Genomic DNA, 56253 nt, shown 5'->3' on the forward strand with positions numbered 1-56253 from the left:
CCGAGGGTTCTGGCAGTGCCCATGCCCTCACCGTCGGCCTGCCGCCCGTCTCCTCTCCCCTTGGACCGAGCTGTGTCACGACAGGAGCGCTATGGATGGCGAGGCTAAAGGGACGCCGATGTGGTGAGCGAGCGCGGTGATCGGATCGATTCCGCCGCATGGCGGGGTGGGACGATCATCGGCTGAAATCGTGTGTTGTTGGCTGTTGTCGCAGCTCGTTTATGCCAGAATCAATCGCAAACAGCACGATGGGCGGAGTTGACATGCAGCACCAGGATCTATTGGGAAATCTCAACGTACGGCAACGAGTGGAAGTCGACGAGACGCTTGAGCTGCTGGACACCGAACTGTTCGAGTTTCTCGCCTCCGAGAGCGAACGGCTGTATCGCGAGGCCACCGCGCAGAGTGTGGCATCGTCGATCGTCTCGAGCGACGCGTTCGATTCGCCTTACGTCATCGAGCATTTGATGCGGCACTTGGAGTCGCGTCCGCATCCGGGGACCTTGGCTCTGCTGCGTACCTTGGCCGCCGAGGACCACGCCGGAATCAAGACGGAGGCCGCCCGCAGCGCCGAACGTATGGCCGAGCAGGACGTCTCGGCTCCCTCGTGGGTGGACACGGTGTCGCAGCACGTGGAGCACGTGGCGACCTATCGCGGTGTCAGCTCCGCCGACGCCGACGAGGAGTGGATACTGTCGGTGTTTCGCCACGGCGACAACCTGGAGGCGTTCCTCTTGGAGATCGATCGCCTCAACTGCGGTGAGATCGCCGAGGTCGTGCCGTTCAGCGGTGACCGAGCCGAGGAAATGCGGCGGACCTTCCTGACCGGTGATTTTCTCGAGAACAACCCGCCGTTGGACGTTACCGAGATCGACCGCGACGACGCGGCGTTCTACCTCAGTTCGGCTCTGGACACCATGGCGGCGCACTCCGAAGAGGGAGCGTTCGCCGACCCCGGCTCGGAGGACGCGGAGCTGGAGCTGCACGAGTTGATTTCCCTCATCGGTCTTCTCACCAACCGTCTCGTCAAGACCCGCATGTTGACCATCGTCGAATCGCATGGCGCGCACGTGGACCAACCACCGGAGTTCGGTGGAGCACCGCGTCCGTTGCACACCCCCAACTACGGCGACATCACCTTGGAGGACGAGAGCCTCCTGGAAAAGATCTTCCAGGTCAACGTGGAACTGGCGGGAACGAAACCGCCGGTGTGGCGGCGTCTCCAGGTACGCGGGGACACGACCTTGGCCGAGCTGCATCGTCTCCTCTTGGCGGCTTTCGACTGGAGCGGCGAGCGTAAACACGTCTTCCACTCCATCAGCGGGGAGTTCTGCGATCCTCGCTACCGTTTGGAGTTCGCCCGCGACGAGAACGCCGTGACGGTGGCGAACCTGGTGAATCAGACCGGCGACGACTTCACCTACGTCTACGACTTCGCCGACGACTGGGAACACCACATTCGTGTGGAGAAGGTGCACAAGCCCTCCGGCGACGTCGAGTACCCGTGTTGTTCCGACGGGCACGGAATGAGCCCGCTGGAAGGGTCGGGCGGTGTTCATACCTGGAGAGACGTGGTATCAGCGTGGAAACACCCGAAGTCACCGGACAACGCCGAGATCGTCGCTCGGCTCCGCGAGGCGCTGGGGGACGAACGAGCCGATGACTTCGACCCGGCGGAGTTTTCCCTTGAGGAGGTCAATGACCGCATTCGCTCTCAATTCGATTGACGCGGCACCGTCACGTCGAGCGGTCTTAGCCCTTTTCGATCGGCGGCGGGTAGGGGGTCTCGATCATTTCCATGTTGAACCGGGCCAGGTCTTCGGCCTCGTCCTGCCTGCCTTCATTGATGAGGTCGAGGACTTTTCCGAGGCTGATGTGCAGCGTCTCCAGCCGTTCGGTCTCATTGTCCAATTGATGTCCGGCCAGCCCCGTCGCCCGTTCGATCGTCCGCTGGAGCTGCTCCATGCTGGCCATCTGATAGGTCTCGCTGGTATTGACCTTCTCTTTCAGCTTGTCGTAATCCCGTCCGATGTCGCGCAGACGCACCATTTGATCACTGATCATATCGCGCACTCGGACGACTTCCCTCACAGTCAGCCGTTTACTCATATACGTATCTTACTTTCCTACCGCCACTTGACAACTCCCGTACGTCATCGGGTTCGTTCCGGGTTCACCTCACCGTCATCGCGCAACTCGCGCTTGGACACCTATTCCGGTTACACTGGTCGAGTGCCTGATAACAGAACCGTCGTCGTAGCAGCCGCCATTGTCGACCGCGGCCGGGTCTTGGCGGCCCAACGCAGTGAACCTCCGGCCCTCCGTGGAGGCTGGGAATTTCCCGGAGGAAAGGTCGAAGTGGGCGAGACCGAACTCGACGCCCTGGTGCGCGAATGCGAGGAAGAACTGGGTGTCGGCGTCGTCGTCGGCGACCGGATCGGCCCCGATCTCCTCTCCGACGACGGACGATTCACCGTGCGTGTCTTCGAATGCACCCTGCACGACGGCGACAAGCCCACCCCCTTGGAACATCTGCAGTTGCGCTGGCTCGACGCCGATTCGGTCGACGACGTCGACTGGCTTCCCGCCAACGCGCAGGCGGTCAAACTGCTTCCCGACGTGCTGAAGCACCACGCCGTCGCCCCAACACATCCAGGGGCGTAATCACAGTCAACACGCTCGCCGTCCCCGCTTTATCGACCCGACGGCCGTGAGACGATGGTCGCGTGGCTTTTAAGAAACGTCTCCCGCGCCAGAGTTCACGACAGACCCAGGCCGAGAACCTCGACCCCATCGAGATGGAGGAGTTCGAGGAAATCCTCGAAGGCTTGAACACCGAGTTCTTCGACGCCGTCGCCGACGAGCCCTCTCCCCTCCTCGCCGAATCCCTCCTGTTGACCGAGATGATGCCGGTGGAGAACCTGGACGTCGTTCGGAACGAGTCGGTCGCGCAACGTCTGGTCGGCCACCTTGAAAACCACGGGCACGCCGCTTCACTGTTGGCGTTGCTGATCCTCGAACAGTCCGAGAACCGCAACCTGCGCTACGCGGCCAAAAAAGCCGTCAAGAACCTCCGTAAAAGCGGCGTCGAGTACCCCGCATGGGGCACAGAGCTCACCCAGAAAATCGAGCCGGTGCAGACCATCTACGCCCACACCGACGACTCCGGGTTGACCTGGCTTTTCACTATCTTTCAACGCGGCAAGGTACGTCACGGTTTCTTCCTCGCACTCGATGAGGACTTCTGCGGTGAAATCCTCGACATCGTCCCGATCGAAAACGACAACGTCGACGAAGTCGCCGAACAAATGCGAGCGGGGACCTTCCTGGAAGGCGAGGAGATTCCCGTGTCGGTTGAAGACCTGACACGCGGACGCGCCGGTTTCTACCTCACCAGCGCGGTGGAGACCAGCATGGAACACCGTCAAGTCGAACTCGACGTTCCATACAACTCGGTCGAGGAGGAAGTGCAGGCGACCGTCCAGTCGAGCTTCATCGGGATGCTGGCCTACCGCCTCTCCCAGGTGGAACTCCTGTCAATGGAAGCAGGCCACGGAAACCACGTTCTCACCGAACGTCCCCCGGAATGCCCGTTCTACGAGGGGTAACGGCAGGACCTTCCACGGGGGGTTGTGACAGGGGTTTAGGACTCCACGTCCCAGCGATCACCCAGCGCGGCTTCGGCCTGCACGTGGGCATTGGCACACAGATCGAAAACCAGCGTGCCGGCGAACTGGATGCCTTCACCGTCCTCGGCGGCGATCCGCTCTTCCAACGTTCGGACGGCCAAATGCGCCGTCGAGTACGTCGCCATCAAGCTGTCATTGAGTCGACGCAGTTCAAGCGCACCTTGCTGCGTCGACGCCCAACCCTTCGGGCGATTCAAATGCGGGAAACGAGCGAACACGGCGTCGGCGTTCTCGTCTCGGGCGGACGCATCATTCGCGATGCGATGGGCGAATTCCAGATGCGATTCGATTTTCTGCCGATATTTGGCCGCCCACGCCGAATTGAACTGCAATTTGGTTTTCGGAGACGGTTCGCCACGGTCATCGGTTTCCTCGGACTTCAAACGCAACGCCGATTCGGCATGACGCACTTTCTTGATTCCATTGGCAACGATGACGGTCGCATAATCGACTTCACCGGCATCCATCACCAAAGCGGCGCGTTCGAAACAACTCGACAGATCATTGAGACATTGAATGAGGTTCTGTACCTGGGCCTCCACCTCGAACGAGGCATTCCGGACGCTCTTCAACTTGTGGTCGAAATTCCAGAACAATTCCGGCGCGAGCTCCTGCAACGACCGCAAATCCGTCGCCTTCCGATCCGCCTGGTCACGAACCATGGAAAGACTTTTCTCAGCGGAAATACGGTACCGCGTGTATTCGAGTTTGAGCTGCTGCAAACGCTCAAACGTCAACATTTCACGCGGGCGACGCTCATTCCCATCACCCATTCAAGTACAACCTCACCACACGATCGACCACAAGTACACAGGTATTCAATTCTCTGGTGACATTCTCAAGGGCCTCAAGGAACATCAAACCGCACGACACCATCGTATGGCATCGCCAAGTCACCGTGACACGCTGCCTACCGCGTTAACCAGCATCGACATCCAAAGCGACACACGGTTGTTTCTCAATGATCAATATCCCAACGGTCATCGAGCGCCGCCTCGGCTCGACGGTTGGCGAAAGTACACATGTCGGGAATCATTACGGCCGTCACAAACGCCTTCTTGCGGTCACCCTCGTCCAAATGCCGTTCCACGGCGTCGAGGGCCGTCAGCGCGGTGTCGTAAATGTCGACCAAGACGCGATTGCGACGCTCCAACTCCATCAAACGCTGCGGGAACCTCTCGTTCCAATCCTCCGGGAGCTTGGCGTCGGTCCAGTTCGCCGGGTGCGCCTGAGCGCAGCGCTCGCGGTATTCGGCGTCATAGACGAGGCGTGTGGCGTCGTTGCGGCGACGCGTCGCCAGTTTGCGCCAACGGTTGACCCAGTCGCGGTCGAACTTCTCCTCGGCTCGCTTCGAGACCTCGAAACCCTCTTGCGGCGGCTTACGTGGGGAATGGATCTGACTGTCGTCTTTGCGGACCTGCCCCATCCGGCGAGCGACGACCCGCGTGGCCAGCTCGACATCGCCGCCGTTGAACTGCTTTTCGGCGAAGTCGAAGCCGTCGAACAGGCGAGAGATGGTGAAACGGAACCGGGTTCGACGCATCCGGACCTTATGGGCGTCGTCCTCGGCTCTTGTCACCACGAATTGGTTGTAGTGGAACAGTTCGGGAGCCATTTGGTACATCTGCTTGATGTCCTTCGCTCGCCGCCGAAGACGCTGTTCCATCAATTCCAGGCGACTTTCCATCGCATTGCGATAGCGCGTGTAGTGATGGCGAAGTTGCCGCAAGCGTTCCAAGGTCAGCAAGTCACCCGCCGACCGCTCCTCACCGTCGTGCATAGAAAACAACCTAACCGCGTCTGTTGTTTGGATTCGTCGCTGTCATCTCACACCGCCCGTGGGCGATAGGTCGCATCTGAAGAAGTATCGAATCGTTGAATTCTAGCGCATGCCAACGAAAGAACGCGAGCCACCAACACCTTACAATACGTGAAGGAAAACCCAACCGGCAGTTCGGAAAGCATCACCGCAGGAAGTGCCCGGTAATGCCGGACTCGAGAGATTGACGGGTTTCTGACACAAGGCAATACACAGGACCACCTGCGCCACAGACTGTAGCGTCACCGACCAATACCGTTAGCGACTGTAACGTATATTGACAGCGACGAGGCAATAACTCAATCCCCCAGGGCCGCAGGCGACACGTCCGATAGGCCGCAGCGAAGGCTCATAGAGGCATGACCGACACCGGCTCAGACCACGAACGCAAATCGAAGCGATCCCCAGCAAGAAGGACAACCCCATGCAGCAGACACAGCAAGACGTGGACGTAGGAATATCGAAATCGTTGTGGAGTCAGATCCAGCGGTTCGTCGTGGGACTGATGGCGAGCGCGCTCGCTGTCATCACGACCATCACCTTCTCCCCCGCTACCGCGATGGCCGAAAACCACGAACTGGCCAATCAATGGATACTCGACCAGATCAACGCCGAACAGGCCTGGGAGCATTCCAAAGGTGAAGGTATCACCGTCGCGGTTCTAGACTCCGGGATAATGCCGCACCCGTACTTTGACGACAAGGACATTCGCGATGGAAAAGACCTTTTTACCGACGAAGAACAGGCGTCCAACGCAGCTGCATTTCACGGAACTCAAGTAGCCACTGCCGCGCTTCACGTTGCACCAGAGATTACTGTGCTTCCTGTAGCCGTTCACAGCGAGAGTGATATAGGCCCAAATTTCGGTGCTTGGCCACTAGTAGCCGAGGGCATTCGGTGGGCAGTAGACGAAGGCGCCGATATTATCAATTTCTCTTTTGGTATTCCGGGTCAGAACGGTAAAAACGAGGATCTGATGCGGAAGGCTCTGCAATATGCAATGGATAATAACGTAATTGTGGTAGGAGGATCAGGAAATGATCCTGATGGGCCCGTACTTTTCCCCGCCGCGTATGAAGGAGTCGTAACTGTAACAGGTTCGAACCCTAACAACGAACTATGGGTATCTGCAAGCACAGGCCCAGAGACAACGGTCGCTGCTCCAGCAGACGAACAACGCTGCCCCGTAGGGCAGCATGTTGATTCTGGTGTAGAAGGCGAAAGCGAAGACGACTGGTACAACGAGGGCAACGTAGCAGAGGATAAGTGGGAAGACTGTCGAGGGACCTCACTAGCCAGCCCTGCAGTTGCAGGCGCTCTTGCACTGATATTGGCGTCAAATTCCGATGTCGACGCCAATAACGCAATCAACCGTCTCATACACACTTCAAGCAACGGCTACAACGGACACGACAACGAACTCGGCTACGGAATCATCGACGCCAATGACGCCATCGAGGCCGATAACCTCGACACCGTCGACCAAAACCCACTCGGCTACCCCCTCGGCGGTCCCGGAACGAGTTATAGCTCTGACGACGAAAGCGACACCAATACGGGAGACGGCGGCGCGTCAGATAACTCCGCCGATGAAAATGCATCTAACAATGAAGAATCCAATACCCTAGCATTCCTCCTCATAGCCGCCGCAAGCCTCATCCTCATCGCCGCGAGCATCACCTGGCTAATGCTCCGCAACCGAGCGGAACGAAGCTAAACATAATTCGATAGGGAGTGAACCGCCCTGACGCATGTATCTAACTATCACTTCCTGGAAATAGCCTTCACTGCTAGGAGGGCACCTAATTCATGGCTACACGAGGTGCACTTGCGTATGCGCGAATCCGGTATGTTAGAAGCAGCCGATTCGATAGCCAAGTGACAACAGCGATACGACCGAATCGCGGAAAACGAAGGACAAATCCCATGCACTCACGCCACGACACACACGACGTAAAACCGGGTTCACTAAGACGCTGGATCAAACAGTTCGCAACTGGGATCGCCGCCAGTGCACTTAGCATAACCACCAGCCTCGCGCTTTCCCCCAGCACCGTATACGCAGACGACTACGAACAAGCCAACCAGTGGATTCTTGATCAGATTAACGCCGAAGAGGCTTGGGAAAAATCCAAGGGCGAAGACATTACCATCGCGATCCTAGATTCAGGGATCATGGAACACCCATACTTTGACGACAAAGACGTAAAAGATGGTGAAGACTTTCTCACAGATAGTGGCAGTGCTTATAGCCCCGCGAGCAGCCATGGTACCCAAGTATCGGCCGCAGCACTCAATGTCGCACCTGAGGCAACAATTCTACCCGTTGTAGTTCACAGCGAAGGTGACACTGGGTTGAACGTCGGAAACTGGCGCGCTGTAGCAGAGGGAATTCGGTGGGCAGTCGACCAGGGTGCCGATATACTGAATTTCTCTTTCTTCATTTCAAGCGCAAGCGACGATGAAGAAGAACTTGTTAGAGATGCGTTGCAGTACGCAATGAACAATGATGTCGCCGTAGTCGCAGGTGCTGGAAACGACCCAGAAAACCAAGTTTACCTTCCAGCCGCATTCGAAGGTGTCATCACAGTTAGTGGATCGAACTCTGAAAACACGCTCTGGGAGTCGTCCACAACGGGGCCAGAGGTCACAGTTGCAGCTCCTGGAGATGAACAGCGTTGCCCGATTGGGCACGCTGATGCTGAAAGTGATAGCGACTGGTATAACGAAGGAAACGAACCCGAAGACGAATGGGAAAGCTGTCGAGGTACTTCCCTCGCAAGCCCCGCAGCAGCAGGATCACTTGCACTTATCATGGGCTCTGATTCCGAAATAGATGCTAATAACGCAATCAACCGTCTCATCCATACGGCCAGTAATGGCATAGACGGGCACGATAACGAACTCGGGTACGGAATCATCGACGCCAACGCCGCCATCAACGCCAACAACCTAAACACCGTCGACCAGAACCCACTCGGCGAACCCGGAGCAAGCAATAATTCAGACGATGACAGCGACACCGCTCCTGGAGACGAAAGTGTAACTGACGAGCCCGCAATCGACAACGCATCTGACAGCGAAGATTCCAATACCCTCGCCATACTCCTCATAGCGGCTGCAAGCCTCATAGTGATCGCCGCAATCATCACCTGGCTGATACTCCGCAACAGAGCAAAACCAAAACAAATGTAATTTCAGGAATCCCTTGCGGACGTAGCTCACTCAATAACATGGTGTCTACTGGGGCATTGCAATCGAGACAATTCCCAATAGACACCATGTTCTCTTTTAGACCCAGCGGAACTGTATACAGAGTCTATGGGTTGAGCTGTTAATCATCTAGTTCTTCGTCATCTCTTTTATCAACCCACTGGAAATCATCCTCAACCAGCCACGTCTCACGACCAGCTTCTTCGTCTCCTGCAAGTGCTTGGGCATTACGAGCACCTCCGCCCGCGCCGCCGCCTCCACGCATGTTGGAACCTTGACCAGCAGGCCCCCCTGCACGCATTCCTTGCCCAGGCCCGCCTGGACGCATATTTCCTTGACCTGCACCAGCTCGGGAGTTCTGCATTCCAGCACCACCGGCACGGCCACCGCCGCCGGATCCTCCTCCAGCACGGCCTCCGCCACCGCCGGAGCCGCCACCTCCAGCCATCGGGCCACCCCCAGGGCCACCGCTACCAGGAGTAATCGTGGAACTGCCTCCACCGGGTCCTGGTGTACCCATTCCAGGACCAGTACTAGGAGGCGCACCAGCTAGACCACCGTCATGGTCGTAATCGCCCTCACCTGAAGCCCCAGAAAGGGAGGAGTTAGTTGCATCCCATCCAGCAAATTCATCGTCATTGCTCGGTGGCGAATCATACGTGGTTCCACCATAGTCACCACCGGTGGAGCCACCGCCTCCGCCGCTACCGCCACTACGTGGTGGTGTCTCCTTAAAAGTAGGTTCTTCCCTACCATTCCTAAATGAATTTGGGGACTCTGAATAAGAGTCTGAGCCTGGAATCTCTGGGTTTGTGGGTGGCTTACCTTCAGTAATTTCTGATGCTAGACGAGCATACTGATCCCCCAGGTTCGAAACAACTGTCGCCAGTTGTTCTTTCCTGTCCTCTTTATAATTCTCGTATTCGGCTTGAATCTCCGGCTCTAGCTCTTGAGCACGTTGAAGTTTATCAGGATCTAGCCCTCCATTGGGATCTTGCCAAAGGCCCTTTTCTCGAAGATATTCCTCCTTATACTCTTCAAGCGTAAGGTTATAGCTCGGGCTAAGGTTAAACTCGCCGTATTTACCTTCGATATCCGAATCTTCAAGCGCCTCATCCAAGACATCCGCAATTGCCTCTACATCGCTTGCAACTTTGCGCTCAAGCTCTTCCTCTTGTTTCGCACAATGCTCTAGCAAAACCCGCATCTGTTCCTTGAACGAGTCTGCCGCCTCTCCCTTCCAAATGCCCATGAGCTCTTCCATCTGAGAGTCAAATTCGTCTTTGGACATCCCTATACCACTAGCCAGGCGCGTATAGAGGGAACTTGCACTTCGTACGTGATCCGATTTTCCTCTGTTCAACGTATCCCAGAGATCTTCATGAGTCTTCTGTTTGTAATGCGCGAGTCCATAACCTTGCACATCTCCACTAGACGCCATAGGTATCGCAGTCACCTTTCGTTTCTCAAAGTTACCGGGGGAGAATCTGCTTAGTCGCCGCTATTTAGGGTCATCACCAGTGCGCCATGATGTATCACGTGCTGCTTCCCTGAAGTCAGTATCAGCTTCAGCCGCAATTTGCTGAATCCTCCAGTCGTTGGCATCCTCAGTTTCGCGATATCGATCTTTAATATCTTTAACTGCTTGCAATGCGATATCGTAGGCATGTTTAATTCGCATAGCTTGGTCGCCCCAAGCCATATACATGTCTTCGTAGTAGACCTTCTTTAGGTTCTCAGCATCGTCAAAGTCGCCTACTGGGATGTCATCACCTTGACCGTCCTGGAACGAGCCAGGCCCTAGGACATCTCGACCTCCATACATGTCAGGTCTAAAAACTGAGATCTCGCCAGTACCGTAACGGTCGATCTCTGCTTTTAGGTCCTCTGAAACCTTCTCAGTCTTCTTTTCGAATTCTTCTGCAGTCTCTTCGTCAAACTGAACTTCATCAGAGTTGCCGTTGCCGTCGCTGTTGTTGGCTCCGTCGTCTGGTGTCGTCATGCTCTCTACCTCTAGGTGTTTTTGGTTGTCTGGTCCTACCTATGACACAGTTCGTATTGGGGATAGGTTTCAGTTAGGGCACGCTGGGCACAGCCAACGGGATTTTGTTGGCTCCCATCCATAGGATACCCAATGTGCACCACAGCGGGTATCCCGTAGTTGTGCCAACTTGACCTGAAACCTAGCGGATTGCTTCCGCCTCACGTTACTCAATATACCGTGCCCCTGAAAGCCGCTGCCACCACCGTAAACTTGTACGCAGACACTCCCGCGTCCTTCCGACGGCCATGCTTCAGGGAACGAGCGATTCATCATCGGCGTGAGCAGTGCATCAAACCACACTGTGCGCTGGGGTTTCATGATCCCTTGCGGCCGTTGATAAATGGTCAAGCAGAGTGCGTATCTCTAATAAGCTTTGCCTGACCGGCATAACGACGTTAAGATCTTGCATTACGTATTGAGAAATGCATCTCATTGGGCGATAACATCATCGGATGTTTTGGTGAACATTCGGTATATCAAAGAGTCAAATTCCCGACTATAAGAACCGCAAATCCCGGCGTGTTGCTTGTTGACTTTCAGTGATGCCTGAGTGACACTGTCGATTGCTGGGCGATCCCGATGTTCGTCCGGGACTTCAATTGGGCATCCAGTTCAGTTGCAGTAGTGGCTCGCCAGCCATAGCGATCAAACAATGTTCTGGCGAGCCACCCCAACAAAAACAACACCTCGAAAGGAGTGCTTTGTGTTTTCTCATCTTAGTAGATCGCGCTGCTTAATTCCAGCATCCATCACCACCAGCCGCGTCACGGCTGCGCTTACCTAACGCGCCTGGTCACTCCATCTCCTTGAACCACCGAACCACCATCTTCCATACCCCCTGTCCACAAACAGGGAGAACGGAGCATGAATCATGCCCACAGTGCTGAAATCGCTCACTTTCAATGGCCATAGCGTTGACATCATCCGCAAGTCCGGACACGACACCCTCTGGGTAGAGATCAATGGCCGCACCGCCGCCGCGATCCACTGCAGCGCCGCTTCGATTCAACCCATGCCGGGCTGGACGATCCCGACCGGCATGGACAGCTGGATTCTCGGCCATGCCCTCGGAGTACACGACCGTATCGACAGTCCCGGCCGCGACCACTCCACCGACGTCGCGACGGACCAGAACACGATGGGGCGGTAGGACAACATGATCGATCAATACGTTGAAATCATAGTTCTCGCCAACATCGTTACAGTACTTTTTCTGTTCCTTCGCCTTACCTACTTGGAGGCCGCACCAGATAGCGCAGCCGAAAACTCGCCTCACCACAGCGAAAGCCGTGAGAAAACGCGCCGTCATCGTCGCACTTCAAAGCGCCGCGCACAGAACGCCGTGGGCACAGAGGACGATTCGTCCACGAAGATTCCGGCATTCCTCGAAGACGTCATCGTTCTTCCGAACAAGCATCGCCGGAACAATGGCCAATCGCTTGGCCGTGGCTGGGAAAGGATCGCACCACAACAACGCACGCTCTATCATCCGCGCCGGACGTGTTGGGCGGGGCAACAACCTGCGACGGGACCGGTGATAGCGCGCGTCGGTTTCCTCGCCCGAACGATCGAACTACGCCAGACCACGATCAAGTCCGCCCAAATCGTCGCGGTCGAACCGGGTGGCGCTGAAATGACATTGGGGTCCATCGCATGGAACGCCCGGTGTTGCGACCACATCGAATGGAGCGACGATCCGGCTCGCCACAGCCTGATCGGAAACGGAACACTCGACCAATACTGGCTCGATCAACGACTTCGAGCGACCGTCGAAAACATCTTCCATGACCGCCCCTATCCCACCCGATTCGCCGATCCGAGAAAGGAGGCAGTTCAGTATGCCGATCAACTATCTACCGTCTGAAGCGCTCGATATCGGTACCTTGCGACACGACGGCGACGACTGGAGAATCTGCCTCGACTTGTCGGCCAAGACAGCCTACCTTCTCCCACCGCAACGGAAGGAAGCCGAACAGCAGCGCTGCGAGCGCGCGCCGGTCGCGATCGCCTACTGCCATGTTTGGACCCGTCCAACGGTGGTGTTGTACAACGAGCGGCTTTACCTGCGGGCTCGACACAATGAGACGTGGTTGCCGGAGTTGAGCGACCGTATCGCGTGGTCGATCAGGCCGTATCTCAGCACCGACGACGATTGACAATCAACCAATACGATGGCCGCAGCCGACTCGACAGGTCGGGACGCTTCCAGTCTCGTCGGTTGCGGCCGTCAATCAAGATTGCGGTGTCGCATAGTTTGCGGCATTGGAAACACAAGACCGCTGATACCGCCGGTTTATATTCAGGGGGGACGTGGCGGTATCAGCGGGGTCTTGAAGTGCCTCAACAGGTTCTGAATCTCGATTCGGATGTTGTGGCTATAGAACCGATTCGCTAGACGTCGTCCAGGTCGTCTTCATCCCATTCCGGTGGTTTGGGTCCCAGACCACCGCCGGCCCGCTGTGGTTCGGGCTGGACTTCACCCATCAGGCTGCGGTCATGGTCTCCGCTGTCGACTTCCTTTCCGACTTTCGATGCTGCTTCGGGATCCACGCCGTGAGTGTCGATCCATCTCTGTTGGCCGGTCTCCTTGTCATAGTTGGTAATCGCATGGCCCATATCGCGGGTCATGTGGGTTTGTGCCTCTTGAGGTATGTTGACGCCGCGCGGTATCGGGTGCCCGTGTTCATCCTTCTGCGGTACTTTCTCGGGGTCGTTGGCGGGGAATTGATTCATGAGGTTGTCGGGGGCGAACTGTGAGAGTTCACGCGGTATGTCGCCCGGTTTTTCCTCTGCCCACGTTGCCCACATTTCGTCTGGGATCTCTTCGGCCATCTGTTCCCAGTCCTCCGGCGAAATATCGACGGCGGCGTAGGGATGCAGGACTTTGTCGCCGTTTTCGTCTTTCAGGAACGCGATTTCGCCGTCTCGGAAGTCTTCGAAGCCGTCGGGCAGGTAGATCTTTGTCGGTTCGCCCTCTTCATCGTTGATGTCGGCGTTTTCGTCCTTGCCGTCGATTTCTTTGATCTCGGGGTCTTCGGGAGTTTCCGGTTCGTATGGCTCGGGCTGGGTGCCTCCGCCGCCCCCGCCGCCTCCACTACCGGAACCGCCGCCTCCTGGGCCGCCGGGTCCACCGGGTCCGGGTCCTCCTGGCCCGCCGGGGCCGCTGGGTCCGGAGTCGTTCGCGCCGGGGTCGAGGGTTTCCTCGGTGGGCATCGCTTCGGGTGGTTGGACCGGTTCGATCCAGGCCTGCTGTGCATTGCTGAAGGTGTCGGCGGCGAGCGCTACGGCTTCGCCCATCTGGTTGCGTTCGGCCTGGTAGCGTTCGTTTTCGTTCCATTCCGAGAAGGCTTTGCAGTCCCCGAAACATAGACATGGGTCACTGAAAGCGCCGTCAAAGCGACCGCCGAACTCACCGCCGTCGCGGTATCCCATTTGTCGAGCAACGACTTCGCCGACTTCGCATTGCGGATCGGTTTGGTGGACCCAGAACCGCTGTTCTTCCCATTCGCTCAACGACCGGGAACCAGGTCCGGTGGTCGAGAACGGTACTTGACACATGTCGTCTCCGCCGCCGTCGGGGAAGTCGTCGGGGTAGAGGGCGTGGTTATGGGCTTCTTTGAGATTGTCGTGAACGTAGTTGATGATCTCCTCGGAATGCACGATTCCTTTGTGGAGTTCGTTTCCGAAGTTCTTGATCGCTTCCACTCTGGTGCGGACTTCTTCGGCGTCGTCGCCTTCCCAAGCGTCGATGGTGCTCTTCATGTCCTGGAAGAGGTCGTCGGAGATTCCGTCGAACTCTTCGGCGAGACGACCCCATTCGTCGGCCACTTCTTTGACTTGAGTGAGGTCGGCGCTGGTTACCAGTTGCTGCCGGAGGTCGCCTACCGCAACGCCTTGTCCTAGGAAGTCGGATCCGTCGCTTTGGCGTTCGACGTGTTGCTCTTCGACGCCGTCACCTTCGTATTCGGGCTGTTGATCGTTCATTGTCGTCCTTTGGGCTCGTGGGGCTGGGGTTAACGGCTTCCGTAGAACTCGCTGTCGAAGTCCTGGAAGTTTTCGGACATGGCCTTGTCGTTTTCTTCCCAGTTTTCGACCATCTTTTTGAGGGCGGAGTCCATGGTTTCCAGGGCCAGGACGTACCGGGCTAGGCGGTCCTTGTAATCGTCATAGCGGTCCAGGTAGTGTTCCCGGAATTGTTCGGCCTCTGGGAAGGTGCCGATGGGAAACTCCATGGTCCGGATCTTGTCCACGAGGACGTCCTGCGCGCTTTCGGCTTGTTTGAGATGGATATCGATGCGAGCGCGGAAATCGTCGATATCGTCGGGGTTGAAATCAACCACTATGGTGGCTCCTTAATGTACAGGTAAACTATCTAAAATGTTGTGGCGTAGTCGCCTGAATCCTGTCTTTATTCATTTTAATCGTGTAGTGCAATCACTACGCGATTCCATTGTGGGATAGTGTGAAACGCTACTGCACCGGTGCGCCGGTAGCGGCTGTCGCATTTCGATAGTTGCGGCGCCGTTCCGCTCAGGGTTGTTCGAGGTGGCCCCGGACTCGCTCGCGCATTTCGGGGGTCGTGAACTGCCCCGTCAGTTTTCCCATGTCCACTCCGGGGATGGAGGCGTCCATCGTTTCGGTCATCTTAGTGGCGAAAGCGGCCTGTGCTTCCTGTATTGTTCGAACGATCAGTGGGCCGAGATTCCCGCGAAGCCGAGTGGCACCGCGTGCCAACCGAAGTTCGGTAATGTCTCCCCCTCCGTCGATCGACACCGTCACCATGCCGTTGTCACTCGTTATCGACAGCGAACATTCATTCAGGTCCGCTGCTAGGTTGTCGAAGCCCTCCATCATTTCGTGGGCTTCTCGTCTCATTTCGTCGAGCTTCTCGCTCAGCCCTTCGACATCAAGGTTTTTATCGAAACGCACCTTGAATCTCCTCCTCCGCCGCTATTGGTCGCCCTCAGTCATGATCGACCGCATCTTTTCGTTCGCCTCAGCGTTGACCTTTTCGAATCCGTAGTGGATGAGCGAAAGGAGGTGCTCACCCAAAGCCGATTCATTCATGTTCAAAGCGCTGGGGGACAATTGGATATCCTGCACACCGCCTCCCGGGGTCACCCGCACCTGGATGCTTCCGTCGTTGGAGGTGACGTCGCTGGTTAGATCCTTTGTCACCTCCTCGATCCTTTGCGCCTTTTCTCGCATTTCTTCATTTATATCCATCTGTTACCTTTCTCGGCTCGTAGCGTCTGAAGAGGTCCTTATTCCGCATGCGCCTGGGGTCGGATGCTTCACCGTGGATCGCAGAATGATGTCAGCAGAATGTACACAGCCACTGCTATTTGCTGAAGCCGGGAATTTTCAAGGCCATGTTGGGCACTTGGACGAATTCCTCAATGAACGGCAGGAAGATCTGAAGTAGCTCCTGCACCAGCTGAACCAAGTCCATAAGCCGTTCGAACAGGCGAATCGCTTCCTCGATGAACTGGTAGATGTCGAAGAGAATTCCCACCATCTTCGCCACGCCCATGGCAACCGCCAAAGCCGTCGACGCGCCAAGCGTGGCAACTCCGGCGGCGACCTGAGGACCGATGCGCGTAATGGCGTAGTTGATCAGTTCGGCGAGCTTATTGACCGCGAACCCACGTACGCCGCGAGCGACTTGCGCACTGATTTTCAGAATCGTCTCCATGACGCCGGACAGGTATCCCGCTCCGGAGGTGATCAACGACAGTTCGAGGACCCTGGCCCGCGCCTTCGATCCGGTTTCACCGTCCCAATTGGCGAGCTCGTTATCGGCAACGCCTTGAATATGATCAGCGATCGGCTCGATGGCGTCGCCGACTTGCTTCCACATCGCGGCCGAGGCGTCCATGCGGTTTTCATTGCCGGTCACCACCCCGATAACGTCCTCCACCGGCTGAAAGGTGGTGATCAGGAATTCGAGGAGAGATCCGGTCAACCAGGACATGGGATTCAACCCGGCTTGGCCTTTGCCCCATTTGCTGAAACCCTTGTTGTTCTCCGCATCCGCGTCACGCACGTCCGTCTCGATCTTGCTGTACGAGCTCTTGATGCTGTCCCAATTGAGCTTCATCTCCCCGTTGCGCATCCGCTGCGACTGCCGGTTTTTGAAGTCCTTGGTGGCGTTGAAAAGGTCCACTCGCCCCTGGGTCTTACGTTCGAAATAGCCGAGTTCGTGGCTCTCGCGACCGTCCCGCATTGGTTCCTTGCCGCGCATGCTGTTCCACGCACCACGGGTCAGGTCGACTCCCAGGGTGGTTGCTTTGGGGATTTTCAGACCTTGTCGATCCAAGGTGCTGAGTAGGGCATCGTCGACGTGCGTGACGTTGCCTTCCTCGTTGGCTCCGAAGTCGCCCTGGCGTACGACGTCGTCTCCGGTCAGATCGACCATGTCGTGATCGGACTCCGCCATCAGTACTTCTTCTCCTTCTGGTTCGAATTCGCGTAGGTGTTGTAGGAGGCTTCGACGTCGTTCACAATCCGAGCCATGTCTTCACTCATAGCGGAGTCGATATCGTCGTAATTGCCTTTGCTGCCGTCCAGTCGTCCTGCCAGCCCTTCCACAGACGACACGGTCTTGTCGAGAAAACCGCGCCAGGAGTCCGAATAGGCGAAATACTTCGGTGCGAAGATGAGACCGGGTAGGCCCCACATCCACCAATCCGGGTCGGCCTCCTCTGAATAGGACGATGCTTGCTCCAGGTAGGTAATCGCCTCCCGAAGCCGTTTGGCTGCGGCTTCCAACTCTTCGGTGTCGACTGAAAATCCCGACATAATCCTCCTTAGACAGTGCATTAAGCACAGCTTTCATCGGGACAGTGGGTTCACTGTCCATACAAATCATCAATATGAAGTCATGGCGTGACTTCGAGAACGAGCGAGTATTTACAACAGGGGTATATTGTTCGCTCACATGCTAACTGGCAATACCAAGGGGTGCGATGATGTCGCTTCACTCCTCACTAACAGTGGGCTACGGGGACTTTAGCCACGACTTTCAAGGGCGGCAGTCAATCCACAGTCTGCGATACCTGCCTATCATTCGGTTCCTAAAAGGAGACCGAGATGCTTACCCTTAAGCGCGTTATGAATACACTATAAATCGTGCATGCAAACGCACAGAACCCGCAGGCACACAACCCCAAACTACGTGATAGAGCATGATCGAATGACCGGGCCTTCTTGGCACTTCCGGTTGCCTGAAAGACAACGTCCTACCGCAGGGATTACTACCTAACAGAAATTCAATTGTGCTTGGGCACCAGCATCAGTATCGTTCACGTCCATGGAATACGACATACCGAAAGAATGGGAACGTGTCGATCCGCAGCCAATCGATTGGCTGCGTGAAGAGGATGCAGACACAAACTGGACTGGATATGACCCGCTATATCCTGACATTCGGAGTGGACTGTGGATTCTCCATCGCATGTACGAAAACCCGGAAGCGGCCTCTTCGATAACGCACGACGACGCCGAACGGCAGGAATCGGCCGAACGCGGAATGGATACCAACAGCTCGCTTATCACCACCGGAGTTGGAGGAGGATGGATGGGTTACTATGATCCACCATGGCAGCGGCTCCGATGGGAGGAATTGTCCGCTCGTACCGGGGACCCGATCGTTCCGCCAGACTATCCGCCATGCCGTCGGGCCTTCCCGTCGGCGACGACGAATGGGGCGTGGCCGATCTCGATCGATCTTCCGTTGGAAGGAAGCATTGACGAACCGACGTTCGTGCGGCTTTCCGAGGTGCTCAACGAGCTCTATTACCCCGAACAGACAGTCTATGTGCACTACTGTGAATTGCAGTTTATGGAGTTCGACGAACCGTATGTACTTCGTGGAACGCTAAAGGATCTGACAAAGCTCACCGACGGCCCGGCAATGTCGAGCCCGCATAACATGTGGCCCGACGATCGCTCCTGGGTCACCTATACGGACTTCGACCTTTGGGGAACAAAGATCGTCGGAACGCCTGAACTAGAGAAGGCGCTAGAATCCGACCCCGAATTTGAAACCATTCGTATCGAATAGCAATCACGGCCCATAGGCCATAAACCCTACGACGGATCCTTGCCATTCGAATACAAGGATCTGCCGTAGCTATACTGAGAGACTTTGTGGGACGGCACAACACCGAATGCTCTTCACGAATAAAGCAATAGAGTCATATCGATTACTATTGTGTTGACAGTGGATTTCCCTCGCAGTACGAACCTCTTCGTTCAATACGTACATCCATAAATCCGGAATACCATCGTGTGTGAGTAGCCAATGGCACCTACACGCTCTCGCCCTGTGCGAAGCGGCGGCAGGCGTCGTAGAGCTTTTCGGCCTTTTCCTGCTCCCCGCGTTCCAGAAGCGTCTCAACCTTGCCAAGATTGTCGTAGATGTCGCCGGTCTTCTTGATCTGACGTTCCAAGGGACGCATGACCTGTACAGCGAGCTTCTTATAGGTCGCCTCCGCTTTGGGAGAAGTGCCGACGTCCAATTCGTCGGCCTTGGACGTCATTTCCGTGAGCAGAGTCTGGCGTCGCTCCTTGATCGACGCGAGATTCGCCGCGATGGAGTCACGGGTCCGTTTGACTCTTTCAACCGTCAGGGCTTCGTCCGACACTGCTCGTCCTCGTCTCTTCGGTGTTCGCGCTACTCCCCCACGATAACGGAGCCCCACCACCTACTACACCCCAGCACACAAGAATCGGGTGGAGCAAACGCCCTTTGCGCTCGCCCCACCCGATTACGATCCATCCGCTCTAGAATCGACTACGGATTCTCGCGGTGCTGCCGGCTTCGCCGACAGCCGGGTTAGCCGTCTTGCCTTAGCATCCGAGTTCGGCCAGCTCGAAGCTGGATCCGTTGTCGCGTCCAGCTTCCACATCGGTGATCTCAAAGTCGGCGGCGAAGCCGTCCTTCGAGACGATGATGGTGTAGCTGTCGGCGGTCAACCAGCGCTCGTAGCTGCCTGCCTCGTCGGTGAGCAAGTGGTAGACGTTGCCTTCGGAGTCGCGCAGTTGCACCTGCGCGCCTTCGAGGTCGGCAACGTTGCCCTCACAGTCGACCGAGTCGACCAGACCGGTCAGCTTGCCCTGTTCCGGACGAGGTACCACCATCATGGAAACCTCGATGACCGGAGACTCGTTCGGGCTCACGTACTCGGCGGTCAAGGTCGCCGTGTAGGTACCGGGCTGATCCAAGTCCTCAGCCGAGGTGACCACCTCAACCGTCACCGACTCTCCAGCCGGAACGGTCACGGCGTCCGGGCTGGCGGTCAGCCAGGCGGCGTCGGCGTCATTGGTCTCGGACATGATGGTGAACTCGCCGTTGGACTTCGACAGGTCCACCACGCCCTCGGCCGTACCGGAGTTGGTCAGTTCCAGCGTGTGGGTCCAAGTGGCACCCTGCTGTACCGCGCTACCGAGGTAGTCGGTGGAGGCTTCGATCATGGCGGTGCCAATTTCGAACGACGCGGTGACCACGCCGGAGCCTTCCACGTCGACGCTGCCGGAGGTGGAACCGTAGTCGGCCATCTCGGCGGTCAACTCGACCTCACCGGTCTCGGGGACGAACATCCAGAAGTCACCCTCGGCATCGGTGGTGCCGGAGGCTCCGCTCTCGTGGGACACGACAGCGCCTTCCAGGGCCGAACCGTCATTGGCGTCGGTGACCTCACCGCGCACCAGACCGCCGTCCTGCATGCCGCAGTCGCTCTGTCCGATCATGACGTTGTCGACCTGCCACCACCAGGCCCAGCTGCCGGTGTCGTCGTAGTGGAACTTGACGCGTGCGTCAGTAGCATCGGCCCATTCGCTCAGGTCCACGCTTTCGGTGGAGCTGGGAACGTCCGACGTCGCGTTCCACACTTCTTCCCAGGTGTCGCCACCGTCGGTGGAGAACAGAACCGTTGCCTCGGAACCGAGGTGGTTGTAGTCCTGGTCGAAGTACAGCGTCGGGTCGTCGGCACTGCTCAGGTCGAACACCGGGCTGACCAGTTCGGACTCGATGTCGTTACCGGTACCGGCGGCGTCGGAGTCGACGGTGGCGAAGCCGTCGCTGCCGGGCGTGTTATTTGATCGGCCGGCGTCGAACTCCCAGCCGTAACCCTCGTCGGCCAGGTTGTTGACCGTCCATCCGCTCGGGGTGCTGCCCTGGTCGAACGTCGAACCCATCGGGTCGAAGCCGTAGCCGGGAGCGGCGCAGGAGTCCACGGGCACCTCAATGACCATGTCCTCCACGTCAACACCCTCAACGGTCACCGACTGGTAGCCGTCGTATTCCGGAGTGACCTCCAGGTCCCACTGTCCGACGGGCAGTTCCAGTTCGAACTCACCGGTGACGGGGTCAGTGGTGGTGGAGGCTTCGCCTCCGACGGTGCTCACAGTGGCGGCCATCGGCCAGCCGTGTCCGGAGCCGTCGACGACGGTACCGGTGGCCACACCGCTGGGAACCTGTTCAAGGTTGAACGACAGTTCGTTGACGGTGTCCTGCTCGATGGTGACGGTGTCGGTGAACTCGTCGTATCCGAAGGCGGTGACCGTGACGTCCCAGTCTCCGGCGGTCAGAACTCCGTCGAAGGAGCCCTCGGCGTCGGTGGTGAAGTCACGGATGGTCTCACCGTTGTCGAAGACGACGGTGGCACCTTCCAGAGCGGCACCGTCGGCGTCGGTGACGCTTCCGTTGACGTCTCCGATGTCGCCGATCGGGGCGTTGTTGATCATCTCGAGAGCGTCAACGCGGCCGTGTCCGTAAACGTTGTTGGCGTCGCCGTCGCTTCCACACTGGTCGTCAGCGGTGGGAACGGCGGTTCCGGTCAACAGTTCGTAAATGGCGTCATAGTCACCCTGCAGGTGCGGGGCGGCGCTGATCAGCAGAGCCACCTGACCGGCGACGTGCGGGCCGGCCATGGACGTACCCGAGTACGAGTCGTATCCGTCCCCGGGAACCGAGGAGCGAACGTTGACGCCGGGCGCGGAGATGTCGGGCTTGATCTGCCCGTCAACTCCGGGGCCACGGGCCGAGAAGCCCGCGATCTCGTTGTTGATGTCGTAGGCACCGATTCCGAGCGCGTTGGGGTAGATCCCCGGGCTACCGGCCGTGTCACAGGCCGATCCGCCGTTGCCCAGTGAGGTCACGGGGATGACTCCGGCCGCGTGCCAGAGGTCCACGATCTCCACGTAGAAGTCGTCATAGCCGGGGGCGGTCGTACCCCAGGAGTTGTTGACGACGTCGGGAGCCTTGCTCGGGTCCGGGTTGTTGCCTTCCCAGTCGGTGGGAGCGGCGATCCACTCACCGGCTTCCAGCAGAGCAGCGGTGCTCGGGCAGCAGCCGTTCACACCGATCCACTCGGCACCGGGAGCGACACCGATCTGGTTGTCGCCGCCGTCGTCACCCACCATAGTTCCGGTGACGTGGGTGCCGTGGCCGTTGTTGTCACAAGGCTCGTCGCCACAGGCGTCCTGCACGTCATAGAAGTTGTAGTCGTGGGTGAAGGTACCGTCACCGTTGTTACCACGGTACTGGTCCACAATGGCCGGGTGGTCGAACTGGGCACCGGTGTCGATGAACGCGACGGTCGCGCCCGTTCCGTCGAAGCCCATGTCCCAGACGTCCGGAGCGTTGATGTTGTCCAGACCCCACTCGGTTCCATACGGTTCCACGTCGTTGCCGAATTCGTTGGACCGCTCTTCGGGCTCCACCAGTTCCAGCTCAGGGGCCTCGACAATCGATTCAATGCTCTCGATTGTGACGAGGTCCTCGAGTAGATCCTGATCACCGGTTACCCGAATCGTGGACGAAGCCCAGTATGATTCGTAGTCGATGCCCGCATCGTCGAGAAAGGCCTTCGCTTCGGCTTGCGATTCCTCTGCGAAGTCTTTGGCCGCCTTAACAGCGGCCTCACCTTTGTCGACCTTTGCGTCTTGGCTGTAGGCGGCATTGTAGTTAGGCTCACCTGGAAACCGTAGCCACGCTTCAGTGTCGCCATTTTCTTCGATTTCGGAAAGCAGATCCGCGTCTACTTTCTGATCAAGCAATGCTTGAACATCATTACCATCTTGTGCGGACGCTCCACCTGCGACAGTGAGGGGAACCAGCGTCCCGACACCGACTGCGGCGAGTGTCTTTTTCAAGCGTCGTTGTCGTTGGGTCACGACGACTCCTGTTCTATTGTGGGGCAAGCACACTCATAATGGTGAGGAGTATGCCCCGGGGTTCATCCTTACGAGAGTTATCCGTATTGGATGGATCAACCTGAGACCTCTTCGTGAAGTCCCGCGTTAGAGAATGGCATCAATATTGGGATATTGCAAGTATGCTATTTGCATCTACCGGCGGAGAAACCCTATGTCCCACAATCGTTTATATCCTTTACGGATAACCGTCCCAACACCTCATTATGCAACCGTTTATCTCGAGAAATAGGGACATGCTTCACTTGCCGGTCGCCCGACAAGTACCCTTGTTTATTAGTCGCTTAGCTGACTTTCCATGGTTATATATGTGACTAAGATAACTTTATATCTGGAACCATTTGGGAACCAAGCCATCGACTGAGACGTCGGATCCGCCCGCGAGCGCCGATCGTGGCGAAAATTTTTCGTCCGTTCACCGTTACGTTGGGTCGCTTCATTATCCCTGTGTGTATCGCAATTCTCCTCGCTCCCGCCGGAGTGTCACTTGAATGTTACTCACGATAGTCCTGTATACGACAGTGTCGGAATATTGACGCACAGTACGGAAACTTCATAGGCTTTAGCTGTTCCATTGCGCCCCATATCGTTAGGGAGCTATAATCGCAATGAATGCGCAAAGTTCAATTTACAAGTCTGAATCCACATCCACAGTTTCGTATGACTTTTCACGTCTGCACAAAGACGTTCGCCGGGAGCTTCGGCACTTGACCAAAGGCGACAATTGGCACGCCCCCATAGCCATAGCCGCCGATCTCATCGGCATCGCGGTCGCCATCGCCCTGTGCGTGACCGTTTCGTGGTGGTTCTATCCACTGGCGCTCATCTACATCGGTTCTACGCAACGGGGTTTCGTCAATCTACTGCACGAATCCACCCACAAGATTCTGGCCAAGAACAACCGCTTCAACCTTCTACTCGGAACGGTGTTCTCCGGCTATCTCGTGTTCCATCTCTATAACCCGTATCGCACCAGCCATATCGGTTTTCATCACCGTTATCTGGGTGATCCGGACAAGGATCCAGATTACTCGTTTCACCGCGAGGTCGGAATCTACGATCACGATCCCGGCAATCGGAACTTCTTCCTACGCAACATAGGACTCGCCCTGTTGGGCTTTCGCACCTTCGCCTACGTCAAGTACGTCGTCGAGGATCGACTGCTGTTCCGCGATAAGGAGGCCAAGGTGTCGATGCCTGTCAAGATGGGTACCGAACGGGCGATTCTCCTGCTGCAATGGGCGGTCATCTTCGGCGTCTGTGCCTATTTCGGTTGGCTGCACCTGCTTCTGCTGTTGTGGTTCGTTCCCCTGTTTACCACCGCCATCGCCATCGGGTGGTTGACCGAACTGGCCGAACACTATCCGCTCCCCGAGAGCGAGAGCAGTCAGATCCTCATGACCCGCAATCGCCACGGTTGGGCTCTCGAACGCTACCTGTTCGGCCGCCACAACGACAATTACCACCTCGTCCATCATCTCAATACCGGTATTCCCTTCTGGAACATGAAGAAGGCCCACAAGGTGCTTCTCAATGATCCCGCCTACCGGCGCTGGGACGGACTCTGGGCCGGAATCCTCACACGCGGTCCTCAGGAAGGGAACAAGGAAACCCTGATCACCTACGCCTCCAAGTACCGCGATTGGAAACGATCCGGTTCGGACCCCAAAGAACTGCGAGGACAGGACTCGTTTGCCACCGCCGCGGCCATGGCCGCCGCCCTCTAAGGAAGGACCTCCACCCATGACGTATTCCGACGAAACCACCCGAACACAAGCCGGACACGCCTTGAAGGCCATGGCGGCCGATCAACGTGTACGCGACGCCTTTCTGGACGGACGGCTGCTCGCCGACCTCTTTAAAACCGCGGCCGACCGCTACATCGTCGCCGCCGACCGCCACGAACTCGGCGAGAGACTGGCGCTGTTGGAGGCGAAGGGCTACCACACCGGTGTCGAACAGGTCGGCGAAGAGGCGCGCACCGCCGACGAGGTCAAAGAAGTCGTGGCCGAATACCACCGCCTCATCGAACAGTTCGCCGAGAAGCCGCCAAGGTACCCCGTGCAGCTGGGATTCGATCTCAGTAATGTCGGCTCGTTGGTCTCCCAGCAGGAGGCGAAGGACAACACCGGTCAACTGCTGGAGGCCGCCGCCGAGCTCGACATGCCCATCGTATTGAGCATGGAACGCTCCGGCTGGGTCGACGGCATTCTGGAGGTCTTCCAGGACTTGGCCGGGCGATACGACAATGTCGGACTGACCGTGCAGGCGCACCTGCACCGTACCGAGGACGACCTGGCCGACATCATCGCCGCCGGTCGTAAGGTTCGTCTGGTCAAGGGCGTCTATCACGAAACGGAGGACGTCGCCCTCCCACGCGGACCGAAACTCCAGGATCGCTACGTGGCTCTGCTGCAACGACTTCTCGACGCCGACGTTCCCGTCGCGGTCGGAACCCACGACGCGGATCTGTTGGAACGGCTGCGCTCCGAAGGCATGTTGACAGCCGTCACCGAAGTTGAGATGCTACATGGCGTGCAGGGTCATGTGCTTAAATCCCTACGAGAACAAGGAATTCAGTGTCGTATCGCCACTGTGTACGGACACAATTGGTGGCTGCACTTCCTCCATCGCCTTTCGGAACATCCTCCCAATGTCATTACCGCACTTGCCGATCTCTCCGATCCGTCGCGGATCGAATTTGGAAGTCAGTATTAGATAGACAGGACTAGCAGAGTGAACGACAGAGCCCAGACAGGCGATCGACCAGTGGCCGCCATTGTGGACGGCTACTCGACCGGGAACTTCCTCCCCGCCGCCTTCGACCGGCACGGTGCCGATGTGGTGCACGTGCAGAGCACGCCGGAGTGGATGACGTCCATGCTCCTGCCTGATTTGAACCAGTACACGGGCAATATCGTCTACGACGATCACGACAAAACCCTGCGGCGCATCCGAGAGTCCGGTGCGGTGGCGGTACTGGCCGGACAGGAACCGGGAGTACCGCTGGCCGACCTCTTGTCGAAGGACCTCGGGGTGGCCAGTAACGGGACGACCTATTCGGCGGCAAAGCGGGACAAGTTCCACATGATCGAAGCGATCCGCGACGCCGGACTCCACTGTGCCGACCAGTTGCGCAGTGGTTCGGTCGACGAGATCGTGGGATGGGCGCGCGAGCGCGACGAGTTCCCGGTCGTGGTGAAGCCGTTGAGTTCGGCTTCCACCGACGGCGTGACGATCTGCCACGACGTCGACGAGGTTCGCGATGCCGCCGAGGCGGTCTTGGCGGCCGAGGACATCTTCGACATCCGCAATCGCGAGGTTCTTGTGCAGTCGTATCTGGACGGTGTGGAGTACATCGTCGACACGGTCAGTTCACACGGCGAGCGTTTCGTGGTCGGCGTGTGGCGTTACGACAAGAATCTGGTGAACGGTAAGAACCTGTACGACCGGGATGTGCTCATTCCGGCCGACGAGGAGCCGGTCGCCGAGCTGATCGCTTACACCGACAAGGTGTTGGATGCTCTGAACATTCGTCACGGTCCGACGCACACGGAGGTCAAGATGACCTCGTCGGGGCCGGCCCTGGTGGAGATCGGCGCGCGTTTGAACGGCAATATGAATCCCGATTTCCACAACGTCTGCTTGGGGCACAACCAGGCGGATCTGATGGCACTGGCCTATTTGGATCCGCAACGGTTCGCGCGAGAGTACGGGGGACGCAATTATCAGGTGCGTCGCCCGGCGATCGTGTACAACGCCCCGAGCGAGGCCTCGGGAGAGGTGGAAGAGGTCGACGCGGCGGCGGTGAAGCGGATCGAGGAGCTGCCGTCGGTGTTTTTGATGAGCGTGAAGGTCAAGCCCGGTGGACGGGTGAAGCGGACGGTCGACCTGTTGACCTCGCCGCTGCGAATCTTCATGACCGGCGAGTCGATGGCCGATATCGACCGTGATTATCACCGTATCCAAGAATGGAAGGATGAGGTTTACCGGCTCTCATGCTGATGCAAACCTTTCGCACGGTGCGCGGTTTGACGCGCCCGCTACGGATTCTCTTCGTGACGACCTTGGTGTTCCGTTCGGGAACGATCGCGTTCCCGTTCTTGGCGGCGTACTTGCTGGCCACTGGGGATCACGGCTCCACCGAAGTGGGGTACGTGGTGGGTGCGTACGGTTTCGGGGCGCTGCTGGCCGACGTGTCGGCAGGGCCCCTGCTTCGGGTGTTGACGGGCCGGTCGATCATGTTGATGGGCCTGCTGGGCAATGCCGCCTTGGTGTCGCTCTTGCCGTTGGCCGGTGGCCTGCCGGTCTTGGTGGCGGCGACGTTCGTGTGGGGTTTCTTCTACGAGGTGTTTACCCCCGCGTCGTATACCGAGATCGTGGAGCACTGCCCGGACGAGGATCGGAAGGTGGCGTTTTCGTGTCACCGTCTGGCCATCAACATCGGCATGGGAATCGGTCCGGCCGTTGGCGGGTTGATTTACGCCTGGCAGCCGGTCGGCCTGTTCGTGGTCAATGCCGGTCTGGTGATCGTGGCGGCGGTGTATCTGTTCAGTCATCCGTTCAATTCCACGCAACAGGACGAGGCTCGGCCGCGGGGTCGTCTGGTGGCTCGTTCACTCAAGGGCGAGACGCGCTTCTGGACGATTTTCCTCCTGTCGATGCCGATCCACATGGCGTTCGCCTTGCCGCCGGTATTTTTGAGCGCCTATGTGATTCACGAACGCGACATGGCGAGTATGTGGGCGGGGATGCTGTTTTTCCTCAATGCCGGTCTGATCGTGCTGTTCGAAGTTCCGTTGAATACGGCCATGCGACGGTTGAGCCACTATTCCTCTCTGCTGATCGGCTATGCGCTGACGGCGGTCGGATTCGCCCTGATGGGTGTGTTCGGGATGTTCTGGGGGCTGGCCATGGCGACCGTTCTGTGGACGGTCGCCGAAATGATCGTTTTCCCCTCATTGATGCACTACGTGAGCGACGTGTCCGATGAGGAGGTCGTGGGCCGCAACATGGGACTGTACTCGGCCGGAGTGAACGTGGGTCTCATATCGATGCCGACGCTGAGTTTCCTGTGGACAAGCCAGTTCGGACCGTCCGGACCGTGGCTCGTCATGGGCGGCCTGGTGGCAGTCGCGTTGTTGCTGATCATAGCGGTCAAACGCAGTTCCTATATGTGGGTTCCCGGCGATCGCTCGGCCTCGACGCAGCATGTCGCTTAACGGTGTTGTCCAAGCCCGAGGTGCTGAAGCACGCCGGGACCCCGGCGATCCCACTGGTCGACGTACCGTACCGCGCCGCAGTTCCCGTTCGGCGGCTCGACGCTCGGTTGATCAGGCGGTGACCCGACCCGTGGGACTCGATCGGACCGGTCGACGCTACGTGCTTCCCACGCGACGGTGGACGGATCGTCGCGTGGGAAGGACACCGTGTGAACCGTATAGCCTGCCTGTGAACAGACCCCAGGCTCATCAGACTCCTCGTTTCCTCCCCTTTTCCCTACGTTAGGAGGCACAATGGTTGTCCATTTGAACAATGCCGGTGCCGGAATCATGCCGGAACCGGTACGCCAAGCGATGGTGACGTACCTGGACGCCGAGAGCGAGTTCGGTTCGTACGAGATCGAAGCACGCTCCGGCGATCATCTCGACGGCACCTTGTATCAGGCCGTCGCCGAACTGCTCAACGCTCCCGTCGACGACGTCGCCGTATTCGACAGCGCCACCCGTGGTTGGTTGAACGTGGTGACGGCCATGGAATTCCGTCCGGGCGATCGAGTCTGGGTGACTCCCTACGAGTACGCGGGGAATCTGATTCTGCTGTCGCGACTCCGCGAGAAATGGGGATTCTCCATCGAGGTCGTACCGGTCGGCGAGGACGGCGAACTGGACCAGGAGTGGATGGCCGCCTCGATCGACGACGACGTCGCCTTGGTCGCACTGTCGCACGTTCCCTCCGGCTGCGGGATCGTCAATCCCGTCGCCGCCATCGGTGAGATTCTGAAAAACCACCGCTGCTTCTACATCGTCGACGGTTGCCAGGCCGTCGGCCAGATCCCGATCGACATCGGCGCGATGCACTGTGACCTCTATACCGGCGCGGGACGCAAATTCCTGCGCGGTCCACGAGGTTCCGGATTCTCCTATACGTCTCCGCGTCTGCGCGACAGCCTCTATACACCGTTTCTCGACCTGCACGTCGCCCATATCAACGACGGTCGCTACAACGTCGAGGTGCGTACGGCGTCGGCACGGCAATGGGAGATGTCCGAACGGTCGAACGCGATCTCCATGGGCCTGGAAGCGGCCGTACGCTACCACCGGCAGCACAGCCATCTGGCTTACGATCATCACGCGGCCACACAATTGCGCGGCCACCTGTCCGACTCCGACCGGTTCGAACTCATTGATCCGGGTATGGAAAAGAGCAATATCGTGACCATCCGCCACCGGCACTGTTCCGCCGACGCAGCGGTGTCACGATTGCGGGAACAAGGGTTCAACGCGTGGGTCATGCACGGTCGCGACACCCCGATCTACATGAACGATCACGGTGTCGACGAGGCCATTCGCGTATCGCCGCACTACTACAACACGGCGACCGACATCAAATCCTTCTTCGACGCACTGGTGGCGCTGTAGGAGACGTTCAGAAGCCGCCGATATCAAGGCCGTCGGCACCACCGAAGTCGCCCATATCGTCCATTCCGCCGCCGCCGTCGTCGGCACCCGCATCGGCGTCGGAATCGGCACCTCCGGCGACCGCCTCGGGCGACGCGCCGTCCACCATGCCACCGGCATAGGCGGGAGCCAACAGGGCGTTGAACACCATGACACTCGCAATTCCACCCGCGACCCCGGCCGCCGCCGGTTGCCACCACGGAGTGGAGTACCAACCGGCCGGCACCGGTCGACCCTCGACACGGCCTCCCGGATGATAGTGAGTGTTCTCCTCGGTCGGCTGCGGAGAACCCGACACCGTCTGACCTTCCACTTCAGCCGACACCGGCTCTTTGAGCCGTCCGACCCCTTCGGTTCCCTTCAACTCGGGAACCGCCGGTCCCGGGTCCATATCCATGGCCTCACGTGCGGCACGAACGTAATACAGCCCCTCGATCGACGACTGCGCCGCCGCACGGAAACCGCTCACCGTCTCGGCGCTCTCCAAGGCGGCCCCGGCGGCGGTGTAGCGCTCCCCCGCATCCGACAAGGCCTGCCCGGCCGCCCGATTGTCTCCGGGAGCGGTCAGATTCATCGTCTGTCCGCCTAGGCGGTCGTACAGCTGGCGCGCTTCGGCTTCCGCCGCGGCCAGCCGCTCAGCACCCTTCTTATTGTTCGTATAAAGAATGAAGGCGATAAACGCTATCGCGCCCAGCAGAAGAAACACCCAAAGCCCCATACATACACACTACCGTCGGACGCACGATACGGCCACGACCGACCGGCGTTCACCTACCGATCCACGTTACCTATCAATGTTAGGAGCGGCCTTCTAGAGTGGAGACCATGGAAACTGTTGTCTTGGCGGTGCTGTGTGTGATCGTCGGTGTGATCGCGGGCTGGTTCATCGGGCGTACGCGGCAAGAACGTGAAATCGGTCAACTGCGAGAACGGCTGGACCTGGCGGCCTCGGGAGCGATGTCTCCCGAACTGACCGAACAGTCGCGCCGCAGCCTCGAAGAGGCCGTCTCCCCGTTGGCCGCGTCCCTGGAGCGCTACCAAGACCACTTGGACGACGTGGAACGCGCCCGCCGAGACGCCTATTCACAATTGCGCGTGCAACTCAGCGGAGTCGCCGAGATATCGCAAGAGGTCCGCGAGGAAACCGGCCGCCTGGCGGGGGCGCTGCGCTCGCCGAACGCACGCGGGCTCTGGGGCGAGGTACAGCTGAAGCGGCTGGCCGAATCGGCCGGAATGGTGGAGTACTGCGATTTCGACACGCAAGTGACCGTTTCGGGAGTACGCCCGGATTTGGTGGTGCGACTGGCCGACGACCGTTCGATCGTCGTGGACGCCAAAGCCCCCATGGACGCCTACCTGGCGTCGGTGGAAGCCGAGGACGGCAAGGAACGCGATCGACTCCTGGCCCGCCACGCGCAGCACCTGCGCACGCATGTGAAAACCCTGGCGAGCCGCTCCTACCCGACGTCGGTGGCGGGCAGTGCGGACTTCACCGTCTTGTTCGTTCCCTCGGATCAAGTCCTGGACGCGGCGTTGCGCTCGGACCCGACTCTGTTGGAGGAGGCCTTTTCGCAAGACGTGGTGGTGGCCTCTCCCGGTTCCCTGCTGGTGATTCTGAAGACGGCGGCGTTGACGTGGCGACAGGTTCGATTGGCCGAACACGCCCAGACCGTGCACCGCTTGGGCGGTGAACTGTTGGCGCGAATGGGAACAGTGGTAGAGCATCTGACTCGCCTCGGCGGATCGCTGGAAGGTGCGGTGCAGTCGTACAACCAAACGGTCGCCTCGGTGGAGTCGCGCCTGCTGGTGACGGCACGGCGCTTCCGCGAGCTCGAAGTGTCGGGTGAGGATGTCGGGCGTCCGTCGGCGGTGGAGACTCCCGTCCGCCTGCCCGCGAGCCGCGGCGAAGAGGACTGACGACCGCCTACCGGAGTTTAGAGACCGGAGAGACGCTGGCCCGCACGCAGCACGGCCATGCCGAGGCGGTCGCCCGCGCGGCGTCCCATGCGTTCGATGGGTCCCGACACGCTGATGGCGGCGACGACGCGTCCGGTCTTGTCGCGAATGGGGGCCGAGACGCTGGCGACTCCGGCTTCCCGCTCGGCGACCGACTGTGCGAACCCCCGACGACGCACTTCGGCGAGCGCCTTGGAGCTGAAGCGGCATTTGGGCAGGAGGGGGAGGATCGCTTCGGGCGGTTCCCAGGCGAGGAGGACTTGGGCGCCGGATCCTGCGGTCATGGGGAGCACGGAGCCGACCGGGACGGTGTCGCGGAGGCCGGAGGCGCGTTCGGCGGCGAGGACGCAGATGCGTTCGTCGGCGCGGCGCCGGTAGAGCTGGGTGGATTCTCCGGTTTGGTCGCGGAGGACGTTGAGGACGGGTTCGGCGCTGGCCAGCAGGATGTCGGCGCTGGCTCCGGCCAGTTCGCCGAGTTTGACGCCGGGTCTCCAGCGACCTTCGTTGTCGCGTTGGAGGATGTCGTGGGCTTCTAGGGCTTGGGCCAACCGGTGTGCGGTGGCGCGGGGTAGTCCGGTGTCGTGGACGAGCTCGGCCAAGGAGGCTCCTTTGGCGCTGGCTTCGAGGATGAGGACCGCCTTGTCGAGCACTCCGACACCACTGATATTATCTGGTCTCACGAGATGAACGATACCTCCCAGGATTTGAGATACACAAAGATTGGCAGTTGAAATGTCTAGTACATCACACGTTGGGATGCGGTCGGGTCCAATGACTCTGGCCGAAAAGATCTGGGCCGACCACGTGGTGAGCTCCGCCGCCGGCCAACCCGACCTTCTCTACATCGATCTACACCTCCTGCACGAGGTGACCAGTCCGCAGGCTTTCGACGGGCTGCGACAGGAGGGGCGTCGGGTCCGTCGCACCGACCTCACCATCGCGACCGAGGACCACAACACGCCGACTGACAATCTGTTCACCATTTCCGATCCCACCAGTCGCAAACAGGTCGACACCCTGCGCGCCAACTGTGAGGAGTTCGGTGTCCGGCTGCATCCGCTGGGCGACGAGGAGCAGGGCGTCGTCCACGTGGTGGGTCCGCAGCTGGGCCTGACCCAGCCGGGCACGACCGTGGTGTGCGGCGATTCCCACACCTCCACGCACGGTGCGTTCGGAGCCGTCGCCTTCGGTATCGGCACCTCCGAAGTCGAGCACGTCCTGGCCACTCAGACGCTGCCGCAGTCGACGCCCAAGACCATGGCCGTCACCGTCAACGGCTCCCTTCCCGACGGAGTGAGCCCGAAGGACCTTATTCTGGCCGTCATCGCGCGCGCCGGAACCGGCGGCGGCAAGGGCCACATCGTCGAATATCGCGGTCAGGCCATCGAGGAGATGTCCATGGAAGGCCGCATGACGGTATGCAACATGAGCATCGAGTGGGGCGCCAAGGCCGGGCTCATCGCCCCCGACGAGACGACCTTCGCCTATCTCAAGGACAAACCGAACGCCCCGCAGGGAACCGACTGGGACGCGGCGGTGGAGTACTGGCGTGGACTGCACACCGATGCCGACGCCGAGTTCGACCACGAGATCGTCATCGACGCCACGGAACTGTCCCCGTACGTCACCTGGGGTACCAACCCCGGACAAGGGGCGCCGCTGAACTCGACGGTGCCGTCGCCGGAGGACTTCGACGACGCGGATGAGCGCGAGGCGACTCGAAAGGCTCTGGACTACATGGACTTGACGGCTGGTCAGGTCCTGCGTGACGTGGGAGTGAACGTGGTGTTCCTGGGTTCGTGCACCAACGGCCGTATCGAAGACCTCCGCACGGCCGCCGCGATGATCGAGGGACGGTCCGTCGCCGACGGCGTCCGCATGCTGGTGGTTCCGGGTTCGGCTCGGGTTCGCGCCCAGGCCGAATCGGAGGGCCTGGATCAGGTGTTCACCAAGGCCGGGGCGGAATGGCGTTTCGCCGGTTGTTCCATGTGTCTGGGGATGAATCCCGACCAGCTCAGCGCCGGGGAGCGTGCGGCCTCCACGTCCAACCGCAATTTCGAGGGCCGGCAAGGCAAGGGCGGTCGCACGCACCTGGTGTCGCCGGCCGTCGCCGCCGCCACCGCCGTCCGGGGCACCCTGTCGTCCCCCGCCGATCTTTAGGAGAGGAAACCATGGCTCAGAGCAATTCCAAGGGCTTCCGGGTCCACACCGGAGCGGGCGCGCCGCTGCGGTATTCGAACGTCGACACCGACCAGATCATTCCGTCGGTGTATCTCAAGCGGGTCACCAAAACCGGCTTCGCCGACGCCCTGTTCGCCGAATGGCGCGAGCAGGAGGACTTCGTATTGAACGACGCCACCTATCAGGACGCGTCGATCCTGGTCGCGGGTACTGAATTCGGCACCGGGTCCTCGCGGGAGCACGCCGTGTGGGCCTTGAAGGACGGCGGTTTCGCCGTCGTCATCGCACCGCGTTTCGGCGATATCTTCCGCAACAACAGTTTGAAGAACGGCTTGCTGACAATTGAACTCCCCTATGCCGACGTCGAACAACTCTGGGACGCGATAGAGGACAAACCAGACACTCAGATCATCGTCGATCTGGAACGCCAACGGGTCGAATATGCCGATACGGCAGTGGAGTTCGAATTCGATGAATTCTCTCGATGGCGTTTGTTGGAAGGGCTCGACGATATCGCTTTGACTCTGCGGAGTGAATCTCTGATAGCGGAGTACGAATTGCGTCGTCCCACTTGGAAACCACGTACCCAAGCTGCGGCGCACGATTAACGTCGCCCTCCCGAACGGTTCGCCTAAGCGCCACTGTTAATCCACACAGTCGCTCGCATATCAGCGCCCCGCGAAGCTTCAATCGGCTTCGCGGGGCGCTGTTTTTACGACTGTGCGCTCCGAGTTTCCGACTCTGAAGCCCTAAATAGAGAGCGCTCATAAAAAAATCCTTGCGACACAGAGGGTTTTTTCACCGAAACAGTTGCATCCTGTTTCAAAAAGGAATAACGTGCGATTAACAGCCTGAGTAATATAAGCAACCACAATGGGAGGAAAGCTTCGTGAACAAGGCAGAGTTTGTTGAACGGATCGCCTCACGGACAGGCGAGCGTCAACAGGTCAAGGAGATCGTCGACGTCGCGATCGATGAAATCCAACGCGCGGTGGTAAAAGGCGAAAAGGTATCGTTCGCGGGATTCGGGGTATTCGAAAAACGCAAGCGAGCCGCCCGTATGGCGCGTAATCCTCGCACCGGTGAAGCCGTGCGAGTCAAGAAAACCGTTGTTCCCGCCTTCCGTCCCGGAACCGGGTTCAAAGAGCTCGTCACCGGAAAACGTAAACTGCCTAAACTGGCAAAAAGGACGGCCAAGAAGGCCGCGAAGAAAACCACTCGCGCGGCCGCCGGTACCACTTCACGTAAAAAGGTAGCTACGAGCCGCGTCGCCAAGAAGGCCGCGAAAAAGACAGCACGTAAGTCAACCGCGCGGAAAGCCGCCGCTAAAAAAGCGACTCGCCGTACCACGCGTCGGAAGTAGACAGTTGAGAGCTGTAGCCGAATAGGGTCCTCGCAAATGACGTGAGGGCCCTATTTCGCGCCCACAATCCCCTCGTCATCCACACTCCCGTGTGAATTATCGGTATTTTACGCTTCGGTAATGCCGTCATCATTCATTCCGTATTTCCCCGGAAACGAACATAGAACGGTAAGGGGACTTATTCAAAAATGTCTCCAACCGTTCTGCAATACCAATTAATGCGACACGCCGTGTCGATTCCGGTCCCCACCGTCAGATCTACAGGCGCTCCACCGCGACCAAGGTACTGTCGTGAAACGACAACACCCATGCCTGGCCTTGCCGGGTGGAGACGTCGCTGACGGCGACACCGTCTTCATCCGACAGAATCGCGATGGAGTCGGCGATCGTGCTTTCCTCCGCCCCGATAACGGCACAGCCAGGGGTGGTGGCGAACTGCCGCAGGCGTTGCGTCGAACGTTCCGGGTTACGTTCATGCGCTTCGGCGTCGAAGATTCCGTCGCCCAACAGGTTCAACCCCGCCGCTGAAGCGACCGGCTCGACCGTTTGCACAACCGCACGCGCCGAGGCCGAATAGGCTCGATCGGGCTGATACAGCGACACCAATCCGGCCAGCCGTACCGCCTGACGTTGCCCCGCTTCGCTCAATGGCGCAGTCACCATCGGACGTCGGTCGTCCTGGTCCATCTCGGCGGGTGCGGCGACGATCAAGGTCGACGTGATCGTCGGCAGCTCAGCGAAACTCCGCAACGCCTGTTGATCGCGGGGACGGTCCAACTTCTCCACCGCCTGATCCAGCGGCAACCACCGGCGTTCACCGATCTCTTCATTGGCGCTGAATCCCGCCTCGGGCTTATCAGTGCGCATTGACCAGAAGTCAACACTCTTGTGCACATCCCCGTCGGAATTCGGCAGTACATATCGGGCCGAACACAACCAAGCCTGGGGTATCGGCGGAACGCCCGTCTCTTCTTCAACTTCCCGGCAGGCGGCGATCAACAACGGCTCGTCGGCTTCCAGTTTTCCCTTGGGCAACGACCAGTTGCCTACACTCGGACGCCAAATCGCGGCCACTTCGACCCCGTCGGCAGCCGGTCGCCAGAGAACCCCACCCGCAGCGGCGACATTTCGTGGTTCAGGTCTCACAAGGACACATTATTCCTTGTAATACGCCTATTGTCGAGAACCCGGGAGAGCAAATTCTGTTCCACACCGCGAGCTACCCGGTCACTCCGGGGCGAAACCACCTCTCCGGTGCCCTGTTTCAGGACGACGGACACGGTTGCGCCCCTCTGCCGTACCGATGGGCATTGGCGATGAGGGGCGTACCGGGCAGTCGTCGTCTGGGCCGTACTAGCGGATCTGCTTGCGATCCCCTCCGGTGAGGGTGTCCTTCGCCTTCCAACCCAGGAAGACCAAACCACCCACGATCGCCACGAAGAACACGGCCTTGAGGAGGAAGGCGATCACGGTCCCGAAGAACCCTAGGATTTGGAATACCAGCCATACCGCGACGAGCGCACCACCGGCCAGGGCGGCGAGCCACCCGAACAAACGCCAATTCATTGCGTTACTCCAGAACAGTCGAATAGAAATTTGATGTCAATTTGACTCTATGATGACATCATTGATGTCAATTGGCAAGCACCCCTGCTCAGGACTCCCACCCACGGGGCGTTCACCGCTGAAGCCCAGACTAGTGGGGACCGCGAAACACCGGCAAGCGTCGAACGACCCCAGGGCAGACGAAACACAGGAGACGAGCCGCGCCAAGGAGCGTGCGAGAATCGACTCAATCCGCCCGCGAGTACGACTCGACTCCACGGCGGCCAGTACAGTTTCATTTGACCGATCACAAACCACGAGGAGGCCGTATGCCTGCTGATCCCGTCGTCTACACGGGCCGACGCAAAGGTGGAGATAAATACACCTTCGCGCTCAACGCCGTGGGTGCCGTCATCAAAAGCGGCCTCAACATTCTGACCAAGCGCGACTGGCGCGGCGTGGCGAACGTCCCCCTCCAAGGCCCGGTCATCTTCGTCGGCAACCACTACAGCCACTTCGACCCCCTACCGCTGGCACATTTCCTCTACAACGCCGGACGGCACCCCCACTTCCTCCTCAAAAACAGCATCATCGAAGTTCCCGTCGCCGGTCCCTTGATCAAAGCCACCGGCCAAATCCCCGTCTACCGCGGCAGCAAGAGCGCCGCCGAATCACTCCGCGCCGCCATCGCCATGCTCGAATCCGGCGGACCGGTCATCATCTATCCCGAAGGAACCACCTCCAAAGACCCCGACCGCTGGCCCATGCGCGGCAAAACGGGAGTGGCCCGCCTGGCATTGGAGACCGGCGCCCCCGTCGTCCCGATCGCACAGTGGGGTTCGCAGGCGATCTTCGACCCGCTCGCCAAGAAGGGCAAGTTCCGCTTCGGCCTGCGCAAACAGGTTATCGTCTCGGCGGGCAAAGAGGTCAACCTGGACGCCTGGCGTGGACGCGACGACCTCAGCAACAGCGACCTACAGGACATGAGCAACCACATCATGGAAGCCGTCCGCGATGAGCTTGCCTCCATTCGCGGCGAAGAGGCTCCACCACCCCTCTATGATCGACACCGCGATCGTAAAAGCCAGGTACGAGACGAGGAAAGTGAGACTGGGGAATGAGAGCAGCCGTCATGGGAGCCGGTTCGTGGGGTACCGTCTTCGCCAAGATCATGGCCGACGCCGGGGTCGACACCCGCATCTGGGCACGACGACCGCATGTGGCCGACGGCATCAACACCCAGCGACGTAATCCGGACTACTTCCCCGACATCGCTCTGCCCGAACACGTCACCGCGGACGTGGACGCCGCGACCGTCCTGGACGGGGCCGACATCGTCGTGCTGGCCGTCCCCAGCCAAACCCTGAGCACCAACCTTCCCGCATGGAACGGCCACATCGACTCCGACGCCACGGTCGTCAGCCTCATGAAAGGCATCGAGCTGGGCACCCTGCGGCGCATGAGCGAAGTGATCGCCGACGTCAGCGGCATCGCCTCCGACCGCATCGCCGTCGTGTCCGGGCCGAACCTCGCCTTGGAGATAGCCCGAGAAGAACCGACCGCCTCGGTCGTCGCCTGCCCCGACCACAAACGGGCCGTGCACTTGCAGAACGCCATCACCACCGACTACTTCCGCCCCTACACCAACACCGACGTCATCGGCTGTGAACTGGGAGGGGCCACCAAAAACGTGATCGCCCTGGCCTACGGCATGGCCACCGGCATGGGTCTGGGCGACAACACCAAAGCCACCCTGATCACCCGCGGCTTGGCCGAAACCACCCGCCTGGGTGCGCACCTCGGCGCCGACCCGGCCACCTTCGCCGGACTCGCGGGTTTGGGAGACCTGGTAGCGACCTGCATTTCCCCGCTATCGCGCAACCACACCTTCGGCAAACAACTCGGCCTCGGATCGAGTTTGGAAGAGGCCGCCGACATCACCAAAAAGACGGCCGAGGGCGTCAAGAGCTGCCGTTCCATTCGCGACCTCGCTTCCAAAGCGGGCGTAGAGATGCCGATCTGCGAAACGGTGGAAAAGGTATGCTACGAAGGTCTCGATCCACGGACCGCCGTCGCCACCCTGATGGCGCGTGAGACCAAACCCGAATCAGAACAACTGAGGAGCCAACACAATGAACAATAAGCCCACAGTCGCCGTGCTGTTCGGTGGCCGCAGCGTCGAACACTCGGTGTCCTGCGTATCCGGCTCCCAGGCGGCGAAGGCTCTCCGTGAGCGCGGCTATTCGGTTCGCACCATCGGCATCACCCGCTCTGGTTCGTGGTTGGACATCAATTCGGACGCCACCTTCGACATGACCGAAGACGAACTACCGGAAGTCACCGTCGCCTCCGGTACCCCCCTGTCGCTGGAGTTGGGCCCCGACGCGACCAAGCTCGCCGATGTGGTGTTCCCGATCTTCCACGGCCCCTGGGGCGAGGACGGTACGGTTCAAGGCCTGTTGGACATGGCTCAGGTGCCGTACGTCGGCTCCGGCGTGCTGTCATCGGCCGTCTGCATGGACAAGGACGTCGCCAAACGCCTCACCGAGCAGGCGGGAATCGCACAGGGCCCGTACGTGGTCGTCGGAGAGAACGAACCGGTCGACCAGGAAGCCGTCATCGCCAAACTGGGTCTGCCGTTGTTCGTCAAACCGGCACGGGCCGGTTCGTCGCTGGGGATTTCGAAAGTGACCTCGAGCGACGACCTGACCCCGGCCCTGGAGAAGGCACTGCGCACCGACCCCAAGCTGATCCTCGAGGCGGCCGTCCCGCACGTGCGCGAAATCGAAGTGGGCGTACGCCAAGAACGCGACGGCTCCATCGTCACCGCCCACCCACTGGAGGTACTGGAACAGAACGAGGACGGCTGGTTCGACTTCGACGCGAAATACCTGGGCAGCTCGGAACCGTTCAACCTGAAGCCCGAATTCACCTTCATCACCGTCGAAGAGATCCAGAAAACCGCCGAACAGGTATTCCGCACACTCGAATGCCGCGATTACGCGCGGATCGACTTCTTCCTCACCAAGGGCGGCGAGCTCATGCTCAACGAGGTCAACACCAGCCCCGGCCTGACCCCGGTGTCGGGAGTACCGCAAGCGTTCAACGCACTGGGCGTTTCGTACGGCGAGCTCGTGGAGTCGTTCGTCCTCAACGCCGCACAGCGCGAGCCGGGAGCGCTCGCGTAAATCCGCGTTCGTCTTGCTGAGCGTCGGCGGAAAACGGCAAAGGTTCTCATAGTTGTGGCAGCGAGCGGGAAGACCGCTCGCTGCCACTGCGTTTATCCGCCCATTTAGGATTGCGGAATGTCGGTGTCGTGGAGTGCGGCAATCGCACTGGCGAACATGCGGCAACTCATCGCCGGCACCGCATGAGGGAGTTCAGTTTCCCTCTGTGCATGAATCGTAAGTTGTCGCGATTGCGACTCAAGCGCACTGACAATCGTCTACCTGATTACTTTTCAGGGAACGCCCCATTCGTCTTTTATACTGGTTGGAGCGTGTTTGTTGAGGGAAACCCGATGTAAGCTATACGTCGTCGTGAACGAAATCCGGCTTGCGGCAATATACTACAGTTTATGCATGAATGATGCGTCTCTATCGGGTGCCATAAATTCTCTCCGAAACGAACTCAATGAAGCAGCCAAAGGACGCGACGACCAACTTCCCCTGTTCATACGGGAAGTGGAACTCGAACTCTCACTTCAGTACGACTCTGAAAGCAGCGCCGGCGGTGGATTGAATCTATGGAGCGTTGTATCCGCCAAAGCAAACGAAAAGGACTCCAGCACGGCCGCTCACCGCGTCAGAATCGTCATCGATCCGCAGGCGCACAATGACCACGGCACGCCGGAACGACTGCGCCTGTCGGGCGACGACGTCATCGAGGAGTAAACACTGGTATGACGACACGTCAGTCGACGGACGAACAACGCACGGTTCTCGTCGTGGCCCACCACGGCAAAGTGGTTGACGGTAAGACAGTCGTTCGAGCATTGACCGGGTACGTCGTCGCACCGGGTTACGTTTTGACATGTGCTCACGACGTGGAAGACTCGACGGCGCTTACCGTTCATCCTCAAATCGACCGCGAACTTGCCTTGGAAGCCACGGTCGAGTGGGTAGGGACTGCGGAAGGCCTGGATGTGGCTCTGTTGTCGGTTCCGCATTTGTCCGTTCCCGTTCACGCTGCGACACCGTGGGGATACTGGACGATCTCGGCGGTCCATACGCCGCGTCCGGCTTCGGATTCCCGACGGCCAATCGAAGCAGCGAGGATCGACGAATCGCCGGTCGCCATATCGCCTACATTGCAGGGGACATTCTCCCCGGTGAAGGTGCCGAGCGCCATAAACTTGTCTTCGAGATAACTCCTGGACAGGTCGACGACGATTCTGCTTGGCAAGGTGTCTCGGGAATGTCGGTGTTCGACAATCGAGGCCAATTGCTCGGGGTGGTCTCCGAACGGCATGCGGCATGGCGCAATCGATGGGATCTTATACCGGCAGACGACATTCGTAGCGCATCCAGCGTCTCGCGCGTACTGCGTGATATGCCGTCTCGGCATATCGTCCAGTCCAGTAGCCTCATCGAACCCCCGTACCACTCCAGCGCTGAAGCGATCTCGGAGTACCAGATGCTTCAAGCGCGCTATGCCTACGTTCCATTCATTGCGGACTCCCACGATTCCGTGCTGACCAAGCTGCGCGAATGGTGCCAGACGGACACGACTTGTTCAATCAGCGTATTGACCGGTCAAGGCGGGTCGGGAAAAACCCGATTGGCAGCCGAACTGTGCGCAACGCTTCTCAGCGAAAAGGACGCCTCATGGCAGGCGGGTTTCGCTCGCACAGATACGAACCGTGCCTGGGGTGAATTCCTTCCTGACCGCCCCACGCTCGTGGTGTTCGACTACAGTGAACGATCATCGGTGCGCGACTATGTGAACCAATGGGTCCAACACCTGGTCGGGGAACGAGCCGTCGCGCCGAAGGTTCGAATTCTACTGGTCAGCCGCAATACCGGTGACTGGCTAAATGCTTTGAATCTTCAATCGAATGGAGTCATAAAGAAGCTGCGCTCCACTGGAATCGAAGACGACCTACGCTACAACTCTTTGGACGGCAATTCGGGACTCAGCCGCGATCAACGGCATAAGCACGCTGACGTAGCCTATACACGATTCCGTGAGTTCGGTGCTTCCGATGAGGCACGCGAGCAGCTGCACTATTTTGTGGACGATGACGCAATCGATTCACCTCTATTGATCCACATTGCCGCACTCCTAGCGGCTCAAGGCGCATCCTTGCCCACACGCAGCGTCGCGGACCAACCGAACGATTCGGAGCTACGGGAGGAACTCCTAGAACACTTCCTGCATCGCGAGCGCCATAAGCGATGGAACAATCACCCCGCATTGAGCCGAACACCAACTGTGCCTGTGGCGGAGAGCGATGACGCCTTGCACGCGGTCGCCATAGCCACTCTCATCTGCCCGGATGTTGACGAATTTGAAGACTATCTCTGTGTTTCGCCATTGTGGCCCAATGATGACGTGACAGCCGTAGATCGCCGAGAAGCAGCAAAGGCTGTCCATGAGCTCTACCCCGGCCCAATTAGGTTCGACGAGGATCAACGACCCATCAGGACTATTGCACCGCTAGAGCCAGACCTCATTTCTGAGTATCTCATTGCCTCACTGAACAAAGAACACAGTCTGAAACCGATAACCGATGAGCTGATGCGACAGGACCTCCGCACTCCACATCGCGCTCGCATGCTTCATGTCGGGGATCTCGTAGCCAACCACTATCCCGAAGCAGCCGAAGCGTTCACAAGCTCCGTAGATCAGACGATCCGCCATGCCGCCGGTGAATTCGACGATTCAGACAGTACTGCCTTGCAACTTCTGGTCAAGCACTTTGACCACATTGTTCGGACTGCACTGAACGAATCAGCCCGTACTGCAAAAACCGATAGTATTGGCGCGCTCAACACCGCCATAATACGCCATAGTGAACATCCTGACTTGGCTGAGGCAGCTGCACACTTGGACGTAGTCGTCCCCGGGAGACCCTCCAGTAGACAACATGCGGACCTATTCCTCCACATTTCCCAGCTAGAGGTTATATATTTCAAGTCTCAATACTCACAGGTAAGCCCTAACTCTGACTATGCCCGCAGCCTCGAGAACCTCGGAGTCGGACTCAGCAACCTGGGCCGCCACGAAGAAGCCCACCCACATCGACAGCGAGCCGTCGAACTGTACGAACACCTCGCCGCCACCAACCCCGCACACACCCCCGACCTCGCACACAGCCTCAAAAGCCTCGGTATCGGACTCGAACACCTGGGCCGCCACAAGGAAGCCCACCGTTGCTTCCAGCGAAGTCAGGAGGTTCAAGGACAGTCCTGAACCAGCTCGGTCTCTCCTCACAGCCGGAGCTACGTCTTTACGATTGCGGAATGTCGGTGTCGTGGAGTGCGGCAATCGCACTGGCGAACATACAGTTCTTGATCGTGGCCACCACGTCGCCGTGGCGCTCGATCTGCGCGCCTGCCAATTCAAGCGCTACGGGAACGACGTCCTCTTCGGCGACGGCGTGATCGACGATGCCAGCCTTTTCGGCGTCCTCGCCGCCGAAACGACGAGCCGTCACCATGGCCGCCTGGGCAGTCTGCGGTGTCAGACGAGCCTGAATGAGCGCCGACATGCCGGGCGTGAAGGGGATGTTGATGTCGGCTTCGGGCAGGCACCAGAAACCGCGATCGGCGCGCATGACGCGGAAGTCATGCGCGAGCGACAGCATGGCTCCGGCCGCGAAGGTGTGTCCTTGCAGGGCGGCAACGGTGGTCATGGGCAGCGTCAGGTAGCGGGCGAACAATCGGTGGACGCTGACGACGTAGTCGTTCCACTGTTCCGGATGCTCGGCCAGCCATTCCAAGTCGAGGCCGTTGGAAAAGAACTTTCCGGTCGCCGTCGTCACCAAAGCTCTAGGGCCACTGGCGTTCTCGACCGTGTCGAGGTGGTCGTTGACCTCGGCGATCCAGTCGGGGTGAAAGCGATTCTCTCCCTCGCCGATGTTCAGTACGTAGACATCGTCCTGTTTATCCAAAGTCGGCATGTGCGCGCCTTCCTGATCCGTTGTTGCCGTCCACGTTCATTACTCATAAGTAATATCGGTGTATTGGAGTTTACCCGACAAACGTCGGAAGCAGAACCTTGATGGGGTTTCGTGGACGAGGACGTGTCACAGGCGCTTGCCGCAACGGTTTTCGATATTTCCGACGGCAACGGTAAAACGCTCACGCAGTATGACGCCGGTCGAAAGGGGCCGTGACCAAGAAAGGACGCCGTCGCTAATAGTCGACGGCGTCCGGGCGTCGCGTATATCCCAGCCTATAAACCGGCACGACGCCGCTTGCGGCAACACGCCACGAGACACGATCAGAGCGACACCGCGTCGCTTACGGGGCACCCGCACGCCGCACCGCCGCAGCCGCTTGACGCGCCGCATTATCCAGAGCCTTCGCCATCAGATTACGATTACCCCACGCGGCTTTACGGTCCAAGCGCATCCAATCCGAGGTCGTCAACCATCCCAGCAGCCCCGAGGTGAACGCGTCACCGGCCCCGATCGTGTCCACCACCTCGACGGACTTGGCGGGCATCGACAACGTGTAATTGCGGTGCAGAGCCACACACCCGGCCTGGCCCAGCGTCACCACCACCAACTCGGGCCCGCTGTCCAACCAACGCTGCGCCACCGCATTGATCTGCTCCCCCGGATACAGAGCCTCGATATCGTCGTCCGACGCCCGCACGATATGCGAGAGTGCCACCAACTTCTCGGTGCGCTTGCGAACGGCGGTACGTTCTCCCATCGCTTCAAGCCGGATATTGGGGTCGAAGCTGATCGGGATGGACCGCCTGGAGCGATTCACCCACTTTTCGATCTCGGTGGCCGACGGTTCGATATAGGCGGCCAGCGAGCCGAAATGCAGCGCATCGTAGCGTTTGGGATCGGCTTCCGGAAGCTCCTTATCGTTCCAGGCAAAATCGGCCGTGCCTTCGGTCCAGAAGTCGTACCGGGCCTTGCCCGCGTCGTCGAGGGTGGCGAGCGCGAGCGTAGAAGGCCGGTCCAGGCGCTTCAGCCACGTCCGGTTGACGCCGTTGTGTTGGTGGCGCCGCTCGACGCCGTCGCCGAAGGCGTCGTTGCCGACCGCTCCGACGAGCGCGGTGTGGATGCCGCGACGCGCGAGCGCGACTGCCGTATTGGCCGGTCCTCCCCCGCAGGTGGGCCGCAGGAGTCCATCGTGACTGCCGATCAAATCGATTACGTTCTCTCCCGAGATGAGGATCATATGGCTCCTTAAGTTCGGCGCGGCTGGTACCCGAGGTTGACTTGTATTACTTTCTAGCAGTTCGACCGACGACAGTCGAGACTGGTCAGACCAAATCGACTCGCCGGCAGCGCAGCGCGGTGATGAGGCGTTCGGGTCACCATGCGAATTACCGACAGGTTGCGCCTGGCACGTTGCGGTGGGGTGGGCGTCTCGTCGTCGATCGGATCGGTCAGGATGGATACATGGACGCCAAAGAGGCCCGAGAAGACAGTGGCGAGTCGTATGAGTCGGCCGTAACCGATGGACCGCAGTACGCGGAGGAGTCGGCGGAGTATCCACGCCGCGCGAGTCGCCCCAAGTACCGCCGGTGGCGCGACATGTCGTGGTCGCTGCTGGTGCTCATGCTGCCGATCGCATTGTTCTTTGGGGCGTGGAAGGTGTTCTTCGGCGGGCCGCAGGCCCGCGAAATCGACCCGTCCGAGTATTACTCCACAGCGGAAAACGCCGGTTTGGACGTCTTCGGTCCCCTCGATCTCCCGGACGGTTGGAAGGTCGTGGGAGGCGGCGTATCCCATGGTGACGAAGAAGGTGCGGTAACGCTGCGGATCGGCTATCTCGCCGCTGACGACGGTGGATTCCAGGTCATGCAGACGACCGACGAGTCGGCGGTTGAAGACGCCGTTTCAGGTGACGGCGACTCGATCACAGAAGCCGGTATGGATTGGACGGAATACGACTCGGGCGGTTCACAGGTTTGGGTTTCCGACGGCCCGGGCGGTTCGACCTTGGTCGTCACGGCCGATGAGGACGGCGTCCCCGATTGGCCCGCGTTGGCGGAGGCGATCCAGACGGCCTTGTAGGAACTGGTTTACTCCTCCTCGTCTGCTTCGGAGTCGGTATCGCTTTCCATGCGTTCGCTGAGACGACGACGCGCACCGGCCAGATAGTCCGAGCAGAGGTCGGCGAGCTTTTCTCCCCGTTCCCACAGTTCCAGGGACTCTTCCAGAGTCGGTACGCCCGCTTCGAGTTTTTTCACGCAGTCCACGAGTTCGGCGCGCGCTTCCTCGTAGGTCATCTCATTGCTCATCGTGGTGTGTTTCCTTTTCTTCCTCGTTGATGCGTTCGGTGACGTGAGCGGTCAGGCGGCCGTGCGCCAGGCGCACTTCGATGTCGTCGGCGGCGTCGTTGCTATCGCGCACTACCGTGCCGTCGTGGGTGTTGAGCGCGATGGCGTAGCCACGATCGAGTGTGGACTGCGGTGACAGGCCGCGCAATCGTGCACGGGTGTGTTCCAGGTGGTCGTCGGCCTTGTCGAACTGAACCTTCATGTGTGTGCGCAGTCGTGCCCGCAACTGCCGCAGGTCGTCCTCGCGAACGGTGATCATGGAGTCGGGCCGCGCCAGAACCGGACGTGCCCGCATCGATTCGAGGGCGCTGTCCTGCTGGTCGAGAAAGCCTTTGAGCGCCTGCCGTAGTCGTGTGCGGGTGATGTCGAGTCGCTGCTGCTCTTCGACGAGGTCGGGGACGATGGTTTTGCCCGCCGCCGTCGGAGTGGACGCTCGCAGGTCGGCGACGTAGTCCAGCAACGGCGTGTCCGGTTCGTGGCCGATGGCCGACACCACCGGCGTGTGGGCGGCGTAGACGGTTCGGCACAGGTGCTCGTCGGAAAACGGCAGGAGGTCCTCGACGCTGCCGCCCCCGCGTGCGATCACGATGACGTCCACGTCTTCCATGGCGTCCAGTTCGTGCAGCGCCTCGGTCACGGCGGTGACGGCATTGACGCCCTGGACGGCGACTTCCCGAACTTCGAAGTGAGCGCTGGGAAGGCGTGCGGTGGCGTTGCGCAGCACATCGCGTTCGGCGTCGGAGTTTCGCCCGGTGATCAAACCGATAGTGCGCGGCAGAAACGGAAGAGGCTGCTTTTTCTCGGGCGCGAAGAGACCCTCAGACGCCAGCTGTTTTTTCAGCTTTTCCAGGCGAGCCAGCAGTTCGCCGAGACCGACCTGATGGATCTCTGCCGCCCGCATCGACAGTGTCCCTCGGCCCTTGTACCAGCTGGGTTTGGCGTGCATGACCACCTGCGAGCCCTCTTGCAGCGGAGGATCGACCTTATCCAGCACGCCCGCGAACGTGGTGACTTGCAGCGAAACCTCTTGGGAAGGGTCACGCAGGTTCAGAAACGCCATACGCGCTCCGGAACGCCGGTTGATCTGCGTGATCTGACCTTCGATCCACACGTCGCCGAGTCGACCGATCCACTGCCCGATCAGATCCGAGACGTGAGCGACCGTCCAGGGCTCGTCACGGGTGGGTTTCTTGGCGGCGGCGGAATTTTTGGTGTCATCCACACCGTCCAGACTAACGGTCGGCTTTGGATACCCAAGCTCGACCGTTACCATCGTGGGGTGGAATCTAATCCTGTAGAGAAGCGAGTGTTGTTGGCCAAGCCGCGCGGTTACTGCGCCGGCGTCGACCGAGCCGTCGTCTCGGTCGAAAAAGCCTTGGAAGTCTATGGCGCACCGGTATACGTGCGCAAAGAAATCGTACACAACCGTCACGTCGTCGACAATCTGGAGGAAAAGGGCGCCGTCTTCGTGGAGGAGAACGAAGAGGTACCGCCCGGATCGGTCGTGGTGTTCTCCGCGCACGGTGTGGCCCCGGAGGTACACGACCAAGCCGACGAACGCAGTCTGAAAGCCATCGACGCCACCTGCCCACTGGTCACCAAGGTGCACCAGGAGGCTCGGCGTTACGCCCGTGAAGACTACGACATCGTGTTGATCGGCCACGAGGGCCACGAGGAGGTCATCGGCACCTCCGGAGAGGCTCCCGAGCACATTCAGCTCGTGGACGGACCCGATTCGGTGGACGAAGTCGACGTACGCGACGAATCCAAGGTGGTGTGGCTGTCACAGACGACCCTGTCGGTGGACGAAACCATGGAGACGGTCGACAGGCTGAAAAAGCGCCTGCCGCTGCTTCAGGCACCACCGTCGGACGACATCTGCTACGCCACGCAGAACCGCCAGCAGGTGGTCAAGGACATCGCCTCCGACTGCGAGCTGGTCATCGTGGTGGGGAGCCAGAACTCCTCGAACTCGCAGCGCCTGGTGGAAGTGGCCCTGCAGCACGGAGCCGACTCGTCTTACCTGGTGGATTACGCCAGCGAGATCGACGACGCATGGTTTGACGACGTCACCACCGTCGGAGTCACCTCGGGCGCTTCAGTGCCGGACAACCTCGTCCGCGAGGTGCTGGACGACCTGGCCGAGCGAGGATACGGCACGGTGGAGGAAATCGAACCGGTCGAAGAGAAACTCACCTTCCAGTTGCCTCGGGAACTGAAAAAGGACATGGCAGCCGCCAACGTCACTTAACCGGACGTACGGTCACACCTCGCTCTGCGCACTCCACACCGAGGCGCGGGCTCTGTCCCCAGGGCCCTGCGGTCTCAAACTCCCGACCTCAATAGGGCCGCCGAATGCCCGCCCTTAATTTTTGGGTCAACACGTCCCACGCGGAAATAATCGCGTGGGACTTTTTTGTTTTCCGAACTACAACGACTCGGGATCGGTGAATCTGGAGACAACCGATGCATTGGCTAGGGAGGATACGCATGGCCGCCGAAATCGTGGATAACGACAGCGCCAACCGATACGAAGCATGGGACAACGGCGAACTGGTGGGGCTGTCGGAATACCGGCGCTCAGCGAATCAAATCGCGTTCATTCACACCGAAGTCAACCCGGATCACAAAGGGGAAGGCATCGGGGCTCAGCTGGCGACGGTCTCACTGGACGAGGCACGTCAAGCCGAACTGAGCGTCGTCCCCGCCTGCCCGTTCTACGAAAAATGGATCAAACGTCACCCGGAATACTCCGACCTGGTATCGGCCGAATTCCGTAAGGAGTCGTTATGACGGTCAAACGATATCGCGGCAACCGTATCGACGTGACATTCGATTCCGATCGATGTCTGCACGCGGCCGAATGCATCGCCGGAGCGCCGGAAGTATTCGACGTACGCAAACGACCGTGGATCTACCCGGACGGCGATGAAGCCGAACACGTGGCCGAAGTGGTGCGCCGCTGCCCATCGGGAGCACTGCATTACCAGCTGAACGACGGCCCGGACGAGGAAGCCGAGCACCCCACGAATGTCGAACGATTGCCCGACGGGGAAATCAGACTGCGCGGAGACTTGACGATCAATACCGACGACGGGACGGTCAGCGACACCCGCGCCACAATGTGCGGATGCGGACGCAGCGGACGCCAACCCTTCTGTGACCTCAGCGGGGCGTGTGGAGGACACGACTGAGGTCGACGCAGCTCGGACTCAGTTCAAAACGTCACGCCGGCACATCCGAAAACGTCGAGTGACAACGACGCTCAAACCCGGCTGCACCCTCGCATAACGAACGGGGCCGTCCCCGTCGGAAACAGCCCCGCTTCATCGCAGCCTCTCGAACGACTTCTGCCGATGTCATACCTGAAGTCGCTCGAGAAGGTGGTCTAAATAGCCCGACCTTCTTTCCAGTAGCCCATGAGAGCCAAGGCATTTCGGTCAAGGCCGCGTTCACTGCGCAGAACCTTACGTACGCTCTTCACCACGCCCGCTTCAGCAGCCAGCCAGATGTAGCCGGGGTTCGTGGATTCGCTCTCGGGCAGTTCCCACAGCAGTTCGCGATCGATGTCAATGTCGTCGACGGAGTCGTGGACGCTGGAAATATTGAGCTTGTCGGCGGCCGAACAGAAGCTGCCCACGAAGGTGCTTCCGCGCGGATGCCCGTTTCGTGGCAACCATGTGACTTCAACTCCGGCTGGGGTGTTCAGATCGCATACGTCCAGCGAATCCGGAACTTCGACGATGACGCGCCCGGTCGTCTCCGAAGGCAGTCGGTCGCAAATGGCGCTGATGGCCGGCAGTGCCGTCTCGTCTCCGCCGATGAGGATTTCCGATCCCAGCGGAGCCTGGAAGTCGATGCCGCCGTGCTTACCCGCGTATTGAGCGTTCGGCCCCAGCACGACGAGTTCATCGTCCAACTGGACGTTCAGCGCCCATTCCAGCGCGGGGCCGGTGTGATCGGGGTCGGCCTGGTGAATAACCATGTCCACGTCCAGCTCGGCGACCTCCGGGCGAACCTCGCGGACGGTGTAGGTGCGAACCGTGGGGCGGTGTTCCTTGGGAAGCTGCCGCAAAGCGGAATACCAACGTTCGCCCTCTTCGAGGTACTTATACCCGGATTCAGGGGCGGGGAAAATCATCTTGATGCGTTGGTCAAAGCCGTTGTTCGCAAAGTCGCGCAGCGCTTCACCGCCAAAGGTGAGACGCAGAAATGAAGGCGAGAGTCGTTTCAGCCCAATGACCCTCACATGAAACATCCGAAAGGGAAGGGTGGTAGTAGGTGTTGTGTCCAAGACGGCTGTTCGCACGGGGCGACCTCCATTCACCATTGCGATCGAGGAACTTGAGCGAGTGAACAAGTCATCCTTAGGCTAGCCTAACCTATTAGAAAATAGCAAGGGCACTTGGGTACTGAATTTCGCCGGTTGTAACGACTGGGCTTGTACGCCGGGAAAACTGAGAACTGACGCCTGAACCGCGTATCAGCCATTCCACGCCGAGAGCCGGAAGAATAATCCACCTCGGCATACTCGTCCCGAAATTGGATGATCTGCGCTAGAGGCAGAGAGCCAGTCGACAAGCAACTTTATGCTTATTGCATCGCAGTACACACGAAGGCGCATGATGGTATTCCACCAGGCACGACGCAATGTCAAGAACGCACAAGCACCCTGTTAATGGCGCAGTCCAGGGATTCCCTCCACCCACGTGGAGGCCTACGGACCTTCTTCACGCTGAAATACTCAGGCGCCTTACAACAAGCGTGGAGCGTTCGAGGGAGTATCAGGTGTACGAAAGTTGGCGGACACCGCTGTGCAGACACTGCAACAACACGCCGAGTTTTTCTTAAAGAGCCGCGTAGTGACGGCTGTTCCTTCACCTACTAAATTGACATAGGCCTCACCAGCCACATCCTGCCGGTGGGCAGACATCCACCTGGTGAGGAAAGTTCACTCGATCATCGAGCTCAACGACCGTCAATCTATTTTCAGATTACGTACGATCAGAAAGCGCCTTCTTAACCGCGCTGTTAGCTCGGAATACGCCGACCACCGTCACAGATGAAATCGTCTCCCGTGCCAGCTCCGGAGTGACATCGTCCGCCAGAGAAAACAATCCAACGACGGAGACCGACAAGGTCGCCCCCAGTTCCTTCTGTTTCTCTAGGTCGGAACGTTCATAACGGAGCACCCCGATAACGAAATTCCGCTTTGCCACGGTCTTCTGTACATTTTCCTCGTGTTTATCCAGGTGGTTGCGGATTGCAGTACGCATGAAGTCGGTCCTGTTAGAGTAAAATCCCTCTTCCACAAGGAGATCGATCTTCCCCAAATCAACGACGCTCATGTTAATTGTGACTTTTTCTACGGTTGACATATCGAAATCTTACCATCATCCATACACCATCCCAAAAGATGTCCTATACCAGGCATACACCATCCAAGGCTACATAGAGACACTGCTGCTATTGGCCCATATGAGCTCTCTTCTTGACATCAGACGGCGAAAACTAGACTGGCACGGGCCAGCAGTTCAGAACAGGACTACAAAAGGTGCATGTTTGGATGTATAACAACAGCCCTAGAATGTGTATATGAAACACTTTATGAAACAGCCGTCTACCATTGTGGGTTCGGCCTATTTCTTCGTTGTCCTCGTAGTGCTGACTATGGAGGTAGGGAGGCTTGTTTCCACCGACGGCCCTGTTGGGTTCCCGGGAATCCTCTTGTGCTTCGCAACCTTCCCGACGTCTTTCCTCACCATGTGGGTGCTGGAGGTGGCGCCTGGAGGATTTGATCATATGTGGATATTCTTTACGGCCCTAACGGTTACCGGCTTGTTTCAGGCCACTCTACTCACTCTCTTGGGTAGAAGAATCGGCCGACCACACCGACTCGCTAAACAAAAGAAGAACACAGAGAAAACCACAGCCACTGAAGGAGCGCAGGAACAAACCAGTTGAGAAGCGGGCGTGCACTTTATAAATCGATGAGAGTACGCCTCTCCAAGAATTCAAACGAATACCGGCACAGAGTGAGTGCCTCATCAAAATGGCTGGGGTACCTGGACTCGAACCAAGAACGACGGTACCAGAAACCGCTGTGTTGCCAATTACACCATACCCCAAGGTGAGTCAGTCGCTGATCTCGCGCTGACAGGAAACAACTGTACCGGATGGTCTATCGCGCCATCAACGGGGTATCGACCCAACGTGACGTGCACCGCTACCCCGGATCCCTTCCCTGGAAAGCACACCGGCCGAACCGAAACCTCGCGCCCGGTCAACGCTCAGCGCCCCACCATGTCCCACTGCGCGAACACCAGGTTGGTCCGCACATGAGCCACCTCCGAGCGAGCGGTCACCTGGTCCAATACCAATGCCTGCAGACGGTCCACATCGGTGACGGCGACATGGATCAAAAAGTCGTCGGGCCCGGTCAGGTGATAGAACTCCAGCACCTCGGGAACGGTTTTCAAATGCGCGACAAACGCCTCCACCACTTCACGCCGATGCGGGCGCACCTGCACGGCCAGAAACGCCCGGACCGATTCGCCCAGAGCCGCCATGTCCACGACGGCACGATAGCCCTTGATCACCCCCGACTCCCCCAACCGACGCACTCGCAGCTGGCACGTCGACGGCGCGACCCCCACGCGTGAGGCTAGTTCCCGGTTGGTCATTCGGCCATTTGATTGAAGCAGCCGGATAATCTTCCAGTCGATCGAATCAAGTTCAATGTAAGTCCCCATTTTCCGAATTTACTACATTTAGGCTCCAGAGGGCCTGTGGATCATTCCATCATCAGGCTATGACTGACGATCTATTTACCCGCGCCGTTCACGCCGGACGCGAGGACCTACTCGAAGCGGGCGTACACGTACCGCCGATCGACCTGTCCACCACCTACCCGGCGGTGGACTCCGCCGCCGAGGCCGAACGCATGGACCAGTACGCCGCTGGACAACAGCCCGACGGCAGCCCGATTTACGCCCGCCTCCACAACCCGACGGTGGCCCGTTTCGAAAAGGCCCTGGCCGAACTGGAACATTCCGAAGCCGCCGTGGCCTTCGCCTCCGGTATGGCGGCCATGTCCGCCAGTCTCCTAGCCGCTACCAGCGGAGGGAAGCGCGAAATCGTCGCCGTCCGTCCCGTCTACGGCGGTACCGACCTGGTGCTGTCCACCGGCCTGCTCGGTACCGAGGTGACCTGGACCGACGCCGACTCCGTCGCTGACGCCATCACGTCGAACACCGCCCTGGTAATCGTCGAAACGCCCGCCAATCCGACGCTCCACGAACTGTCGATCCGCGATATCGCCACCGCCTGTGGTGACGTCCCGCTGCTGGTCGACAACACCCTCGCCACTCCTGCTCTGCAGAACCCGATCCGCGAGGGAGCGTCGATCGCGCTGCACTCGGCCACCAAGGCTCTCGGCGGATACGGCGATGTCGTCGGTGGCGTCGTCGCCTGCGACGAGGCCTTCGCACAGAAGATGCGCAGCGTACGCATCGCCACCGGCGGAGTCCTGCACCCGCTGGCGGCCTACATGTTGCAGCGTGGACTCGCCACCCTCCCGTTGCGTGTGGAACGCATGAGTCGCACCGCCCACGACCTGGCCGTCCGCCTCCAGGACGACCCACGAGTCTCCGCCGTGCACTACCCGGGTCTGAACTCCAACCGTCCGTCCCAGATGACGTCGGGTGGAACCATGGTGTCATTTGAGACCACCGAAGATGCGCGCGACGTCATCAAGAAGGTCTCCCTCATCACGCCCGCCGTCAGCCTGGGCAGCGTGGACTCGCTCATTCAGCATCCGGCCTCCTTGACGCACCACGTCGTCGACCCGGACGCACGCGAAACCTGCGGCATCAGCGACCACCTGATACGACTGTCGGTTGGTCTGGAATCACCCGACGACCTCTGGGCGGACCTGGACACCGCGCTGGGATAGTTCCTGTATTGAGAACGACCGAATCCGACCTTTAAAAATCAATTGCGCGCCTATGCGTGGGCCCCTAAACTCCTAATGGATTGACCACAGCTGAGCCGCTGGGCCGCTTCCCGGCCCGCCGACCAGCGACACGTCGAAGGGACAGCCCCGCATGGGTGCGTATTTCATTATCTCCGGCCGCCTGCGTCACCTCGCCCAGGTCGGCTAAGCGGAGAATCATCCCGTCACCACCCTCGCATCGTCTTCCCAGCGAGGGCTATCGACGCTTGCAGCGCGTCTTCTATTCACAGTCGCCATTGACGCATCCGTGCTGCCTGATTTCCCGTCGATGATCGTGGCTTCACTTCCAGCCGACCGGGCACTTCCGTTTGTCCTGTTTCGCATTCCATTCGGCTGGAGTCCACATGCCACACACATCACCGTCGTACCGTCACCGCACGCACTCAAAAAACGGGAAGCGCCGCAAGCTATCCCAAAATTTTCTGGTCGACAGACGTCAGATACAGCGTTTGATCGAACTATGTAATGTCGAGGACACCGATACCGTGATGGAGATCGGCCCCGGTGACGGCGCTCTAACGTCACGGCTCGTTACCTCGGCACGACGCGTCATCGCCTATGAATACGATCCGCATTATGTTGCTCGACTGCGCAAACGCTTCGCGGACATCGGAACTTTCACCTGCCACCACGGGGATGCGGCCACCGCTCGCGCCCCGCGCACCCCCTTCATCGCGGTCGGCAACCTGCCGTTCCACATTTCCACCGACATGGTTCGCTGGGCCGTGCGAGCGCGTGCGCTGCGGTACGCGGTTTTTCTCACGCAGAAGGACTTCGCTCTCAAACAGGCGGGTGGACGTGGTCGGTACACGAAGCTTGTGGCGGAGGCGGCTCCGTTGGCTGAGTTTCGTTACCTTGGGACGGTTCCTCGGGAGGCGTTTCGCCCACGCCCGAACGTGGCGAGTGGGATTCTGCGTATTGAGCGGCATGGTCGGCCGTTGTTGCCCGCAGGCTTGCTTCCGTTTCACCGTGAGGTGGTCGACTTGGGCTACAGCGGAAAGGGTGGGTCGGTGGCGGCGTCCTTGCGGCGGGTTTTCCCGAATGCTCGTGTCGCACGGGCTTTGGATCGGGCGGGTGCGTCACGTCGGGCTTTGGCCGGTGAGGTGTCGCCTCGGCAATGGCTGCACTTGACCGAAGCTTTGGCGTACAGCTGAGTTGTTCTGCGGCAATGTTAGTCGAAATCCCTGGGGGTTCTGTGGGCCTCCAGGGATTTCCTGTGGGCTGCTTGTCTGTTCGGAGATAAGTTACCAATTAGTATTGACATTTATATTTCTAGATTGTTATGTTCTTATTCACTCTTACCTATACAACGAGAGGCATGACATGATAGGAATCCGCCGACTCGCCGCGGTTGTCATTACGTCCATCGCCGCCGTCGTCGCCGTGCCCGGAATCGCCGCCGCTGCCGACACCCCGACCCAATACGTCGCCTTGGGCGACTCCTATGCCGCCGGTACGGGCGCGGGAGACTACTATGTCGACGGTTCGATCTGTTTCCGGTCACAGAACGCCTATGCTCCGGTGTGGAGTGAAGAGACCGGTGCCGAACTTGAATTCGCCGCCTGTGGCGGGGCGACCATCCCCGACGTCTACGACAATCAGATAGAAAAACTCAACGACGACACCGACCTTGTCACACTGTCCATCGGCGGTAACGACGTCGGATTCGCCGACATCATGATCAGCTGCACGATTCTGCCTGACTTCGCCTGCATCGACAAGATCGACGCGGCCGAAGAGGACGGGGTCAACCGCGTTGCGGGTGAACTCGCGCAGTTGTATGCCGACATCGCGGCCGCCGCCCCCAACGCCGAGGTCCACATCGTCGGTTACCCACACCTGTTCAATGAGGAGAACTGTGTGGCCAACCTGGGAATGAGCATTGTGGAACAGCAACGCGTCAACTCCGGGGTCGACACGATGAACGACGTCATCGAGCAGGCGGCCACCGAGGCCGGCTTTGGATTCATCAACCCCACCGCCGCGTTTGACGGACACGGCGTCTGTGCCAATCCGGAGTTCATGAACGGGCTGGAGCTTGTCGCCTTCGAGTCCTTCC

The 56253-nt window shown here is 59.2% G+C and carries 55 protein-coding genes and 1 tRNA gene (1 of these 56 cut by a window edge); 31 read left to right on the top strand and 25 right to left on the bottom strand.

The genetic code is table 11. The annotated features are described in order from the left end of the window. The first annotated feature begins 263 nt into the window (after positions 1 to 263). The gene (locus HALAL_RS17220; protein ID WP_025272294.1) at positions 264 to 1727 is read left to right on the top strand and encodes a plasmid pRiA4b ORF-3 family protein; all 1464 of its coding nucleotides are present in this window, start codon (positions 264 to 266) and stop codon (positions 1725 to 1727) included. Between the two features lie 25 nt (positions 1728 to 1752). Here the strand turns inward: HALAL_RS17220 and HALAL_RS19010 are convergent, their stop codons facing one another. Then, the gene (locus HALAL_RS19010) at positions 1753 to 2109 is read right to left on the bottom strand and encodes a hypothetical protein (protein WP_025272295.1); all 357 of its coding nucleotides are present in this window, start codon (positions 2107 to 2109) and stop codon (positions 1753 to 1755) included. 123 nt (positions 2110 to 2232) lie between these two features. Between HALAL_RS19010 and HALAL_RS19015 the strand changes: the two genes are divergently transcribed. Continuing rightward, on the top strand, positions 2233 to 2664 hold the full coding sequence (locus tag HALAL_RS19015) for a (deoxy)nucleoside triphosphate pyrophosphohydrolase (RefSeq protein WP_025272296.1): 432 nt from the start codon (positions 2233 to 2235) through the stop codon (positions 2662 to 2664). A 62-nt stretch (positions 2665 to 2726) separates the two neighbouring features. After that, positions 2727 to 3608: a hypothetical protein gene (locus tag HALAL_RS0101460; RefSeq protein ID WP_025272297.1), complete on the top strand. Its 882-nt coding sequence runs from the start codon at positions 2727 to 2729 to the stop codon at positions 3606 to 3608. Between the two features lie 35 nt (positions 3609 to 3643). On the opposite strand, the gene HALAL_RS0101465 is transcribed toward HALAL_RS0101460, so the two are convergent. Together HALAL_RS0101465 and HALAL_RS0101470 are read right to left on the bottom strand one after the other, a co-directional pair. Continuing rightward, positions 3644 to 4462 (bottom strand): hypothetical protein, encoded by an 819-nt coding sequence (locus tag HALAL_RS0101465; protein ID WP_025272298.1) that lies wholly within the window; start codon positions 4460 to 4462, stop codon positions 3644 to 3646. Positions 4463 to 4647: 185 nt separating this feature from the next. Then, on the bottom strand, positions 4648 to 5469 hold the full coding sequence (locus tag HALAL_RS0101470) for a hypothetical protein (RefSeq protein WP_025272299.1): 822 nt from the start codon (positions 5467 to 5469) through the stop codon (positions 4648 to 4650). Positions 5470 to 5932: 463 nt separating this feature from the next. Here HALAL_RS0101470 and HALAL_RS0101475 point away from each other — a divergent pair, with 463 nt between their 5' ends. Together HALAL_RS0101475 and HALAL_RS0101480 are read left to right on the top strand one after the other, a co-directional pair. Continuing rightward, positions 5933 to 7225, top strand: coding sequence for a S8 family peptidase (locus HALAL_RS0101475; protein ID WP_025272300.1), 1293 nt, complete (start codon positions 5933 to 5935; stop codon positions 7223 to 7225). A 209-nt stretch (positions 7226 to 7434) separates the two neighbouring features. Then, the gene (locus tag HALAL_RS0101480) at positions 7435 to 8703 is read left to right on the top strand and encodes a S8 family serine peptidase (protein WP_025272301.1); all 1269 of its coding nucleotides are present in this window, start codon (positions 7435 to 7437) and stop codon (positions 8701 to 8703) included. Between the two features lie 139 nt (positions 8704 to 8842). Here HALAL_RS0101480 and HALAL_RS18390 read toward each other — a convergent pair whose 3' ends face one another. Together HALAL_RS18390 and HALAL_RS0101490 are read right to left on the bottom strand one after the other, a co-directional pair. Next, entirely contained in the window at positions 8843 to 10012 is a 1170-nt protein-coding gene (locus tag HALAL_RS18390; protein WP_035534301.1) for a hypothetical protein, read from the bottom strand. Positions 10013 to 10222: 210 nt separating this feature from the next. Further along, positions 10223 to 10723, bottom strand: a complete 501-nt coding sequence (locus HALAL_RS0101490; protein ID WP_025272304.1) for a hypothetical protein — start codon at positions 10721 to 10723, stop codon at positions 10223 to 10225. Positions 10724 to 11636: 913 nt separating this feature from the next. Here HALAL_RS0101490 and HALAL_RS0101495 point away from each other — a divergent pair. Genes HALAL_RS0101495 through HALAL_RS0101505 form a run of 3 tightly spaced genes read left to right on the top strand, consistent with a single transcriptional unit; the run spans position 11637 to position 12921 of the window. Further along, positions 11637 to 11915, top strand: coding sequence for a hypothetical protein (locus tag HALAL_RS0101495; RefSeq protein ID WP_035534302.1), 279 nt, complete (start codon positions 11637 to 11639; stop codon positions 11913 to 11915). 6 nt (positions 11916 to 11921) lie between these two features. Continuing rightward, positions 11922 to 12629, top strand: coding sequence for a hypothetical protein (locus HALAL_RS0101500; protein ID WP_025272306.1), 708 nt, complete (start codon positions 11922 to 11924; stop codon positions 12627 to 12629). Continuing rightward, positions 12604 to 12921 (top strand): hypothetical protein, encoded by a 318-nt coding sequence (locus tag HALAL_RS0101505; RefSeq protein ID WP_025272307.1) that lies wholly within the window; start codon positions 12604 to 12606, stop codon positions 12919 to 12921. The genes HALAL_RS0101500 and HALAL_RS0101505 overlap by 26 nt, the downstream gene beginning before the upstream one ends. Before the next feature lie 235 nt (positions 12922 to 13156). Here the strand turns inward: HALAL_RS0101505 and HALAL_RS0101510 are convergent, their stop codons facing one another. From HALAL_RS0101510 to HALAL_RS0101535, 6 genes are all read right to left on the bottom strand, one after another. Further along, positions 13157 to 14749, bottom strand: coding sequence for a hypothetical protein (locus HALAL_RS0101510; RefSeq protein ID WP_025272308.1), 1593 nt, complete (start codon positions 14747 to 14749; stop codon positions 13157 to 13159). A gap of 29 nt (positions 14750 to 14778) precedes the next feature. Then, the gene (locus HALAL_RS0101515; protein ID WP_025272309.1) at positions 14779 to 15105 is read right to left on the bottom strand and encodes a hypothetical protein; all 327 of its coding nucleotides are present in this window, start codon (positions 15103 to 15105) and stop codon (positions 14779 to 14781) included. Positions 15106 to 15295: 190 nt separating this feature from the next. Beyond that, positions 15296 to 15694, bottom strand: a complete 399-nt coding sequence (locus tag HALAL_RS0101520) for a YbaB/EbfC family nucleoid-associated protein (RefSeq protein WP_025272310.1) — start codon at positions 15692 to 15694, stop codon at positions 15296 to 15298. A 21-nt stretch (positions 15695 to 15715) separates the two neighbouring features. Then, the gene (locus HALAL_RS0101525; protein ID WP_025272311.1) at positions 15716 to 15991 is read right to left on the bottom strand and encodes a YbaB/EbfC family nucleoid-associated protein; all 276 of its coding nucleotides are present in this window, start codon (positions 15989 to 15991) and stop codon (positions 15716 to 15718) included. 115 nt (positions 15992 to 16106) lie between these two features. Next, positions 16107 to 17204 (bottom strand): hypothetical protein, encoded by a 1098-nt coding sequence (locus HALAL_RS0101530; RefSeq protein WP_025272312.1) that lies wholly within the window; start codon positions 17202 to 17204, stop codon positions 16107 to 16109. Next, a complete protein-coding gene (locus HALAL_RS0101535; RefSeq protein WP_025272313.1) occupies positions 17204 to 17566 on the bottom strand; it encodes a hypothetical protein in 363 nt (120 codons plus the stop codon). Before HALAL_RS0101535 ends, HALAL_RS0101530 begins: the two co-directional genes overlap by 1 nt. A 655-nt stretch (positions 17567 to 18221) precedes the next feature. On the opposite strand from HALAL_RS0101535, the gene HALAL_RS0101540 reads away from it, so the two are divergent. Beyond that, a complete protein-coding gene (locus HALAL_RS0101540) occupies positions 18222 to 18830 on the top strand; it encodes a hypothetical protein (protein WP_156937552.1) in 609 nt (202 codons plus the stop codon). Positions 18831 to 19077: 247 nt separating this feature from the next. On the opposite strand, the gene HALAL_RS0101545 is transcribed toward HALAL_RS0101540, so the two are convergent. Then, positions 19078 to 19413 carry a hypothetical protein gene (locus HALAL_RS0101545; protein ID WP_025272315.1) on the bottom strand — a complete coding sequence of 112 codons (336 nt, stop codon included), beginning with the start codon at positions 19411 to 19413 and terminating at the stop codon, positions 19078 to 19080. A 205-nt stretch (positions 19414 to 19618) separates the two neighbouring features. Next, complete coding sequence (locus HALAL_RS0101550) at positions 19619 to 22945, bottom strand: S8 family serine peptidase (RefSeq protein ID WP_025272316.1); 3327 nt, start codon at positions 22943 to 22945, stop codon at positions 19619 to 19621. A 746-nt stretch (positions 22946 to 23691) separates the two neighbouring features. Here HALAL_RS0101550 and HALAL_RS0101555 point away from each other — a divergent pair. The 5 genes from HALAL_RS0101555 (at position 23692) to HALAL_RS0101575 (ending at position 29625) form a co-directional block, all read left to right on the top strand. After that, positions 23692 to 24711 carry a fatty acid desaturase family protein gene (locus HALAL_RS0101555; protein WP_211240410.1) on the top strand — a complete coding sequence of 340 codons (1020 nt, stop codon included), beginning with the start codon at positions 23692 to 23694 and terminating at the stop codon, positions 24709 to 24711. A gap of 16 nt (positions 24712 to 24727) precedes the next feature. Beyond that, a complete protein-coding gene (locus HALAL_RS0101560) occupies positions 24728 to 25702 on the top strand; it encodes a proline dehydrogenase family protein (protein ID WP_025272318.1) in 975 nt (324 codons plus the stop codon). An 18-nt stretch (positions 25703 to 25720) separates the two neighbouring features. After that, the gene (locus HALAL_RS0101565; protein WP_035534305.1) at positions 25721 to 26989 is read left to right on the top strand and encodes an ATP-grasp domain-containing protein; all 1269 of its coding nucleotides are present in this window, start codon (positions 25721 to 25723) and stop codon (positions 26987 to 26989) included. Next, the gene (locus tag HALAL_RS0101570; protein ID WP_051462665.1) at positions 26983 to 28206 is read left to right on the top strand and encodes an MFS transporter; all 1224 of its coding nucleotides are present in this window, start codon (positions 26983 to 26985) and stop codon (positions 28204 to 28206) included. Before HALAL_RS0101565 ends, HALAL_RS0101570 begins: the two co-directional genes overlap by 7 nt. 294 nt (positions 28207 to 28500) lie before the next feature. Further along, positions 28501 to 29625, top strand: a complete 1125-nt coding sequence (locus HALAL_RS0101575; RefSeq protein WP_025272321.1) for an aminotransferase class V-fold PLP-dependent enzyme — start codon at positions 28501 to 28503, stop codon at positions 29623 to 29625. A gap of 7 nt (positions 29626 to 29632) precedes the next feature. Here HALAL_RS0101575 and HALAL_RS0101580 read toward each other — a convergent pair whose 3' ends face one another. Beyond that, positions 29633 to 30382 carry a hypothetical protein gene (locus tag HALAL_RS0101580; protein WP_025272322.1) on the bottom strand — a complete coding sequence of 250 codons (750 nt, stop codon included), beginning with the start codon at positions 30380 to 30382 and terminating at the stop codon, positions 29633 to 29635. A 107-nt stretch (positions 30383 to 30489) separates the two neighbouring features. On the opposite strand from HALAL_RS0101580, the gene HALAL_RS0101585 reads away from it, so the two are divergent. Beyond that, positions 30490 to 31581, top strand: a complete 1092-nt coding sequence (locus tag HALAL_RS0101585) for a DNA recombination protein RmuC (protein ID WP_025272323.1) — start codon at positions 30490 to 30492, stop codon at positions 31579 to 31581. Positions 31582 to 31598: 17 nt separating this feature from the next. Here HALAL_RS0101585 and HALAL_RS0101590 read toward each other — a convergent pair whose 3' ends face one another. After that, on the bottom strand, positions 31599 to 32285 hold the full coding sequence (locus HALAL_RS0101590; protein ID WP_025272324.1) for an IclR family transcriptional regulator domain-containing protein: 687 nt from the start codon (positions 32283 to 32285) through the stop codon (positions 31599 to 31601). A 67-nt stretch (positions 32286 to 32352) separates the two neighbouring features. On the opposite strand from HALAL_RS0101590, the gene leuC reads away from it, so the two are divergent. The 3 genes from leuC (at position 32353) to HALAL_RS0101605 (ending at position 35164) form a co-directional block, all read left to right on the top strand. Next, positions 32353 to 33780 (top strand): 3-isopropylmalate dehydratase large subunit, encoded by a 1428-nt coding sequence (leuC, locus tag HALAL_RS0101595; RefSeq protein ID WP_084471806.1) that lies wholly within the window; start codon positions 32353 to 32355, stop codon positions 33778 to 33780. 11 nt (positions 33781 to 33791) lie between these two features. Continuing rightward, the gene (gene leuD, locus HALAL_RS0101600) at positions 33792 to 34409 is read left to right on the top strand and encodes a 3-isopropylmalate dehydratase small subunit (protein ID WP_025272326.1); all 618 of its coding nucleotides are present in this window, start codon (positions 33792 to 33794) and stop codon (positions 34407 to 34409) included. A gap of 281 nt (positions 34410 to 34690) precedes the next feature. Continuing rightward, complete coding sequence (locus HALAL_RS0101605; RefSeq protein ID WP_029767188.1) at positions 34691 to 35164, top strand: HU family DNA-binding protein; 474 nt, start codon at positions 34691 to 34693, stop codon at positions 35162 to 35164. Between the two features lie 258 nt (positions 35165 to 35422). On the opposite strand, the gene HALAL_RS0101610 is transcribed toward HALAL_RS0101605, so the two are convergent. Next, positions 35423 to 36310 (bottom strand): NUDIX hydrolase, encoded by an 888-nt coding sequence (locus tag HALAL_RS0101610; protein ID WP_025272327.1) that lies wholly within the window; start codon positions 36308 to 36310, stop codon positions 35423 to 35425. 207 nt (positions 36311 to 36517) lie between these two features. Next, positions 36518 to 36730: a hypothetical protein gene (locus HALAL_RS0101615; protein ID WP_025272328.1), complete on the bottom strand. Its 213-nt coding sequence runs from the start codon at positions 36728 to 36730 to the stop codon at positions 36518 to 36520. Positions 36731 to 37038: 308 nt separating this feature from the next. On the opposite strand from HALAL_RS0101615, the gene HALAL_RS0101620 reads away from it, so the two are divergent. The 5 genes from HALAL_RS0101620 (at position 37039) to HALAL_RS0101645 (ending at position 43123) form a co-directional block, all read left to right on the top strand. Next, entirely contained in the window at positions 37039 to 37830 is a 792-nt protein-coding gene (locus HALAL_RS0101620; protein WP_025272329.1) for a lysophospholipid acyltransferase family protein, read from the top strand. After that, entirely contained in the window at positions 37827 to 38852 is a 1026-nt protein-coding gene (locus tag HALAL_RS0101625; protein WP_025272330.1) for an NAD(P)H-dependent glycerol-3-phosphate dehydrogenase, read from the top strand. Before HALAL_RS0101620 ends, HALAL_RS0101625 begins: the two co-directional genes overlap by 4 nt. Further along, the gene (locus HALAL_RS0101630; RefSeq protein WP_025272331.1) at positions 38842 to 39897 is read left to right on the top strand and encodes a D-alanine--D-alanine ligase family protein; all 1056 of its coding nucleotides are present in this window, start codon (positions 38842 to 38844) and stop codon (positions 39895 to 39897) included. The genes HALAL_RS0101625 and HALAL_RS0101630 overlap by 11 nt, the downstream gene beginning before the upstream one ends. Before the next feature lie 393 nt (positions 39898 to 40290). Continuing rightward, positions 40291 to 40602 carry a trypco2 family protein gene (locus tag HALAL_RS0101635; protein WP_025272332.1) on the top strand — a complete coding sequence of 104 codons (312 nt, stop codon included), beginning with the start codon at positions 40291 to 40293 and terminating at the stop codon, positions 40600 to 40602. Between the two features lie 304 nt (positions 40603 to 40906). Next, the gene (locus tag HALAL_RS0101645) at positions 40907 to 43123 is read left to right on the top strand and encodes a tetratricopeptide repeat protein (RefSeq protein ID WP_169732388.1); all 2217 of its coding nucleotides are present in this window, start codon (positions 40907 to 40909) and stop codon (positions 43121 to 43123) included. A gap of 37 nt (positions 43124 to 43160) precedes the next feature. Here HALAL_RS0101645 and HALAL_RS0101650 read toward each other — a convergent pair whose 3' ends face one another. Together HALAL_RS0101650 and HALAL_RS0101660 are read right to left on the bottom strand one after the other, a co-directional pair. Further along, complete coding sequence (locus HALAL_RS0101650; RefSeq protein ID WP_025272335.1) at positions 43161 to 43832, bottom strand: enoyl-CoA hydratase-related protein; 672 nt, start codon at positions 43830 to 43832, stop codon at positions 43161 to 43163. Between the two features lie 343 nt (positions 43833 to 44175). Beyond that, complete coding sequence (locus HALAL_RS0101660) at positions 44176 to 45072, bottom strand: carbohydrate kinase family protein (RefSeq protein WP_025272336.1); 897 nt, start codon at positions 45070 to 45072, stop codon at positions 44176 to 44178. 224 nt (positions 45073 to 45296) lie between these two features. Here HALAL_RS0101660 and HALAL_RS17235 point away from each other — a divergent pair, with 224 nt between their 5' ends. After that, a complete protein-coding gene (locus HALAL_RS17235; protein ID WP_025272337.1) occupies positions 45297 to 45914 on the top strand; it encodes a DUF4245 family protein in 618 nt (205 codons plus the stop codon). A gap of 8 nt (positions 45915 to 45922) precedes the next feature. Here the strand turns inward: HALAL_RS17235 and HALAL_RS0101670 are convergent, their stop codons facing one another. Beyond that, positions 45923 to 46141, bottom strand: coding sequence for an exodeoxyribonuclease VII small subunit (locus tag HALAL_RS0101670; RefSeq protein ID WP_025272338.1), 219 nt, complete (start codon positions 46139 to 46141; stop codon positions 45923 to 45925). After that, positions 46131 to 47402 (bottom strand): exodeoxyribonuclease VII large subunit, encoded by a 1272-nt coding sequence (gene xseA / locus HALAL_RS0101675; protein WP_025272339.1) that lies wholly within the window; start codon positions 47400 to 47402, stop codon positions 46131 to 46133. Before xseA ends, HALAL_RS0101670 begins: the two co-directional genes overlap by 11 nt. 57 nt (positions 47403 to 47459) lie before the next feature. Here xseA and HALAL_RS0101680 point away from each other — a divergent pair, with 57 nt between their 5' ends. The 3 genes from HALAL_RS0101680 to HALAL_RS0101690 all read left to right on the top strand — a co-directional run bounded on the left by HALAL_RS0101680 (position 47460) and on the right by HALAL_RS0101690 (position 49374). Next, on the top strand, positions 47460 to 48431 hold the full coding sequence (locus tag HALAL_RS0101680) for a 4-hydroxy-3-methylbut-2-enyl diphosphate reductase (protein ID WP_029767194.1): 972 nt from the start codon (positions 47460 to 47462) through the stop codon (positions 48429 to 48431). A 239-nt stretch (positions 48432 to 48670) separates the two neighbouring features. Beyond that, entirely contained in the window at positions 48671 to 48973 is a 303-nt protein-coding gene (locus HALAL_RS0101685; protein ID WP_025272341.1) for a GNAT family N-acetyltransferase, read from the top strand. Then, entirely contained in the window at positions 48970 to 49374 is a 405-nt protein-coding gene (locus HALAL_RS0101690; protein WP_025272342.1) for a (4Fe-4S)-binding protein, read from the top strand. Before HALAL_RS0101685 ends, HALAL_RS0101690 begins: the two co-directional genes overlap by 4 nt. Before the next feature lie 194 nt (positions 49375 to 49568). Here the strand turns inward: HALAL_RS0101690 and HALAL_RS0101695 are convergent, their stop codons facing one another. Next, positions 49569 to 50438, bottom strand: coding sequence for a siderophore-interacting protein (locus HALAL_RS0101695; protein WP_025272343.1), 870 nt, complete (start codon positions 50436 to 50438; stop codon positions 49569 to 49571). A gap of 736 nt (positions 50439 to 51174) precedes the next feature. Beyond that, entirely contained in the window at positions 51175 to 51558 is a 384-nt protein-coding gene (locus HALAL_RS0101700) for a CopG family transcriptional regulator (protein ID WP_025272344.1), read from the bottom strand. 229 nt (positions 51559 to 51787) lie between these two features. Here HALAL_RS0101700 and HALAL_RS19415 point away from each other — a divergent pair, with 229 nt between their 5' ends. Next, entirely contained in the window at positions 51788 to 52144 is a 357-nt protein-coding gene (locus HALAL_RS19415) for an SCO4225 family membrane protein (RefSeq protein WP_025272345.1), read from the top strand. A gap of 89 nt (positions 52145 to 52233) precedes the next feature. On the opposite strand, the gene HALAL_RS0101710 is transcribed toward HALAL_RS19415, so the two are convergent. Beyond that, positions 52234 to 52308 (bottom strand) — tRNA-Gln (locus tag HALAL_RS0101710). 162 nt (positions 52309 to 52470) lie between these two features. Next, the gene (locus HALAL_RS0101715) at positions 52471 to 52932 is read right to left on the bottom strand and encodes an Lrp/AsnC family transcriptional regulator (RefSeq protein WP_025272346.1); all 462 of its coding nucleotides are present in this window, start codon (positions 52930 to 52932) and stop codon (positions 52471 to 52473) included. A 59-nt stretch (positions 52933 to 52991) separates the two neighbouring features. Here HALAL_RS0101715 and HALAL_RS0101720 point away from each other — a divergent pair, with 59 nt between their 5' ends. The 3 genes from HALAL_RS0101720 to HALAL_RS0101730 form a co-directional block, all read left to right on the top strand. Continuing rightward, on the top strand, positions 52992 to 54134 hold the full coding sequence (locus tag HALAL_RS0101720) for a trans-sulfuration enzyme family protein (protein WP_025272347.1): 1143 nt from the start codon (positions 52992 to 52994) through the stop codon (positions 54132 to 54134). 404 nt (positions 54135 to 54538) lie between these two features. Continuing rightward, complete coding sequence (erm, locus tag HALAL_RS0101725; protein ID WP_025272348.1) at positions 54539 to 55348, top strand: 23S ribosomal RNA methyltransferase Erm; 810 nt, start codon at positions 54539 to 54541, stop codon at positions 55346 to 55348. A gap of 169 nt (positions 55349 to 55517) precedes the next feature. Further along, a protein-coding gene (locus HALAL_RS0101730) for an SGNH/GDSL hydrolase family protein (RefSeq protein ID WP_025272349.1) crosses the window boundary here: on the top strand, positions 55518 to 56253 show its 5' portion. The gene runs 59 nt beyond the window's last position; 736 of the gene's 795 nt are visible here — the first part of the coding sequence; its start codon is at positions 55518 to 55520; its stop codon lies beyond the right edge, outside the window.

Origin of the sequence: Haloglycomyces albus DSM 45210 (assembly GCF_000527155.1) — a bacterium.
In the GTDB taxonomy this organism is placed as follows: Bacteria; Actinomycetota; Actinomycetes; order Mycobacteriales; family Micromonosporaceae; genus Haloglycomyces; species Haloglycomyces albus.

What these genes read in the sequence shown, in the direction of transcription:
- HALAL_RS17220 (WP_025272294.1), top strand. Translation starts at nt 264, where the DNA reads ATGCAGCACCAGGATCTATTGGGAAATCTCAACGTACGGCAACGAGTG.
- HALAL_RS19010 (WP_025272295.1), bottom strand. Translation starts at nt 2,109, where the DNA reads ATGAGTAAACGGCTGACTGTGAGGGAAGTCGTCCGAGTGCGCGATATG.
- HALAL_RS0101465 (WP_025272298.1), bottom strand. Translation starts at nt 4,462, where the DNA reads ATGGGTGATGGGAATGAGCGTCGCCCGCGTGAAATGTTGACGTTTGAG.
- HALAL_RS0101470 (WP_025272299.1), bottom strand. Translation starts at nt 5,469, where the DNA reads ATGCACGACGGTGAGGAGCGGTCGGCGGGTGACTTGCTGACCTTGGAA.
- HALAL_RS0101475 (WP_025272300.1), top strand. Translation starts at nt 5,933, where the DNA reads ATGCAGCAGACACAGCAAGACGTGGACGTAGGAATATCGAAATCGTTG.
- HALAL_RS0101480 (WP_025272301.1), top strand. Translation starts at nt 7,435, where the DNA reads ATGCACTCACGCCACGACACACACGACGTAAAACCGGGTTCACTAAGA.
- HALAL_RS18390 (WP_035534301.1), bottom strand. Translation starts at nt 10,012, where the DNA reads ATGTCCAAAGACGAATTTGACTCTCAGATGGAAGAGCTCATGGGCATT.
- HALAL_RS0101490 (WP_025272304.1), bottom strand. Translation starts at nt 10,723, where the DNA reads ATGACGACACCAGACGACGGAGCCAACAACAGCGACGGCAACGGCAAC.
- HALAL_RS0101495 (WP_035534302.1), top strand. Translation starts at nt 11,637, where the DNA reads ATGCCCACAGTGCTGAAATCGCTCACTTTCAATGGCCATAGCGTTGAC.
- HALAL_RS0101500 (WP_025272306.1), top strand. Translation starts at nt 11,922, where the DNA reads ATGATCGATCAATACGTTGAAATCATAGTTCTCGCCAACATCGTTACA.
- HALAL_RS0101505 (WP_025272307.1), top strand. Translation starts at nt 12,604, where the DNA reads ATGCCGATCAACTATCTACCGTCTGAAGCGCTCGATATCGGTACCTTG.
- HALAL_RS0101510 (WP_025272308.1), bottom strand. Translation starts at nt 14,749, where the DNA reads ATGAACGATCAACAGCCCGAATACGAAGGTGACGGCGTCGAAGAGCAA.
- HALAL_RS0101525 (WP_025272311.1), bottom strand. Translation starts at nt 15,991, where the DNA reads ATGGATATAAATGAAGAAATGCGAGAAAAGGCGCAAAGGATCGAGGAG.
- HALAL_RS0101530 (WP_025272312.1), bottom strand. Translation starts at nt 17,204, where the DNA reads ATGGCGGAGTCCGATCACGACATGGTCGATCTGACCGGAGACGACGTC.
- HALAL_RS0101535 (WP_025272313.1), bottom strand. Translation starts at nt 17,566, where the DNA reads ATGTCGGGATTTTCAGTCGACACCGAAGAGTTGGAAGCCGCAGCCAAA.
- HALAL_RS0101540 (WP_156937552.1), top strand. Translation starts at nt 18,222, where the DNA reads ATGTACGAAAACCCGGAAGCGGCCTCTTCGATAACGCACGACGACGCC.
- HALAL_RS0101560 (WP_025272318.1), top strand. Translation starts at nt 24,728, where the DNA reads ATGACGTATTCCGACGAAACCACCCGAACACAAGCCGGACACGCCTTG.
- HALAL_RS0101570 (WP_051462665.1), top strand. Translation starts at nt 26,983, where the DNA reads ATGCTGATGCAAACCTTTCGCACGGTGCGCGGTTTGACGCGCCCGCTA.
- HALAL_RS0101575 (WP_025272321.1), top strand. Translation starts at nt 28,501, where the DNA reads ATGGTTGTCCATTTGAACAATGCCGGTGCCGGAATCATGCCGGAACCG.
- HALAL_RS0101580 (WP_025272322.1), bottom strand. Translation starts at nt 30,382, where the DNA reads ATGGGGCTTTGGGTGTTTCTTCTGCTGGGCGCGATAGCGTTTATCGCC.
- HALAL_RS0101585 (WP_025272323.1), top strand. Translation starts at nt 30,490, where the DNA reads ATGGAAACTGTTGTCTTGGCGGTGCTGTGTGTGATCGTCGGTGTGATC.
- leuC (WP_084471806.1), top strand. Translation starts at nt 32,353, where the DNA reads ATGTCTAGTACATCACACGTTGGGATGCGGTCGGGTCCAATGACTCTG.
- leuD (WP_025272326.1), top strand. Translation starts at nt 33,792, where the DNA reads ATGGCTCAGAGCAATTCCAAGGGCTTCCGGGTCCACACCGGAGCGGGC.
- HALAL_RS0101615 (WP_025272328.1), bottom strand. Translation starts at nt 36,730, where the DNA reads ATGAATTGGCGTTTGTTCGGGTGGCTCGCCGCCCTGGCCGGTGGTGCG.
- HALAL_RS0101620 (WP_025272329.1), top strand. Translation starts at nt 37,039, where the DNA reads ATGCCTGCTGATCCCGTCGTCTACACGGGCCGACGCAAAGGTGGAGAT.
- HALAL_RS0101625 (WP_025272330.1), top strand. Translation starts at nt 37,827, where the DNA reads ATGAGAGCAGCCGTCATGGGAGCCGGTTCGTGGGGTACCGTCTTCGCC.
- HALAL_RS0101630 (WP_025272331.1), top strand. Translation starts at nt 38,842, where the DNA reads ATGAACAATAAGCCCACAGTCGCCGTGCTGTTCGGTGGCCGCAGCGTC.
- HALAL_RS0101635 (WP_025272332.1), top strand. Translation starts at nt 40,291, where the DNA reads ATGAATGATGCGTCTCTATCGGGTGCCATAAATTCTCTCCGAAACGAA.
- HALAL_RS0101650 (WP_025272335.1), bottom strand. Translation starts at nt 43,832, where the DNA reads ATGCCGACTTTGGATAAACAGGACGATGTCTACGTACTGAACATCGGC.
- HALAL_RS0101660 (WP_025272336.1), bottom strand. Translation starts at nt 45,072, where the DNA reads ATGATCCTCATCTCGGGAGAGAACGTAATCGATTTGATCGGCAGTCAC.
- HALAL_RS17235 (WP_025272337.1), top strand. Translation starts at nt 45,297, where the DNA reads ATGGACGCCAAAGAGGCCCGAGAAGACAGTGGCGAGTCGTATGAGTCG.
- HALAL_RS0101670 (WP_025272338.1), bottom strand. Translation starts at nt 46,141, where the DNA reads ATGAGCAATGAGATGACCTACGAGGAAGCGCGCGCCGAACTCGTGGAC.
- HALAL_RS0101685 (WP_025272341.1), top strand. Translation starts at nt 48,671, where the DNA reads ATGGCCGCCGAAATCGTGGATAACGACAGCGCCAACCGATACGAAGCA.
- HALAL_RS0101690 (WP_025272342.1), top strand. Translation starts at nt 48,970, where the DNA reads ATGACGGTCAAACGATATCGCGGCAACCGTATCGACGTGACATTCGAT.
- HALAL_RS0101695 (WP_025272343.1), bottom strand. Translation starts at nt 50,438, where the DNA reads ATGTTTCATGTGAGGGTCATTGGGCTGAAACGACTCTCGCCTTCATTT.
- HALAL_RS0101700 (WP_025272344.1), bottom strand. Translation starts at nt 51,558, where the DNA reads ATGTCAACCGTAGAAAAAGTCACAATTAACATGAGCGTCGTTGATTTG.
- HALAL_RS19415 (WP_025272345.1), top strand. Translation starts at nt 51,788, where the DNA reads ATGAAACAGCCGTCTACCATTGTGGGTTCGGCCTATTTCTTCGTTGTC.
- HALAL_RS0101715 (WP_025272346.1), bottom strand. Translation starts at nt 52,932, where the DNA reads ATGGGGACTTACATTGAACTTGATTCGATCGACTGGAAGATTATCCGG.
- HALAL_RS0101720 (WP_025272347.1), top strand. Translation starts at nt 52,992, where the DNA reads ATGACTGACGATCTATTTACCCGCGCCGTTCACGCCGGACGCGAGGAC.
- erm (WP_025272348.1), top strand. Translation starts at nt 54,539, where the DNA reads ATGCCACACACATCACCGTCGTACCGTCACCGCACGCACTCAAAAAAC.